General features: G+C 43.9%; 43 protein-coding genes and 2 pseudogenes (1 of these 45 running past the window's edge). 35 read left to right on the top strand and 10 right to left on the bottom strand.

All coding sequences use genetic code 11. The features are described 5' to 3' along the window. Positions 1–161: 161 nt before the first annotated feature. Positions 162–3,362 (top strand): stalk domain-containing protein, encoded by a 3,201-nt coding sequence (locus ACR1R9_RS23575; RefSeq protein WP_433922530.1) that lies wholly within the window; start codon positions 162–164, stop codon positions 3,360–3,362. A gap of 231 nt (positions 3,363–3,593) precedes the next feature. Beyond that, a complete protein-coding gene (locus ACR1R9_RS23570) occupies positions 3,594–4,511 on the top strand; it encodes an AraC family transcriptional regulator (RefSeq protein WP_433922531.1) in 918 nt (305 codons plus the stop codon). 322 nt (positions 4,512–4,833) lie between these two features. On the opposite strand, the gene ACR1R9_RS23565 is transcribed toward ACR1R9_RS23570, so the two are convergent. Then, on the bottom strand, positions 4,834–5,670 hold the full coding sequence (locus ACR1R9_RS23565) for a hypothetical protein (protein WP_433922532.1): 837 nt from the start codon (positions 5,668–5,670) through the stop codon (positions 4,834–4,836). Between the two features lie 414 nt (positions 5,671–6,084). Between ACR1R9_RS23565 and ACR1R9_RS23560 the strand changes: the two genes are divergently transcribed. The 3 genes from ACR1R9_RS23560 to ACR1R9_RS23550 all read left to right on the top strand — a co-directional run bounded on the left by ACR1R9_RS23560 (position 6,085) and on the right by ACR1R9_RS23550 (position 8,357). Next, complete coding sequence (locus ACR1R9_RS23560) at positions 6,085–6,321, top strand: hypothetical protein (RefSeq protein ID WP_076291598.1); 237 nt, start codon at positions 6,085–6,087, stop codon at positions 6,319–6,321. Between the two features lie 239 nt (positions 6,322–6,560). Beyond that, positions 6,561–7,391: an alpha/beta hydrolase gene (locus ACR1R9_RS23555; RefSeq protein ID WP_076291599.1), complete on the top strand. Its 831-nt coding sequence runs from the start codon at positions 6,561–6,563 to the stop codon at positions 7,389–7,391. Between the two features lie 180 nt (positions 7,392–7,571). Continuing rightward, on the top strand, positions 7,572–8,357 hold the full coding sequence (locus tag ACR1R9_RS23550) for a DODA-type extradiol aromatic ring-opening family dioxygenase (RefSeq protein WP_433922533.1): 786 nt from the start codon (positions 7,572–7,574) through the stop codon (positions 8,355–8,357). Between the two features lie 180 nt (positions 8,358–8,537). Here ACR1R9_RS23550 and ACR1R9_RS23545 read toward each other — a convergent pair whose 3' ends face one another. Together ACR1R9_RS23545 and ACR1R9_RS23540 are read right to left on the bottom strand one after the other, a co-directional pair. After that, complete coding sequence (locus ACR1R9_RS23545; protein ID WP_076291601.1) at positions 8,538–8,750, bottom strand: hypothetical protein; 213 nt, start codon at positions 8,748–8,750, stop codon at positions 8,538–8,540. Positions 8,751–8,907: 157 nt separating this feature from the next. Then, positions 8,908–9,447, bottom strand: a complete 540-nt coding sequence (locus tag ACR1R9_RS23540; RefSeq protein WP_064642274.1) for a DoxX family protein — start codon at positions 9,445–9,447, stop codon at positions 8,908–8,910. A 338-nt stretch (positions 9,448–9,785) separates the two neighbouring features. Here ACR1R9_RS23540 and ACR1R9_RS23535 point away from each other — a divergent pair, with 338 nt between their 5' ends. From ACR1R9_RS23535 to corA, 4 genes are all read left to right on the top strand, one after another. Next, positions 9,786–10,853 carry a DUF3048 domain-containing protein gene (locus ACR1R9_RS23535; protein WP_433922534.1) on the top strand — a complete coding sequence of 356 codons (1,068 nt, stop codon included), beginning with the start codon at positions 9,786–9,788 and terminating at the stop codon, positions 10,851–10,853. A 216-nt stretch (positions 10,854–11,069) separates the two neighbouring features. After that, positions 11,070–11,687: a DUF47 domain-containing protein gene (locus tag ACR1R9_RS23530; RefSeq protein WP_062327047.1), complete on the top strand. Its 618-nt coding sequence runs from the start codon at positions 11,070–11,072 to the stop codon at positions 11,685–11,687. Between the two features lie 14 nt (positions 11,688–11,701). Further along, on the top strand, positions 11,702–12,691 hold the full coding sequence (locus ACR1R9_RS23525) for an inorganic phosphate transporter (RefSeq protein WP_076291603.1): 990 nt from the start codon (positions 11,702–11,704) through the stop codon (positions 12,689–12,691). 352 nt (positions 12,692–13,043) lie between these two features. Then, the gene (gene corA / locus ACR1R9_RS23520; protein WP_433922535.1) at positions 13,044–14,003 is read left to right on the top strand and encodes a magnesium/cobalt transporter CorA; all 960 of its coding nucleotides are present in this window, start codon (positions 13,044–13,046) and stop codon (positions 14,001–14,003) included. Between the two features lie 365 nt (positions 14,004–14,368). Here the strand turns inward: corA and ACR1R9_RS23515 are convergent, their stop codons facing one another. Both ACR1R9_RS23515 and ACR1R9_RS23510 read right to left on the bottom strand, forming a co-directional pair. Then, a complete protein-coding gene (locus ACR1R9_RS23515; RefSeq protein ID WP_433922536.1) occupies positions 14,369–15,460 on the bottom strand; it encodes a DNA alkylation repair protein in 1,092 nt (363 codons plus the stop codon). A 177-nt stretch (positions 15,461–15,637) separates the two neighbouring features. After that, the gene (locus tag ACR1R9_RS23510; RefSeq protein ID WP_099858983.1) at positions 15,638–16,273 is read right to left on the bottom strand and encodes a hypothetical protein; all 636 of its coding nucleotides are present in this window, start codon (positions 16,271–16,273) and stop codon (positions 15,638–15,640) included. Between the two features lie 449 nt (positions 16,274–16,722). Between ACR1R9_RS23510 and ACR1R9_RS23505 the strand changes: the two genes are divergently transcribed. The 8 genes from ACR1R9_RS23505 to bioC all read left to right on the top strand — a co-directional run bounded on the left by ACR1R9_RS23505 (position 16,723) and on the right by bioC (position 24,050). Beyond that, entirely contained in the window at positions 16,723–17,013 is a 291-nt protein-coding gene (locus ACR1R9_RS23505; protein WP_017690665.1) for a YerC/YecD family TrpR-related protein, read from the top strand. Positions 17,014–17,015: 2 nt separating this feature from the next. Further along, positions 17,016–17,795, top strand: a complete 780-nt coding sequence (locus ACR1R9_RS23500) for a sirohydrochlorin chelatase (RefSeq protein WP_433922537.1) — start codon at positions 17,016–17,018, stop codon at positions 17,793–17,795. A gap of 334 nt (positions 17,796–18,129) precedes the next feature. Further along, the gene (gene bioA / locus ACR1R9_RS23495; RefSeq protein WP_433922538.1) at positions 18,130–19,488 is read left to right on the top strand and encodes an adenosylmethionine--8-amino-7-oxononanoate transaminase; all 1,359 of its coding nucleotides are present in this window, start codon (positions 18,130–18,132) and stop codon (positions 19,486–19,488) included. Beyond that, positions 19,485–20,219, top strand: a complete 735-nt coding sequence (gene bioD / locus ACR1R9_RS23490) for a dethiobiotin synthase (RefSeq protein WP_433922539.1) — start codon at positions 19,485–19,487, stop codon at positions 20,217–20,219. Before bioA ends, bioD begins: the two co-directional genes overlap by 4 nt. 2 nt (positions 20,220–20,221) lie before the next feature. Beyond that, positions 20,222–21,220, top strand: coding sequence for a biotin synthase BioB (gene bioB / locus ACR1R9_RS23485; RefSeq protein WP_433922540.1), 999 nt, complete (start codon positions 20,222–20,224; stop codon positions 21,218–21,220). 13 nt (positions 21,221–21,233) lie between these two features. Next, positions 21,234–22,412, top strand: a complete 1,179-nt coding sequence (bioF, locus tag ACR1R9_RS23480; RefSeq protein WP_433922541.1) for an 8-amino-7-oxononanoate synthase — start codon at positions 21,234–21,236, stop codon at positions 22,410–22,412. Beyond that, positions 22,409–23,206 (top strand): alpha/beta hydrolase, encoded by a 798-nt coding sequence (locus ACR1R9_RS23475; protein ID WP_433922542.1) that lies wholly within the window; start codon positions 22,409–22,411, stop codon positions 23,204–23,206. Before bioF ends, ACR1R9_RS23475 begins: the two co-directional genes overlap by 4 nt. Beyond that, positions 23,187–24,050 (top strand): malonyl-ACP O-methyltransferase BioC, encoded by an 864-nt coding sequence (bioC, locus tag ACR1R9_RS23470; RefSeq protein WP_433922543.1) that lies wholly within the window; start codon positions 23,187–23,189, stop codon positions 24,048–24,050. Before ACR1R9_RS23475 ends, bioC begins: the two co-directional genes overlap by 20 nt. Here the strand turns inward: bioC and ACR1R9_RS23465 are convergent. After that, a complete protein-coding gene (locus ACR1R9_RS23465) occupies positions 24,047–24,613 on the bottom strand; it encodes a TetR/AcrR family transcriptional regulator (protein ID WP_433922544.1) in 567 nt (188 codons plus the stop codon). The two genes, bioC and ACR1R9_RS23465, sit on opposite strands and share 4 nt — an antisense overlap. Positions 24,614–24,781: 168 nt before the next feature. Between ACR1R9_RS23465 and ACR1R9_RS23460 the strand changes: the two genes are divergently transcribed. Both ACR1R9_RS23460 and ACR1R9_RS23455 read left to right on the top strand, forming a co-directional pair. Next, complete coding sequence (locus tag ACR1R9_RS23460; protein ID WP_310854859.1) at positions 24,782–25,708, top strand: ketopantoate reductase family protein; 927 nt, start codon at positions 24,782–24,784, stop codon at positions 25,706–25,708. Positions 25,709–25,783: 75 nt separating this feature from the next. Next, positions 25,784–26,200 carry a DUF4395 domain-containing protein gene (locus ACR1R9_RS23455; RefSeq protein ID WP_076291615.1) on the top strand — a complete coding sequence of 139 codons (417 nt, stop codon included), beginning with the start codon at positions 25,784–25,786 and terminating at the stop codon, positions 26,198–26,200. Positions 26,201–26,354: 154 nt separating this feature from the next. Here the strand turns inward: ACR1R9_RS23455 and ACR1R9_RS23450 are convergent. Beyond that, a pseudogene (locus ACR1R9_RS23450) lies at positions 26,355–26,465 on the bottom strand (NPP1 family protein); the annotation flags it as partial. A 486-nt stretch (positions 26,466–26,951) separates the two neighbouring features. Here ACR1R9_RS23450 and ACR1R9_RS23445 point away from each other — a divergent pair. The 6 genes and pseudogenes from ACR1R9_RS23445 (at position 26,952) to ACR1R9_RS23420 (ending at position 35,364) form a co-directional block, all read left to right on the top strand. Beyond that, the gene (locus ACR1R9_RS23445; RefSeq protein ID WP_063568189.1) at positions 26,952–27,833 is read left to right on the top strand and encodes a diacylglycerol kinase; all 882 of its coding nucleotides are present in this window, start codon (positions 26,952–26,954) and stop codon (positions 27,831–27,833) included. Between the two features lie 108 nt (positions 27,834–27,941). After that, positions 27,942–29,582: a 23S rRNA (uracil(1939)-C(5))-methyltransferase RlmD gene (rlmD, locus tag ACR1R9_RS23440; RefSeq protein ID WP_433922545.1), complete on the top strand. Its 1,641-nt coding sequence runs from the start codon at positions 27,942–27,944 to the stop codon at positions 29,580–29,582. A 127-nt stretch (positions 29,583–29,709) separates the two neighbouring features. Beyond that, positions 29,710–29,859 (top strand): annotated as a pseudogene (locus tag ACR1R9_RS23435) (tRNA-dihydrouridine synthase); the annotation flags it as partial. Between the two features lie 219 nt (positions 29,860–30,078). Beyond that, positions 30,079–32,193 (top strand): HsdM family class I SAM-dependent methyltransferase, encoded by a 2,115-nt coding sequence (locus ACR1R9_RS23430; protein ID WP_433922546.1) that lies wholly within the window; start codon positions 30,079–30,081, stop codon positions 32,191–32,193. Beyond that, positions 32,183–33,283: a restriction endonuclease subunit S gene (locus ACR1R9_RS23425; RefSeq protein WP_433922547.1), complete on the top strand. Its 1,101-nt coding sequence runs from the start codon at positions 32,183–32,185 to the stop codon at positions 33,281–33,283. The genes ACR1R9_RS23430 and ACR1R9_RS23425 overlap by 11 nt, the downstream gene beginning before the upstream one ends. A gap of 326 nt (positions 33,284–33,609) precedes the next feature. Then, entirely contained in the window at positions 33,610–35,364 is a 1,755-nt protein-coding gene (locus ACR1R9_RS23420; RefSeq protein ID WP_163977828.1) for a hypothetical protein, read from the top strand. A 434-nt stretch (positions 35,365–35,798) separates the two neighbouring features. Here the strand turns inward: ACR1R9_RS23420 and ACR1R9_RS23415 are convergent, their stop codons facing one another. Together ACR1R9_RS23415 and ACR1R9_RS23410 are read right to left on the bottom strand one after the other, a co-directional pair. Continuing rightward, positions 35,799–37,457 (bottom strand): hypothetical protein, encoded by a 1,659-nt coding sequence (locus ACR1R9_RS23415; RefSeq protein WP_433922548.1) that lies wholly within the window; start codon positions 37,455–37,457, stop codon positions 35,799–35,801. Between the two features lie 158 nt (positions 37,458–37,615). After that, a complete protein-coding gene (locus ACR1R9_RS23410; protein ID WP_433948875.1) occupies positions 37,616–37,984 on the bottom strand; it encodes a hypothetical protein in 369 nt (122 codons plus the stop codon). A gap of 274 nt (positions 37,985–38,258) precedes the next feature. Between ACR1R9_RS23410 and ACR1R9_RS23405 the strand changes: the two genes are divergently transcribed. From ACR1R9_RS23405 to ACR1R9_RS23365, 9 genes are all read left to right on the top strand, one after another. Further along, the gene (locus ACR1R9_RS23405) at positions 38,259–39,692 is read left to right on the top strand and encodes a Wadjet anti-phage system protein JetA family protein (RefSeq protein ID WP_433923662.1); all 1,434 of its coding nucleotides are present in this window, start codon (positions 38,259–38,261) and stop codon (positions 39,690–39,692) included. Next, positions 39,689–40,297, top strand: a complete 609-nt coding sequence (locus ACR1R9_RS23400; protein ID WP_433922550.1) for a DUF4194 domain-containing protein — start codon at positions 39,689–39,691, stop codon at positions 40,295–40,297. The genes ACR1R9_RS23405 and ACR1R9_RS23400 overlap by 4 nt, the downstream gene beginning before the upstream one ends. Beyond that, on the top strand, positions 40,266–43,778 hold the full coding sequence (locus ACR1R9_RS23395) for an ATP-binding protein (RefSeq protein ID WP_433922551.1): 3,513 nt from the start codon (positions 40,266–40,268) through the stop codon (positions 43,776–43,778). The genes ACR1R9_RS23400 and ACR1R9_RS23395 overlap by 32 nt, the downstream gene beginning before the upstream one ends. Before the next feature lie 27 nt (positions 43,779–43,805). Beyond that, positions 43,806–45,071: a Wadjet anti-phage system protein JetD domain-containing protein gene (locus ACR1R9_RS23390; RefSeq protein ID WP_433922552.1), complete on the top strand. Its 1,266-nt coding sequence runs from the start codon at positions 43,806–43,808 to the stop codon at positions 45,069–45,071. Between the two features lie 558 nt (positions 45,072–45,629). Then, the gene (locus ACR1R9_RS23385) at positions 45,630–47,393 is read left to right on the top strand and encodes a dsDNA nuclease domain-containing protein (protein ID WP_433922553.1); all 1,764 of its coding nucleotides are present in this window, start codon (positions 45,630–45,632) and stop codon (positions 47,391–47,393) included. Between the two features lie 18 nt (positions 47,394–47,411). Beyond that, positions 47,412–48,011 carry an ABC-three component system middle component 1 gene (locus ACR1R9_RS23380; protein WP_129381607.1) on the top strand — a complete coding sequence of 200 codons (600 nt, stop codon included), beginning with the start codon at positions 47,412–47,414 and terminating at the stop codon, positions 48,009–48,011. Beyond that, complete coding sequence (locus tag ACR1R9_RS23375) at positions 48,011–50,977, top strand: AAA family ATPase (RefSeq protein WP_433922554.1); 2,967 nt, start codon at positions 48,011–48,013, stop codon at positions 50,975–50,977. Before ACR1R9_RS23380 ends, ACR1R9_RS23375 begins: the two co-directional genes overlap by 1 nt. Before the next feature lie 845 nt (positions 50,978–51,822). Continuing rightward, positions 51,823–51,969 (top strand): SHOCT domain-containing protein, encoded by a 147-nt coding sequence (locus tag ACR1R9_RS23370; protein ID WP_129381605.1) that lies wholly within the window; start codon positions 51,823–51,825, stop codon positions 51,967–51,969. Between the two features lie 74 nt (positions 51,970–52,043). After that, the gene (locus ACR1R9_RS23365; protein WP_433922555.1) at positions 52,044–53,774 is read left to right on the top strand and encodes a recombinase family protein; all 1,731 of its coding nucleotides are present in this window, start codon (positions 52,044–52,046) and stop codon (positions 53,772–53,774) included. Between the two features lie 155 nt (positions 53,775–53,929). Here ACR1R9_RS23365 and ACR1R9_RS23360 read toward each other — a convergent pair whose 3' ends face one another. After that, on the bottom strand, positions 53,930–55,795 hold the full coding sequence (locus tag ACR1R9_RS23360) for a leucine-rich repeat domain-containing protein (protein WP_433956398.1): 1,866 nt from the start codon (positions 55,793–55,795) through the stop codon (positions 53,930–53,932). Between the two features lie 422 nt (positions 55,796–56,217). On the opposite strand from ACR1R9_RS23360, the gene ACR1R9_RS23355 reads away from it, so the two are divergent. Further along, positions 56,218–57,671: the start of an endo-1,4-beta-xylanase gene (locus ACR1R9_RS23355; RefSeq protein WP_433922557.1), read on the top strand. It continues 3,013 nt past the right edge of the window; the window shows 1,454 of its 4,467 coding nt (coding positions 1–1,454); its start codon is at positions 56,218–56,220; its stop codon lies beyond the right edge, outside the window.

The following is a 57,671-nucleotide window of genomic DNA, read 5'->3' as shown; positions in this document are numbered from 1 at the left end:
ATGGTGCAAGGACATTTCTGCGAAAATATTTTTTGTGGGATTGGAAACTTTTACTCATGTTCATACGTCTTAGATGTGCACAGGAAATTACAGGAATAAATTGAAATTCAAAAAAAGATCACATTTTAACTCAAACAATGAAGAGAATGGGGATATTGGATATGAAGAAAGCGGGAGGACGTCAAGTGAAAAAGGTGATGTCAGCACTGGCCGTATCGGCTATGTTGATGTCTGCACTACCAACGTCGGTTATGGATGCAGCTGCGAGAATTAGTATATATATCAACGATGCGGAGCTTTCGTCCGCACAGGCACCTGTCATGAAAGGTGGACGTGTACTGGTTCCGTTGCGGTCCATTTTTGAAGGATTAGATGCCACTGTACAGTACACCAACAAAACCAAAACGATCACGGCGAACCGGGGTGACCAAGAAGTATCGCTGACGCTGGGTTCCAAAACGGCTTACATCAACGGAGAAGCGGTAGCGCTAGATGTACCTGCAAATACCATCAAAGGAAATACGATGGTTCCGATTCGTTTTGTCAGTGAAGCTTTTGGGGAGAAAGTATTCTGGAATTCCCGCAATCAGCGGGTAGATATCAAAACAACGTCCACTCCTCCTGTGGATGATACGAAATATGCAGCATGGAACATTTATGGTTCTGTATCCGGGAGTAATGGGGATGGACGTGACCTAACTGTAAGCTTCACGCGTCCGACGTCTGAGAAGGCTGTATCCCAATATCGTGTAATGCTCGTGAAAACAAGAGATGTGAACAGCTTCAATGAGTCTGCGGCATCAGTCGTTCCATCCAGCAATTATACATCCATTTCTCCAAATGGTACTGATCCAAGATTAACGCTGAACGCTCAGACACGCGACGTGAACGGGGATTTGTTAAATACAAGTGAAACCTATCGTCTATATGTACTTACGGTGGGGAACAGCAACAACAGCTACAAAAATCAGCTGGCGTGGTCTTCCCAGTCCTTGAAATTAAACAATGTGAAAACAACGGTGCAGCCTGTCACAGGTCTGAAGATCGCAGATATCAGTGACTATGGCGATGGACGTGACCTGGAAATTAACTTCACACAGCCGAGTACAACATCCAATATTACGTATTACCGTGCTTTTGTAGTCAAGGCGAAAGACGCTTCTTCATTCAACCTGACTACGGCCAACAATGTGTCCAGCTCTAATTCAACCATTATCTACAAAGGCAACAGCACAGCGGTTAAAACCCAGCTAAGTTCCTCGACGCGTGACACATCGGGGGAATTGATCAAAAACGGCACATCTTATGTCGTCTACATTGTATCCGTGAGCTCGAATGCGGCAACTGCAGACAATAAACTGTCCACAGTATCCTCTTCGCTCACGCTGGGCGTAAACACAGCAACGGCACCAGTTATCACATCAGTGAGAGATAATTCGGATTATGGAGACGGTCGTGACATTCAGGTGAGCTTCAACCGTTCATCCGATGAATCCAAAGTTGCTAATTATCGAATTTTCGTAGTGCGGAACTCGGTATCCAGCAGCTTTAATCTGACTACGGCGAGCAATCTGTCTTCCAGCTTGTACTATAACGTGAACAAAACAGGCAACAACATTACAACAACACTGCCATCCTCCATGAAGGACACAAGTGGTTATAACGTAACGAATCTGCAAGATTATCGAATCTATGTTATGGCTGTAGGCAACCAGCAGAATGGATATACCAATGCGCTGTCTTCCTCGTCGACGCTGTTGAGACTGACAACGAATAGTAATGCTGGAGTCGCAAGCAATATTGGGGTTGCTGATGTGAGTGACTATGGCGATGGACGCGATCTCCGGGTTTCGTTTAATAGAGCTTCGGATGAATCCAATGTTTCTGCGTATCGTGTATATGTTGTCCGTTCCGGCAATGCAGGCAGCTTCACACTGAGCGCGGCTAACGCATCGAACAATTATTATCAGGTGAACAAGACGGGTGGAAATCAGTCATTTACCCTCCCTAATTATATGGTGGATACCAACGGTTACACAGTTTCCAATAACAATAACTATCGCGTGTTTGTCCTGTCGGTAAGCACAAGTGGGAACTCCAGCCAGAATGCTCTATCATCTTATTCTTCACAGATTACGCTGACTGCCAATGCAGCTGTGACTGCACCGAGCAATGTGGTGGCAACGGATATTGGGGATAACGGCAATGGTAGTGATCTGCGTGTGACTTTCAATCGTTCAACGAATGAGACGAATGTGAATCATTATCGTGTGTTTGTGGTGAAATCGACAAATACGAGCTTTAATCTGACATCTGCGAACTCAGTTAGCAGTGCGTATTATACGTATGTAAGCAAAAACGGAAACAACCAAACTGTTAATCTTACAAGTAATACGAAAACGGTAGATGGCAGTGCTATTGTGAATGGTGTGGGTTATCGTCTGTATGTAATGGCAGTGAATAATAACGGCTCTCTTGCCAATGCACTGTCTTCAGGCTCGGGAGTGATCACATTATCTTCCAATACGGCTGTAGTCGCAGCGAGTAATGTAAGTGCAACTGTGAAAAAACAGGGGCAAGCGGGAGATGCTTCGGATGTATCTATAAGCTTCAGCAAGCCTTCCAGTGAGAATGGGATTTCGGGTTACAAAGCTTTTATAGTACCAGCAAATCAAGTGAGTGGTTTTAGTGTTTCTTCTGCACTTGGAATTTCTTATAATATTGATATCAACAAAAATGATGCTTCAAATCCTGTCGTTTTGAATAATGGTCACCGGGATATTAATAATAAGTCACTTGTTATAGGGCAGAACTATCGAGTCTTTGTGTTATCCGTATCGGACAGCAGTTCTCGTGCTTCCAATCTGTCCTCAGCTTCCAACGAATTCAGTATCCTTGCTCCAGCCGCACCTGTCCAAACAGGGATCATCACTAAAATTGAGAATAATAGCACTGCTGCGGATGCAGGCATCAAGGTTACTTTCAATAAAGCGGCAGACGAAAAAGGGATAGCCCAATATCGACTTTTTGTAGTAAGAGCCCAAGATGACTTTGTTGTAGCTCAGGCAACCCAGAATATTAGTTTTAAACAAGTTTCAGCTGGAGAAATTAACTTGACCAAAGATACGTTGGATTCTAATGGGAAGGCAATTGAAATTGGAGCAGAATACAAAATATATATCCTGTCAGTATCTAGTGATAATTCCTTGTATACAAGTTCGCTTTATGGTCCTTCGGCTACAGTTAAATTAGATGCGCCAGTTGCGCCTGTAACTTCTGCTCCAGATTCATCTCAAACGACAGACACAAATACTGGATCTTCCAATTCGAATCAATCTGGTACTACATCTCCACAGACTTAAAATCAAAATTAAATAATAATAAATTGTATCAAATAAGCTCCCTTTCCAAATGAGAAGGGGAGTTTTTTTATTGTGATCTTAAAATGTTGTGTCACCGCAATGAAGTTTTGTGAATCACACATACTCCACTTGTAAATCTGCCACCAAAAAGGTTCCTTTGGCCATTGCTGCAAGTGGGTAAACCGATGGATAATAGGAGAAAGAAGAGCATGATCCGAAAGGAATGATGGGATGCTTGCATTTCGCTTGACCGGCTTGCCGGATTCCCGGTTACCTCTGTATCTGTATTGTGTGGGAACACAAGAAGAGAAAGTTCATTTTAGACCGGATGGATTTCCGGTGTATCAGCTTTTTTTATTACGCAGCGGCAAAGGGGAATTTAAGGTTCCAGGTGAAGGAGCATGGACAGTATCGGCAGGTGAACTGTTCGTGATCGAACCGGGGGTGGCCCATGAGTATATTCCGCATTCCAAAACACACGGGGAGCTTGGATATATTGGCATTGGTGGAGAGGCGGCGGGGGCGGTGCTTCGGTCGGCGGGATTGTTGCCCATGGGGCCACGGCGCTTGTCCGAATTTGAACAGTTCTGGTCACGAGTGACGGACATCTGGCACTCGCTGGACGATGGGATGAGTGAAATGTGGAACAGTTCAACAATCATCTATCAGCTTATTCTGGATATTTCACAGTCCATCTTCCCGCTTCATGATGCGACAGAAGAGCGAGAAGCAAGAAGTAGGTCGTTAACACGTTCTGAGCGCGAGTCGGAATCGGCAAATGAAGCATTCACTCGAGCAGTGTCGCTGATGCATACACACTACCAGGATGATCTGCTGTTGAAGCATATAGCTGAAGCCGTTGGTTATTCGGTGCAGCACCTGAACCGATTATTTCACCAGAGACATGGGATGACGGGGCATCAGTACATGCAGCGATTGCGTTTGCAGAAAGCTTCCGATTGGTTGGACAAACACCCACTCGCAAGTGTAAGAGAGGCCGCGGAGACGGTTGGTATGGAAGTGAACTACTTTATCCGGATGTATAAACGAGAATTCGGAGAGACCCCGGGCAAGGAGATCAAGCATCGCATTCAGCTCAAAATGGAGAAAGACTCTACGGGCCCTGTGGATCATCTATATGAAGTATGACAAGGTCATCCTTTCGGATATGGATTCAGTTTCAAACGAGCTACTGGCCGTAATATAAGGTTACTTATGAGTTGTGGTAAGTGATTACCTTTACCTATGCTAGATAAAAAGCATTATGAGGTTTCCTATACGTCTGTAAATAAAAAATAGCTGTCGAGAACTTCTCAACAGCTAGCTAGGGGCCATTAAGGCCCCTTTTTTGACATTCGATATTCTATCTCATCACCGAATTGTCGTACTTCACTCGTAATTCATCTTCGCACATATTACATAACTGTACGATATGCCCAATGCTGCTGCCCCACACAGGACATCAGCATCCTTACGCTTTCTTTTGTCCGAATAGTGGTCTCAACGTAGCTAATCCCACAATCCCGATTACGAGACTAATCCACGGAGACAGCGTAAATACAGGAAGGCTGTCACGCAGCGGATATCCTACAAATAAGACAAGCACAACGATAACGATATAGATGACGATTCCGCGAAGATTGACCTGTGGCTTGGCAGTCTTGTCTGCTCCCTGATCATCTGGACGCTCAGCAAGGCGACGAAGCATTTCAACCAGTGCAATACCCCCAACCGCCGCAACGATCAAGGAGAACAGGCTGATATGGCTAAATGGTTCCGTATCTCCACCGGTCCAGCCAATAAATAGCCCAACCGCACCTTGAATCAGCATGACAAAAGACAAAGCTGCCCAGGAGATCATGAAGTACCATTTGGGCGTCCGTTTCACTTGATCCGGAGTCTCCACAGGTTCGGCTTCAACTGCTGCTGTCTTCTTGGATGACGTACTGGTTTTATTGGATTTGCTTCCGGAGCCCCGTACGGCCGTACTTGAAGCTCTGGATGAGTCCATATTTGATTCACCAGCAGTTGCGGCCGGATTATTGTCTGCTACTCCTAGTTGTGAATAGATATGTTGTTCCAGATCAGGTCCATATAATTCGCGAGCTGGATTACCGTCACGCTGAGCTTGTACGATGGCTCTTCCAGCCGAGAGAATCCATTCTTCCTGTGTTCTCTCATCTGCAGGTGATTGACGCGCAATGGTGCTGATCTGATCGAACAGTTTTACATGTTCCGGTGTCATTTTACTCATTTCGGTCATTTGCCGATTCTGTATTTCTTTCAACTTCTTATAGGAAATCCCCAATGATTGCTCCCCCTGTCTACACACGTTCTGATCCCCGGTGAATCTGGAGACCCTGACGGTATTTTAGTATACGGGAAGGGCTCTCGTTTCGCAAAGTCATTCCTTATAAAACAACTGTTTACGATTCGACCATAGCCCTGCGCAGGCCAGAATGACACAGGTGCATAACAGCACCAGTTTTCCGTGACTACGAATCCATTCCAAGATGTGTTCCATGAATTCAACCCTTTCGCCAGAAGGAATCGGAGGTAAATGTTGGCTATGATATATGGCTTAGGTTCTCCGTGGTTAGCCGTTAATATGCGTAAGGGATCGTCCAGTTCTAACGATTGTGTGAAGAATGAATAAAGTACAGCCGATTCCACCACAATAGTAGCATTTCCAACAGAAACCAGGGATAGGAGTGTGGCAGGAATGGATCAACAAACGGAACAATTAACAAGGAAGCTGCTGCTGAACAGCAACTCCCGTGGAGTAACGGATGAGGTTGTGCCAATGGATGAGACGTTGGAGGATGCTGAGTATGCGGAAGAGTATTCACAAGGAACCTTTCAATCAGGGAGCTTCTGGGGGAATTCGAATTCGGCTCATGAACATGAATGGCAAGGTCGAGTGGAGACCCATGAGATGTTCCGTCGCAGTTATGAGTAGTGGCTTCAATTATTAGGAATGACTCGAGTCAGCTGGTGTCAGCTTGGCTCATTTTTTTTGCGAAATTGTCGATAAAATGTAGACAGGGTACGTCTGGAAATGGACGTTCCTTCACGTTGACTTGAGGTTCACAGGATGATAATATACTAATATCATCTTAATACACATTAAACTTATCGGATTTATATATAATTAACAAAATGAACATGAGCAGGGAAGAATGGAAAGGGGAAATGGGCATGGAGCGTCAGATCAGTATTCGTCATGGGCAGGAAGAATTAACAGCCACGATTCATTATCCGGTCGTCAAAGACATCAAGGAGGGAAATCACCAACAGCGCGTGCCTCTTGCTGTCATCTGCCATGGATTCGTAGGAAGTCGGATCGGTGTAGATCGTTTGTTTGTGAAGACCGCCCGTGAGCTGGCCGAAGATGGGTATTTGGTGCTGCGCTTCGATTACATCGGCTGCGGGGAGAGCAGTGGTGAGTACGGAGCTGAAGGACTTGAATCCATGATTACCCAAACACGTTCTGTGCTGGACTATGCGGTAAACTGCAGTGATGTAGATCCAACCCGTGTAACGCTCATCGGTCATAGTCTGGGTGGAGCTGTTGCTCTGCTGACTGCTGTTCGGGACAAACGTGTCAAGAATCTTGTTATGTGGTCTTCCGTGGGATATCCGTTCAATGATATTGTGAAAATTACGGGACGTGATGTATACGATGAAGGGGTGAAACTGGGGTCTGCTGATTATCTCGGCTACAAGTTTACACCAGCATTTTTTGAATCACTGGCTGAACATCAGCCATTCCAGGAAGCCGTTAAATTTAACGGGGATGTTCTGGTGGTGCACGGCACGTCGGATGAGATCATTCCTGTCGATTACGCATTCCTATATCAAAAGGTATTCTGGATGCGCCAGGAAGGCCGCTGCGACAAGGAGATTATTTTCCAGGGCGATCATACCTTCTCTTCTGGTAAAGAGCGTGAACAGCTAATTACGCGTACGAGAGAATGGCTGGGAGAACGTCAGAAGATCGAACAAGATTGGCAGCACTGGATGATCTAAGAGAGGTTAAGTATCATTCTTTATCGTTAGGCTGGAACATTCAATATCCAACATGGATTGGTCCATAAGGCAACATGCGCGTCCAGATTGCATCTGATTGGGATGTTAGCTTGGAAAAGCGCCTTCTTCGGAGTAAAATAGAAGGGTAAGCATCCTATCCGTGTCTGGAGGTTGGCAGCAATGACATTACCCGCACTATTCATTGCGCATGGTTCTCCCGCTCTGGCGGTGGAGAGCAATGACTACACTCAATTTTTGAACCAGCTTGGAGACAGGCTGCCGGCTCCGAAAGCCATTGTTGTATTTACGGCGCATTGGGATCGTCCCGAACCGTCCGTGACAATGGATGATACACATCAGACCTTGCATGATTTTTACGGATTTCCCTCTAATATGTATACAATGAATTACTCTGCGCCTGGTCAGCCAGACCTTGCGAATGAGATCTGCGCTCTGTTCACCCGTAGTAATCTTCCAAATCAACCGGTTCGAGGTCGGGGATTGGATCACGGGGTATGGGTACCGCTGTTACACATGTATCCAGAGGCCAATATTCCTGTTATTGCGGTATCTGTCGATTCGCTGCGTTCCCCGCAGGAACAGTATGATATTGGGCGGATGCTGGAGCAGCTGCGTCATGATAATGTGCTGATCATTGGCAGCGGCGGAACGGTTCATAACTTGCGCATGCTTGGCAGTAATGATGAACCGCAAGACTGGGCAGTGGAGTTCGATAACTGGATTGGCGAGCGGCTGGAGCAGTGGAATACGAGAGAGCTGTTTCAATATGACAAAAAAGCGCCTCATGCCCGCACGGCAGTTCCATCTTATGGAACGGAGCACATTGCGCCTTTGTTTTATGCCATGGGTACGGCTGATATGTCACGATCTGCAAAACGTCTATTCCAGTCGTATCCTTACGGTACGCTCAGTTTAAACTGCTGGCAGTTTGGTGACGGCGTATAACTTGGAACAGACAAGAGTATGTGAACAAGTCTTTGAGTTTTACTTTGCAAATAATACCTAGTTCATCGACCAGCCAGACTTAGGTTATGAATGAGCTGAACCAAAAAAGGTTTCTGCGGCCAGCGTAATGGGCCTCAGGAACCTTTTTCTATAACTTGAGCATTCTGCAATGTAGTATAATCACTTGCGAATCTCGAAAAGCTCACATGCTGTACGCGAGTGATATGCCAGTTCACTTACACTGGACTGAACCACAACGGTATTACTGTCAAAACGGATAATGACGCCACCGGAATCAATCTGGTGATTATCTTTGAAAACACGGACTTTATGCTTCATTTCCATAGCTTCCTGGAAGTCGGCATCGGTCTCAAGACGGCGCTGGGTTGGCATGTCATGTACTCCTTTAATTGTAGTCGATCGATATGTTCATCATAATACGTGTTTCTGTCGATGGGCAAGTCAGATGACCTACAAGCATATATAAAAAAACAAAAAAGTCCTGCTCTCCAGGGGGAGGGGAGCAGGACCGGAAATGTCTATTTACGATTTAGGCTGTTTTGTGCGTATGGTTTATCGTTGGTGTGTCTTTAGGCTGACTTCCTTTGTTGCGAGTGAACAATCCGCGAAGGTAAGGCATTACCCAATGATCCAAACCGATTTTACCAGCGTTCGCACCAGCGACTACAAGGAAGATTTCCATCAGAACTAATTGAGCATTCGTGCTTACTGTTCCCGAGAAGAGGAACGCGAAGTTCATGACCATCGCCATCAGTGCTGCAAGTGTTGTAAAGCATCCAAGAATGAGACCCAGACCTACAAGGAATTCACCCAGCGGGATGATGAAGTCGAACAGTCCTGCATTTGGTACCGCGAAGTTCTCAAGGAATGTTCCCCACCAAGCTTGAACGGTTGGGTTTTCACCCGTTGCTTTTCCTACAGCGCCTGCAAGGAATCCGCCAGCTTGGAATCCTCCTGTTAATTTGCCCCAGCCATGTGTCATCCAGTCGTAACCGATATACACCCGAAGTACTGTCAAAATCCACATTGCCACTTTGTTTTCTCTAAGCCATTGGTTGAAGCTGAACATATAAACCACTCCTTCATGGAATTTAGTGTGTGTTGTTTTTTTGTTTTTCTAAGTGATCACCTTTGATGTCTTTATTGTATAGTTCAAAAGTCATTCTGTTTGTGATTAAAATCACAATCTAGTTCAAATTTTAAGTAAGGTTTGAGAAGTTCACATTTAGGACATATTTTTCAGTCTGCCTCAAGTTTCAAACGTGAAATGAAGGGTAGAAAATGCTCTCCTTATCGAAGACAAATGGTGCTGTGTGTGATTAAATGGAAAGAAATACGTGAAATGGTCATTTACATAAGAGCAACTACAGCCTAGATTTCAACCATATCGTCCAGGAGGTACATATATTGAAGCAATTGAAATGGAACAAAACGACGTCAGCGGCGTCGCTGCTTATTCTGGCCCTGAGTCTGGTCGCTTGCCAGAATAAGGAGATGGTCCAGATTCCAAAGCCGGAGTCCGTTCCTACACCCATACAGGAAGAACAAGAGACGGAAGAACCTGCCATGTCGCTCTACACAGCACCGCTGACGGGTCTGCCTGTTGATGAAGCAATTACGCGTCGTCCACTGGCGGTTATGATTAACAATGCTCCTGCAGCGCGGCCCCAATCCGGTCTGAGTGCAGCAGATATTATTATTGAAGTGCTCGCTGAGGGAGGTATTACCCGTTTTATTGCCATCTTCCAAAGTGAAGGCGGGGCAGATACGGTTGGACCTGTGCGCAGTATCCGTCCGTATCTGATCGAGCTTGGTGAGAGTTACGATGGTGTATTGGTTCATGCGGGTGGCAGCCCGGATGCCTATTCCATTTTACAAAAGCAGCAGAAACAGCATATGGATGAGATATCGAATAGCGGCCCTTATTTCTGGCGTTCCTCGGATCGTAAAGCACCGCACAATCTATATACGTCGGCGGACAAGCTGAGAGAAGGCGCGGATACCAAAGGCTATAGTCACGACTTTAAGTCTCCAATATATACGTATAACGAAGAAGGTGCCACGTCTGCTGGAGAGTTGGCCAAGCAGTTCGATATTCATTATTTATTGGAGAGTTACCGGGTCACGTATGATTATGATGAAGTTAGCGGACGATATATGAGATTGGTGAACGGAAAGGCAGATCAGGATCTGGATAATGGCAATCCAATTGGAGCGGCAAATATTATTGTAGCGGGTGCGGATCACAAGGTGCTCGACAATGTGGGCAGACTTTCCGTTAATTTGGAACAGGGCGGTGAAGCCATGCTGTTTCAAAAAGGCAAGATGGTTCGAGGCCAGTGGATCAAAAAAACGGGTGATATTATTCGATTTGTGCAAAATGGGTCCGAAGTTGCGCTTGTTCCTGGCAAGACTTTTATCAGTATCGTTCCGAATCAGCCTGACTTTGCGGGGCACATCGAAATTGAAAATTAATCCATTTTGAAGAGAAATGTAAACGCAGTGTAAAATTTCATCATCATTTTTCCAGCCATTCCAAATAATTAAGATTCATTTCAGATTTATGTGATAAGAATATAAAAAAGGATCATGCCTTATGTACAAACCGTGAAACATTTATGATAAGATATCAAAGGTTGTCATTTCATGTTTCATCGGTTATCGGCAATTTCTCGTAAAGGGGATAGAGCTATGAAGCTTAAGAAGAAGAAGGATATATTTTTTGAGACACTAGAGAACATGGCAGATACGGTCGTGCAAGCGGCTGATTATTTCTCCCAACATGTTTCCAACCTTCAGGATGTGACTCTTTTTGCCAATGAAATGAAGAAGTACGAGTCCCAGTGTGATGATTATGTTCATACCATCATTACAGAGCTCAACAAGACATTTATCACGCCGATCGAACGCGATGATATTATGGAACTGACAACGACACTTGATGACGTATTGGACGGACTCGAAGCAACAGCTTCCCGTTTCTATATGTACCAACTGACTGACCCGGACGAATATATCGTTCAATTCGCTGAAATTTTGCGCCAATCGGCTTACGAAATTCAGAAGGCCATTCATTTGCTGTCTCAGAAAAAATTGCTGGCGATCCGCGAGTACACGATTCGTCTGAACGATCTGGAAAACCAGGGCGACGAAGTGCTGCGCAACTGTATCAAGAACCTTTTCGCTACTGTGCCTGATCCGATTGAACTGATCAAACGCAAAGAAATTTACGAACGTCTTGAGACGACGACGGATGCTTGTGAACACGTAGCGAATGTGCTCGAATCCATCATCATGCGTAATTCTTAAGGAGCCAGAGAATAATGGAAACAACGATTTGGGTATTGGGTATAGTCGTCTTCCTTGCACTGGCGTTTGACTTCATCAACGGATTCCACGATACGGCGAATGCCATTGCAACTTCGGTCTCGACACGAGCACTGACTCCTCGCCGGGCAATCCTTATGGCTGCCGTGATGAACTTTGTCGGTGCCATGATGTTTACTGGAGTAGCGAAGACGATCGGGGGGAGTGTAACAGACCCCACCAAGCTGGATAACGGGATTGAGGTCGTCATAGTCACCTTGATCGCCGCGATTATCTGGAATCTCGTTACATGGTGGTTTGGAATTCCTTCTTCATCCTCGCATGCACTGATTGGTGCTCTTGCTGGTGCTGTACTTGTTGGCGCAGGGGCTGATAAAGTCAAATGGAGTGGATTTATTGACATCGTCGGAGGATTGTTATTATCACCTCTGATCGCATTTGCCATTGGTTATGTGGTCATGACCATTCTCAAATATATTTTTGCCAAACGCAGTCCGCATAACGTGAACAAAGGTTTCCGTACGGTACAGATTTTCACAGCAGCGCTCCAGGCGTTTACGCACGGTACCAATGATGCGCAGAAGGCAATGGGGATCATTACCTTTGCATTGGTCGCAGCAGGCGTACAGGATCATCTGGATGTTCCGTTGTGGGTTAAAATCTCTGCGGCAACAGCGATGGCTCTCGGTACTTCCATCGGTGGTTGGAAAATCATCAAAACGATGGGAACCAAAATTTTCAAAATTGAACCGATTAACGGGTTTGCAGCTGATCTATCAGCCGCATCTGTTATTTTCTCGGCAACGTTGCTCCACCTGCCGGTGAGTACAACTCACGCTATCACATCTGCCATTCTGGGTGTTGGTTCCGCGAAACGTTTCTCAGCCGTTAAATGGGGACTAGCTGGACGTATCATTATTACGTGGTTCATTACGATTCCGATTACCGGGGCGCTGGCAGGATTGTTGTACTGGATCATTTTCTAATTCGAAAAAGTGTTCCTGGACTAATTCTGGGTTTCAGACAAACTGTTCATAACATTGTGAATATCGGGATATGTGGACAATTATACAACCAAAAAGAAGAGACGCCTGTGCATGAACGTGTGGACAGGCTGGATATGTGGATAGCCATCCGTGGAATGATAAACCAAAAGAAGATATTCCTGTGGATACAGGAGACTGTGGATAGGGAAATGAGAGAAGCCAACAGGGTTGGCTTTTTTTGTTGTCGCGTTTGCAGGATAACGTGTGTATAATGGGCTGTTGCAGGAGACGGTTCAATGGTTAAAGTTGTACAATAACGTAAAGGATACAAGACAAGGACGTGGTCTAATTTATGATTCGTACACTCGCCATCTCACGGGATCATCAGGTATCTGTAAATGTACCGCTTACACAGCTGAATCTGCAGGATTACGCCTGGGTATGGGCAGATTTCAATCAGCCTTCCGAAGAGGAAAGCCAGTTGCTGGATACATATTTTCATTTTCATCCATTAGCTATTGAGGATTGTATGCATGTATTGCAGCGACCCAAGCTCGATTATTATGACAATTTACAGTTTCTCGTGCTGCATGCACTGAATCCGAACACATTGGAAGCGGAAGAGGTGGACCTGTTTCTGGGTGCGAACTTCCTGGTATCCTTTCATCACGGGGCACTGGAGGAAGTCGATGAAGCTTGGGAGAGGTTGCTGCATCATGCGCACGAACGAACCATCTGGGCCCGGGGCCCGGTGGCAGCGGCATATACAGTGATGGACAAGCTGGTCGATCATTATTTCCCGTCTCTGTTTACCATTGAGGATGAGCTGGCTGAACTGGAGAACCGGGGCGGCAGGGAGTCGGTGGAAGACCTGATGAATCAAGTGTTCGACTTGCGCAGTCGATTGCTGAAGCTTAGACGGACGGTAGTACCCATGCGGGATCTGCTCTATCGGGTAGTCAATTCTCAGCATGTGCAGCGAACAGGGGAGCATACCGTATATTTTACCGATATCTATGACCATTTGTTGAAGCTGACAGACATGATTGAAGCTGATCGGGAAATGACGGCAGACCTGCGCGACAGTTACATTTCGCTGAATTCCAACCGTATGAACCAGATTATGAAGACCCTCACCGTGATTACAACAGTCTTTATGCCATTGACGCTGATCGCGGGGATCTATGGCATGAACTTTGCTTATATGCCTGAGCTGCAATGGAAGTTTGGGTATGGAGCTGTACTGCTGTTGATGTTTGTTCTGGGCGGAAGCATGGTGGCCTGGTTTGTGAAGCGGGGCTGGTTTAAGTAAGGAAGAATAGAAACTATAGCAAGTGAAGAGTTAGCGATCTGCACAGATCGCTTCTTTAGCCTGTGTATGATGTGTATAAGAGGGCAAATAGGAGTACATATAGATTCATTTTCGGAATAGATGTCCACATGTGGATAAAATAAATGAAGAAGCATCATGTGCATAACTTTATTTGAGGGAATTTGGCTGTTACGAACAGGGTGGAAAAAGTAAAAGGCATCTTCAGTACTGAAGAGTACTGAAGATGCCTTGGGGAATTTCTCAAGGAATGGATTCCATGAGCTGAATTTTAACATGAGATTCTTATCATGAAATGAACCCTGCTACGTTTTCATAATAAGTTGGATGGCTCCATTCGAATTAGGTTACTCTGTTTGCTCCAATACAAATGTGGCTGTAGCGGTAGGTTGTCCATTAACGACAATCGTTAGCGTATGCAAACCGGCATAATGCTTTCTCGTCGTAATGACTTTGAACGATTGCTTCGTTGCAACCTTGGTTCTCCCGGTAGGGAAAGTTTTGTCAGAGCACTTGAACCGCTTGGGTGCCTGCTTGCCATTTGCTTTCATATATCCGATCTCATATTCGATCCGCAGCATCTGTGACTGACCACTTTCATTAACGACATTAAAGGAAAAATGAAGATCTTCCCCGATGGCAACGGTATCTCTTGCAAGCTGAAGATGCTCGATATGTGTCGCATCCTGCTCGACATAACCAAAGAGACTCAGCGCCTTCGGATGCCCCTTTTTCAGCAATGAGCGGCTTGCATGACGAACGATCCAGTCCGTATGATCATGTTGTCCGTACCAGCTTGAGGCCAAATCCAGGACCAGTTCTGGATGGTCTTTCGAGATGTCGTTCAGGTGATTGGCTACACTTTTCCGGACATACAGGGACTCGTCCTGCTTCAATTCATGCAGAATGGGAAGTACTGGTGTTGGATCGGTGATGAATCCCCGAAGTTTGGAACCCCATGGAAGACGTGGACGGCTGCCTTCACTGGCAAGCCTGCGTATATGTTCATTGGGACTTGCCGTCCATTCCATCATGCGTTTCATCGTTTCGATCGGGTAGCGTTCAATAAACGGGCGTACCGCGAACTCGGAACTGGAATAAGGTGTGAAGAGGGTCAAGTACTTCATGGATAGTTCGTAGTTTTCCGGCGCAAGTCCGTTGACTTCAATAAAATCGGGAACGAACAGATACTCGACCCCTCGCATCTGTGGTGCTGCCTGCTCAATCACGTGTAATGCCTCTTCATAGTTGTCAGGCAGAACTTCGGTCAATGCCGACGTAATGCGGCGGATACGACCTTTGAATTCCAGCTCTCCCCAGCCTTCGGCAAATACAAGTTCATGAAACTGTTGCTTGTCCAACTCCGGGTAGAATTGGTGTAACCATTCTCCTGTCCGGTCGATTAATGCGGGAGTATATTTGTCTTTAAATAGTTCCATAGTCCGCCTCCTTTATCTATAAACTCAGTATACCTCAATTCACGGGAATAAGAACATAGGTTCCTAAGAAATTGGTAATGAATATTCTCTTATATGAACGATTGAGTGGATTGAAGAGAAAGAAGATGGAAGTGGATTAAGGCACCCCCTTATGTAAGAGGGCGCCTGGGAAAAGTGTTAGAGCTTTTTGCTTTTTTTGGGACGACGTTTGGTGGTATTGGATTTATTCCGGCCCGTTTTACTACTCGTGTTCCGTTTGCGCGGAGCAGAGGTCGTTTTTTTACGACGTTTGCGTGAGCGAGGTGGCGAATACTCTTCATAATCTTTATCCGCAAGACTGCTACCTTTTTTTCCTTTTCCAAAAGGCAGAATCCCCATCACCAGCTTCATCATTGGGGCCATCTGCTGGAAGCCACCAACGACCTTTTGCATTTTGCCGATTCCGTTCACGATGCCGTCGATTCCACCAAAACGGTCGATCATTCCTTTTAATTCCCCGAGATTGGCCAGGGAAAAGCCTGAGGAAGACGCAGGCGTTTCCACCGGAACAGGGGAAGCAACAGGAGCTCCCCCGCCGAAAAAGTTTCCACCAGGTCCCCCCGGACCACCTGGACTATAAGGTACAAGTCCGGATGCTTCAACCTCTTGGAATTGGGGAGGATAATAAGGTTCTACACCAGGATACATGGGCTGAACCTGTGCCTCATTCAATGCCCGTGGCGGCATATAGGCAGAAGTATGGGCCTGCCGTTGCGTATGGGAAGACGGACGCTGCCGTGGAGCGGGCTGACGGTGATAATAATGCTGTGGCATGAACTATCACGTTCCTTCTATGTTGGATTTCGGAATTGCGTTCCTTCAGCGACTGGACGTGCATAACAGACTGAGTTGGAACTCCCTTTTGCTATACTGTATGTCATTAGCGGAGAGACGGCGTAGGCGAGTATCCCGCAAAACGGGATATTTGCGGATTTGGGCGCAGGAGAGGATGATAGCTTCGCAGTGGAATTATATAGATCGGACACAAATTTGTCACATTTTAAACGAGATAATTCCTACATAATTAATCGGAAATATACGGTGAAAAATGGGATAAATCGTGAGATAGAGGGGGATTGTACGCGCAGGGAGGACATTAATGCTATATGAAAGCGGTAACATGTATTTTTATTCTGTAGTGCGTGAAATCGTTAACGCTTGAAATACCAACTCAGGCTGGGTACAATGAAGGTACACAGTAACCGCTAGGGGATGATGATGAAATGCAGCTGAAAAAGCTAAATGATAAAAGCATTGAACAATTATTTGAGGCTATTCTAACTCTGAAAGATATTGAAGAGTGTTATGTGTTTTTTGATGACCTCTGCACGGTAAACGAGATTCAATCCATGTCCCAGCGACTGGAAGTAGCACGTATGCTTGGCAAAGGAAATACCTATAACCAGATTGAAGCTGAGACAGGTGCAAGTACAGCCACGATCTCTCGTGTAAAACGCTGCCTGAACTACGGTAATGACGGTTATAAAATGACGCTGGAACGCCTGGGACGTTAAGGATGAAGAAACCGGGTGTACTCATCATTAGTCACGGTTCTCAGGAGAAAACCTGGGTAGAATCCGTCGATGACGCGGTCTCCCGGTTGAATCTGCCTGAACCCTTGCCCGTTGAAGCCGGGTTTCTTGAACTTGTGGAAGGACGTCTGATCCAGGACGGTATCAACCGACTGGAAGCACAGGGCGTAACCGATTTATTGGTTGTACCTCTGTTTGTTTCATCTGGTAGTACACATGTGGATGAGATCGAGTATGCCATCGGTGCCAAAGACGCTCCGGAGCGTGAGACGGATCTTGAACCATTCGAGGTGAAAGCACAAGTCCACTTCGGCTATCCTGTGGATAACGACCCGGATATTGCGGTCATGGTCTGGGACAAGGTAAAGGCCCTGTCGCAGCAACCAGAACAGGAGACGATCCTGTTAATCGGACATGGGAGTATTCACGATGGATTCCGTCAGCGATGGGAAGCGGGCATTTCTTCACTCGCACAGCGGGTGCAGGAAGTCAGCGGTGTTGCTCATACCGATTATGCGCTGCTAAATCCGGATAGTGTGTACGATAAGGCGAAATACTGGAGTGAAGAGCGGGGGAGCCGGGTTATTGTGGCGCCGCTGTTTTTGAGTGCCGGTTATTTCACCATGAAGGTGATCCCGGGCCGACTGAAGGAACTGGATTACGTATATAGTGGTGAGACGCTGCTTCCACATCCGCTATTAGGAACGTGGCTGGAGCGCCAAATTCAACTTTTACTGGAAAGATGTAATGAGGTTAAGGTTTAATTCAGGGAAAACAGATCGCTGCTAGCGATTATTCCCGTTATCTCTAACAATAGCTTAAACACAAACGGCAGAGATGCCGTTTTTTTGTTTTTTTATATGTACTTTAGACCAAACACGCCGAAGCAGGCGTGTTTTTTCTGTATTAGGCAAAACCTTATACGAAGCGGAATTTCGGGTTCAATCCGCGGAGACAGAGTGGAGGGTGAGGGTTCTAACTCTGAAATGATTCTCTTTACAGGAAAGTTTTTGTCTGATAAGATGTCAACATTCAATTGTTAACCTTATAAAATATTTTGGTTAACAATTGAAATAATCTAACGGAAGGTGATATCTTGTGACACATTATGAACGGCTTGCAGCTATAAATAAGGCCCATTTATGGAACCCTTTTACGCAGATGAAAGATTACAATAACTCCGATCCTCTCATCATTGAACGAGGCGAAGGCGTCATGCTGTATGACGTCCATGGACGTGCTTATTATGATGGCTTCTCCTCGGTTTGGCTTAATGTTCACGGACATAACATACCCGAGCTGAACCAAGCCATAACGGATCAGTTGGAACGTGTTGCACATTCTACGTTACTCGGAATGGCTAATGTGCCAGCTATTGAACTTGCTGAGAAACTGGTAGAGATTTCCCCAGAGGGATTAAATAAAGTATTTTATTCTGATTCGGGAGCAACCGGTGTCGAGATCGCAGTGAAAATGGCGTTTCAATACTGGAAGAACCGAGGAGAAACCGGTAAAACGAAGTTTATCACGATGAATCAAGCCTATCACGGAGATACGATTGGTGCGGTAAGTGTCGGTGCAATTCCGTTGTACCATGATGTGTTCCGTCCGATGCTGTTTCCTACTCATGTCATTCCGTATCCTTACGTTTATCGACATGAGGATGGCGAGCGGGAAGCCATGGATGCTACGTTAACCGCATTACGCAATGTACTTGAAACGAGTGCAGATGAAATCGCGGCTATTATCGTGGAGCCGATTGTGCAAGGAGCTAGCGGCATCCTCATTATGCCAGACGGCTGTCTGCGCGAGATGGCAGCACTTTGCCGTACATATGATGTACTGTTCATAGCCGATGAGGTGGCGACAGGCTTCGGTAGAACAGGTGCTATGTTTGCTTGTGACCTCGAAGAAGTGTCACCTGATTTGATGGTGATAGGCAAAGGCCTTACAGGCGGCTACTTACCTGTGGCAGCGACACTGGCAACAGATGAGGTGTACAGCGCATTTTATGCCGATTATGAGGAGCAAAAGACATTTTTCCACGGTCATTCCTTCACAGGTAATCCGCTCGGCTGCGCTGTTGCTTTGGCTAACTTGAAACTATTTGAAGAGCGCAACCTGGTGGAAGGTGTAAGAGCAAAGGCGGCTTTTGTTGAGCAGAAGCTCTCCGTACTTAAAGATTCTCCACACGTCGGGGATATCAGGCAGAAGGGATTGATGTTAGGAATTGAGCTTGTACGGGATAAAGCAACTCGGGAACCGTACGATTGGGCTGAACGAATCGGCGTTCGGGTAACGGAGCGGGCCAGAGAGCTTGGCATGCTTACGAGACCCCTTGGCAATGTTGTTGTGTTCATTCCTCCTCTTGCTAGCACAGAGGCTGAGCTTGAAGCCATGATTGATATCTTGATGCAATCCATTTTTGACGTTACCGAAGGTGGTTTGGAATCATGAATGGTTTTCGCGGATTATTCGTAACAGGTACGGATACAGGGGTTGGGAAAACAATTGTTACAGGGGCTCTTGTTGCTGCGCTTCGTGCTGAAAAACGGAATATAGGCGTCTGGAAGCCTGTACAATCGGGTGCACTTCTTGGCAGTGGAGAAACCGATGCAGAACGCCTGTTGCAATACACCGGAATTGATGAGCGTGCCGAGCATGTGGCGCCATTTACGTTCCAAGCTCCACTGACCCCGATGATAGCTGCCAAGCAGGATGGGGTGGAAATTACGCTACAGGAAATAATCAGTGCGGGTCAGCCACTGGCAAATCGATACGAGTCGATACTCATTGAAGGGGCAGGCGGCGTCGCTGTTCCACTGACCGAAGACTCTCTTGTAGTAGATTTGATCTCGGAGCTTCGAACACCGGCCCTGATCGTTGCGCGAACAGGTCTAGGTACGATTAATCATACACTTCTTACAGTGTCATACCTGCAGCAGCATGGGATTAAGGTCGTAGGTTTTATTCTGAACGATGGTGAATCTGACGAGATTTATAACGACTCCAGCATCACAACTAACGCGGAGCTGATTGAACGTTATTGCGGCATACCCTTTCTTGGACGTTTTCCCCGCTTGATGGACGAAATGAATACGGAAATGTTGATCCAGGTCATTCGAGAGAAGATCCAGTTAACACCAATCAGACAGGCATTAACAGTTCAATCCATGGAGGAGGAATGAAGTTGAAAACAACGGTAACTAATCTAGAGTGGTCGTCGCTTGCGAAACGATCGTTGAATGGCGAATGTTTATCGATTGAAGAGGGACTTGCCGTGCTTGAAGCAAACGACGATGAGGTACTGCCGCTAATGCACGCGGCTTTCCAAGTGAGGCAATATTTTTACGGCAAAAAAGTGAAGCTGAATATGATCATCAACGCCAAAAGCGGCTTTTGTCCCGAAGACTGCGGCTATTGCTCACAATCCATCGTATCCACCGCGCCCATCCAAAAATACAGCTTGCTCGACAAAGAAACGTTGCTTGCAGGTGCACATGAAGCTATGGCGCGTAAAGCAGGAACCTATTGCATTGTAGCTTCAGGCAAAGGTCCCACGAATAAGGAGCTGGATCAAGTGGTAGAAGCGGTAAAAGAAATCCGTGAAACGATGCCACTTAAAATCTGTGCTTGTCTAGGAATCTTGAAGGACGGTCAAGCAGAACGTTTGGCTGAGGCAGGTGTGCACCGATACAATCACAACTTGAACACAAGCAAGGCCAATTATCCATCGATAACCACAACGCATACCTATGACCAGCGAATTGAAACCGTGGAAAAGGTAAAAGCATACGGCATGTCACCCTGTTCCGGTGTCATCATCGGTATGGGTGAAAGTAATCAGGAAATTGTTGAGATGGCTTTCGCACTCCGTAAGCTTGATGCAGATTCAATTCCAATTAATTTCCTGAATGCGATACCGGGGACCCCTCTGGAAGGAGCAGGACGCACACCGGCTATGAAGGCGCTCAAGGTACTAGCACTATTTCGGCTCATCTGTCCGTCTAAAGAGATTCGTGTTGCGGGTGGACGCGAGATCAACCTCCGTACATTGCAACCTTTGTCACTGTATGCTGCTAATTCACTCTTTGTAGGTGATTATTTAACGACAGCAGGTCAGGAAATATCGAATGATCATCAAATGATTGAAGATTTGGGTTTTGAGATTGAGTTAAATGCACTTTAAGGCGGTACGGACTATGAATTGGATGGAAAAAGAACTTGCGTTATTGGCTGATGCCTCCAATGAACGTTACTTGCGTGATAGTGCCGTGGTTCCAGATAGCCCTGGTTATACGTGGAGAGGAAACCGGGTGCTCCTCAACCTGGCCTCCAATGACTACCTGGGACTTGCTCGACATCCCGCTATCATCGATACAATTCGCGAGGCGCTTCTTACCGAAGGAGGAGGCTCGGGCGCATCTCGCCTTGTGACTGGGAATCGACCGCTTTATGGCCGTCTGGAAGAAGCGCTGGCCACTTGGCAGCATAGTGAAGCTGCGCTTGTTTTTGCAAATGGTTATATGGCTAATTCTGGTGTCATTCGCGCACTCGTGGGCCGGGATGATGTCGTTTTTAGTGATCAATTAAACCATGCCAGCATCGTAGACGGTATTGTGCTGAGCCGCGCGGAACATGCCCGGTATCGACATAATGATATGGAACATCTGAAGCTATTATTGAACAAACATCGGGATAAACGACGTAAGTTGATTGTCACGGATGCCGTCTTTTCAATGGATGGTGATCAAGCACACTTGGAAGAGCTCGTTGCGCTAAAACAAGAATACGGGGCAATGCTGATGGTGGATGAGGCGCACAGCGGGGGCATCTATGGGAAACGGGGTGAAGGACTTTGCTTTAAGCTTGGTCTGCATCATGATGTGGATGTGCATATGGGGACGTTTAGCAAATCATTCGGTTTATATGGAGCTTATGTCTGCGGCAGCAGAACATTAATCCGCTTTCTCGTTAACAAAGCAAGACCGCTCATCTATTCAACGGCATTGCCGCCTTCTCTCGTAGCTGGTATATCAACAGCGTTAACTTTGGTAAAAGCGGATCATTGGCGCCGCGAACGCCTCAACTCGGCAAGTCAATTATTTCGTTCTTCGCTTAGTGATGCCGGATTTAACGTTGGGACCGGGGACTCCCCTATTGTGCCGATCATTGTCGGTGATAACGAAAGGGCTCTTCGTTTCAGTGAGGCACTTGAAGCAGGCGGTATCGCTGGGATTGCCATCCGACCGCCTACCGTTCCTGATGGCACAGCGCGAATCCGCTTCTCCTTATCAGCCGACCATACTCCTAAGGAACTGAATGATGCCAGTGCACAAATCTGCAAAATCGGACTGCAGTTAGGAGTGCTGAGCTCATGAATGCCTCGGATAATAATTCACTGCAAATAGAGCGGGAGACAAACGGAACCGTATTATGGTTAACGGGATGGAGCATGCCTGATGCGGTGTTTGACCGTCTTCGCCTGTTATTGCCTGATTTTCGACATATTTCTGTAGATTATAGTGCTGCGGATTCTCCAGAGGAAATGCTGTGTTTAACTGAAACATCAGTTAGAGATATGTTATGCATTGAAGGAATAGCTTGCAGGGAGAGAGTTTCCCACGGTCCGCTTCTAATATCAGGTTGGTCGCTTGGAGGTTTACTGGCGCTCAGACTAGCGGCTAAAGGTTACGCCGATGGCCTTGTGCTGTTCGGTGCAACGGCTCGTTTTACCCGCTCAAAAGAAGAGTTTGACCGCGGCTTGGCAGATGCATACGTTAGGCAGATGATCAAAGGGATTTTAAAGGATCAACACGCAGTTGAAGCCAATTTTCGAAAGATTATGTTTACGGAGCAAGAATGGGAGGCGGGTCTTGCTGAACATCTACCTCCTATGGGGAGCTGGACAACTCAAGCGCTACTGGCAGGCCTTCAGCTTTTGAGAAGCGAGGAATGTTTGTCTCAATTGCCCAATATCAGTTGTCCGGTTCTTCTTATTCATGGGACTGAGGATAGGATATGTCCTTACGGTGCTGGCTTGGAACTTAGCACTCAAATACCTCAAGCCGAGTTAATTACATTAACAGGCTGCGGGCATGCACCCTTTTTGGGAAAGGAAGTACACATCGCTGATGAATGGAGGAGATGGTGGCATGACCATTGGAAGAAGTAGTGCTGTTCAACGCCAATTTAATCGTAGTGCCACTTCTTATGATGCACATGCTCATATTCAGCGTTCTATGGCTGAGCAGCTAGCAAGATCCCTCGCAGAATGGAAAAACAAAGGGGTCTTAAGTGATCCGAGCATTCTCGAAATCGGTTGTGGAACAGGGGCATTGACTCAAATCCTAGTAAATGAATGGCCTAGTGCAAATATTACTGCACTTGATATTGCAACCGAGATGATCGAAGTGGCTTCAAAACGGTTCCGATCAGTTGAGCATCCAGGTACTGCGAATTGTACAAAGGATCGTTTACGTTTTCTACAGGCAGATATCGAAATGTGGGCTGTAAATGCTCCGGAGTCCTCAGTAGATATCATCGTCTCTAACGCGTGTTTTCAATGGCTAAGTTCGCCACAGGAAACACTGGGTCACCTGCGGCGAATGCTGCGCCCGGGTGGCTTGCTCATATTTACGACCTTCGGGCCTGATACATTTCGTGAGATGCATGAGGCATTTGATGAAGTTTATCGAGCCAACGGGATGGAATCACAGCGGCATGGACTTTCGTTTCATTCACCTGTTCAATGGGAAATCATGCTTCAGGAATCCGGGTATTCTAGTTTCCTTTGTGAGCGTTCGATTTATATGGAAAAGTATGCTTCCGCAAGAGATTTTCTGTATACGGTTAAAGGAATGGGAGCCAGCACTACAGAAGCAGCAACGATTCCTGGGTACAGTTTACGACGTTTGTTCACCAACATGTATAAGGAGTATGAGGACAAGTTCAGCATAAAGGGAGGAGTCTCTGCGACATATGATCTCCTGTTCATTCAATCCGTAGCTCCTTATTAACCCTTTACCTGAGAAGGAAGAATCAGATGAAGCTCCAGCAAAGACATCAGTTCTTCAACAATCTTCTCGGCTGGATAAGGCATGGAATTCATGATCCACCATTCCAGCAGCCCAGCGGAGGCACAGGCCAGAAATTGTACTTTAATCTCCCGATTGATTCCCTTGTGAATGCCGCACGCATCAACTTGCTCTTCCACTCCCTGAATCAGGATGTTCATCAGCCGGTTTCGAAAGGCAGGAATGCCTTTTTGGGTTAATAGCGTGGTATAAACGGGAGCATGCTGCTCCAGGTAACGGAAGGTTGAGAGCAACGCGTCCTTGACGGTCATGGGCGTTGTAGGACTTTCCACCATGCAACTCTCCACCAGCTGCTGCAAATACGTCTCAATGCTTTGATCCAACAGATCGAACTTGTCCGTGTAGTGCAAATAGACGGTACCACGGTTCACATTGGCCCGATCAGCAATCTCATTAATCGTAATTTGCTCGAATTCCTGCTCTTCTAACAACCCGATAAAGGCATCGGTTATAGCTTTTCTTGTTTTGACAACTCGTCTGTCCATGGCTCCTCCTTTGATGTTTTCAACAATATGGATCCATTCGTTGATTATTCAACAATAACGGATATTTTAGCGATTGAAGCGTTGCAGATGCTTTGTTACTCTTATTTTATCAACAAATGTTGATAAAGCAACGAATATCCATAAAAATTTGAAATAGAGGGATAACTAATGAATATATTAGTGTATGGCGCAGGTGTTCTGGGCAGTCAGTTGGCGCAGGTTCTGGTACGTGGGGGAAATGACGTCACCATTCTGGCTAGAGGGAAGCGGGCAGAGGAACTGGAGAGAGATGGTATTGTCATTCGTCATGTGTTCCAGTTTAAAACGACCGTTGATCCGGTTCGGGTAACAAAAACACTGGAAGAGAATGATGAATATGATCTTATTTTCGTGGTTATGAAATATAACGATTTTCCATCGGTACTGCCTATTTTGGCGGCCAATCAGAGCAGGAATATGGTGATTGTCGGTAACAATGCAGATGCACGAAGCATGCAACTCTTTTTGGAGGAAAACAGCAAGGTGGAAAAGAAAGTCGCATTTGGTTTTCATATCAGCGGCGGGCGGCGGCAAGAAGACCGTATGTTATCCATTGGTGGAGCAAGCGGGCAAATGGTGATTGGTGGGCTGGACGGTGAGATTGCCTTTAAATCTAGACTGGATCAAGCGTTTGAGAAGACGAAATACAAGTTGAATTATCTGGATGATATCGATGCCTGGCTGAAAAGCCATATTGTGCCCATTCTGATGCTTAATGCGGTGAGCTTTAATGAGAAGCATGAGATGATCAAGCTGGACGGGAACAGGAAGCAACTCCAGCATATGATTGGGGCGATGGATGAGGGCTTTAGCGTGCTTGAGGCTATGGGTATAACGATTATACCGAAGATTCAGGCCAAACTGATTCGCAAACATCAACGGATGTTTTACCTTCTACTGAAGATGTATAGTATGCTTCCGATCTATAAACTGGTTGCGGGTTCCTTTGGGGAGATTGAGGCGTTAGATAATGCATTTACTGATTGGAAAAAGGCTACCCGCACGCCCACTCCTCATTGGGATGTGCTCAAAAAAGAATATTCTAATCTCAAATGAGATGACTATTGCTCAAAGTCCCGATCCCGACTACAATTAAACCAACTAATAAAATAGGGATAAGGAGATATGCAGATGCGGGAAGTGCCTATGCGCTATGTCAAAGCGAACCAGATTGGGATTGTGCTATTTGTTGTCCTGTCATTTCTGTTCAACCAGCCGTTAATTCTGGGAGCATTATGGATCATCCAAGTCATTGGTTTGGCATCCGGAGGCAAGCTTAATCTGTTTGTGCAGATTGGGAAGGCTGTGTTAACGGGAAAAGGGACAGAGACACAGGCAGTGGAACTGCAACGCTTCAACAATGTTCTGGCCGTATTATTTCTCACGCTGGCACTTGTCTCATTCGGCCTTGGTTGGCAGGTAGCAGGTTATATTTTCTCGTCGATGCTTCTCCTCGCTGCAAGTGCCGCATTGCTCGGTTACTGTGTAGGCTGCACCGTATATTTTTGGTATAAACAACTCCGAGCTGGCAGAAAGATTGGTTTTTAAACTATATGTGATTGCAAAACAATCCCCTCCAAGTTCTGTGTCTACTTGAAGGGGATTTTACTTTTTTTATCTAAACCAGGCCTTGTTTAAATTGTTTGTAAAATTGCTGTCGTTCAACGAAACATTGGACCTGCCAAAATCGGTCTTATTCAGTGCCGAGACCGGAGGAAGGGGAGTCTTTCGGGAAGTACCATGCGTACATAATAGCCCATACGCCATTGTGCCATGCCGAACGCGAGTACACTTGGCCTCTGCTTGAGCTGCAGTCCTCATGATTTGAGAGGGTATTAGACTATTTCCGGCCCAAGCGGGCAGAATGGTGATGGATGGTTATAAATGACAGGAAATCCATAGGATTAGATTCAAGAGGAGTGCTAGAGGTTTATTTTGTAAAGGATAGACAAGTTCGGAAGTGAACAGAGAGCATGCTCGTCATTGCTGGAGTGGGATAGTTCTTTAGGTTTTATCGTTATTATTATCCAGATGTAAAATTTCGTTATAATCGATATGAAAATAATTACTTATGTATCACAGGCTAGGACATCTTTACATTTGATGATATGATAGTACATAAAGGCTTTGGAATGAGACGGAATTCCTTATGCATATATATAAGTAGAGAAAAGTGTTGGGACAGGATTAACGGACGTGAGTCATTGTGTAAAATGATGCCCGACTACGGTCACTCTCAGATAGTAAGAATATGAGGTCGTTCAGACTCATGGATAATGTGGAATAGGTGGCGTATGAGATGAAAAAAGCTCGCTTGATATATAATCCGACCTCAGGCCGGGAAGAAATGAAGAAACGTCTGGCAGATATTTTGCAGCGTTTGGATCAAGGTGGTATCGAAGCCTCGTGTCACGCAACAACGGGTGAGGGAGATGCAACCCGAGAAGCGGAGCTGGCGATTGAACGGGGATATGACATGATTATTGCCGCTGGTGGCGACGGTACATTGTATGAAGTCATCAACGGCATGGCCGAGCGGGAGAATCGTCCTCCGCTTGGTGTATTCCCTCTGGGAACAACCAATGATTTTGCGCGTGCGCTCGGTATTCCAAGACAGTGGGAAGATTACGTCGATCTGGTCATTAACCAGCAGCTTCGTCCGCTCGATCTGGGCAAGGCAAATGATAAATATTTTATTAATATTGCAGGCGGGGGTTCGTTAACCGAGCTGACGTATGAGGTGCCAAGCCGTCTGAAAACGATGATTGGGCAACTGGCCTACTATATGAAGGGTATTGAGAAAATGGCGAGCCTATCTCCGCAGGAGTTGGTTATCCGTGCTGCGGGTCAGGAAGAAATTCATGATGAATTCATGCTGTTCCTCATTGCCAATACAAACTCTGTCGGGGGCTTCGAGAAGTTGGCTCCAGGTGCCACCATTGATGATGGTCTGTTCGATGTGATCGGTGTGCGCAAATGTAATCTGGCTGATATGATTCGCCTCGTAACCCTTGCGCTGCGTGGTGAACATCTAAATGATAAGAAAGTCGTTCATTTCCAAACGGATTATATGGAAGTAACGTCGCCGGGCTATGTACAGTTGAATTTGGATGGCGAGTTAGGCGGCACATTGCCTGCGACATTCAAGAACCTGCGTCATCACCTGATGTTGTATCGTTAAGCGTAGTATGGATCGGGGAGAAAATGTGATTTCCTGTTGCCGTGGGCAGTGGGATCACGTATAATCTCATGGTGCCTGAAAATGAATGGAATCTCCCTTGCACAAGGGATGAACATATATGAAGAAAGAAGTGAATGTACGTTGTCTAATACGAACCGCAGCGGTCGTGGAAAAAACCGCCGGAATTCGGCTGCCTCTCAGGGGCAAGGGAATGCGTCAGCCTCCCGCCAGCCGAGCAAATCATCTCGTCCATCTACACGTCAGCAAGGGAAAGAGGTGCGGCCACAAGGCGCATCTCTTTCTGCCGTTCGTCCGAAGGGACGGGAACGTGAATCTGCACCAATCGAAGGACTTCCTGTAAGCAAAAATGAAGAGACCGTCATCGATATCATCGGCATGAACCATGACGGTGAAGGTGTCGGCCGTGCCAATGGATACACGCTGTTCGTGCAAGGTGCGCTTCCGGGCGAAACTGTACGCGTAAGAGTGATGAAAACCAAGAAGCAGTACGGCTACGCCAAACTGCTGGAGATCGTGAAGGCCAGTCCGGATCGTGTATCCGCACCTTGCCCGATCTACGATCAATGCGGCGGATGCCAGATCCAGCATATGAGCTACGCCGGACAGCTTGCGTGGAAACGCCAGCTGGTGGTGGATAATTTGCAGCGGATTGGTAAGCTGAATGTGTTGGTGGAGGATGCGGAAGGTGCCGAGCAACAGGGCATTCGTGTGCTGCCTACCATGGGTATGGACGAGCCATGGCGTTATCGCAACAAGGCACAGGTGCCTATCGGTGCAGCCGAGGGTGGTCTGGTAGGTGGTTTTTACGCTAAAGGAAGTCACCGGATCATCGATATGGAGAGCTGCCTGATTCAGCATGAGCATAACGATGAAGTGGTCGCCAAGGTCAAGGAACTAGGCAGCCATCTCGGTATTAGTGCGTACAACGAAGAGACAGGCCGCGGCCTACTGCGCCACGTGGTCGTGAAGAAGGCTTTCCGTACTGGTGAGATGATGCTTGTTCTCGTCACCAATGGCCGCGACATCCCACACAAGGATGCATGGATCGGTAGTATCCGTGAAGCGATCCCGCATGTGGCGAGCATTTGCCAGAACGTTAACAAAAAGCAGACCAATGTTATATTTGGCGATGAAACCCGCGTCCTGTGGGGCCGTGATGTGATCTACGATTATATCGGGGATGTGCAGTTTGCCATCTCGGCACGTTCGTTCTATCAGGTGAATCCGGTGCAGACAGAAGTGCTGTACGGGAAGACGGTAGAGTACGCCGAGCTGAGCGGAAAAGAAACAGTCATTGATGCTTATTGCGGCATCGGAACAATCTCTCTTTTCCTCGCACAGCATGCGGATCAGGTGTACGGGGTGGAGATCGTGCCCGAAGCAATTGAGGACGCACGCAGCAATGCCATGTTGAACGCGATGAAGAACGTGAAGTTCGAAGTCGGTGCATCCGAGAATGTTATTCCACGCTGGAAAGAACAAGGTATCGAAGCCGACGTCATCGTTGTTGATCCGCCGCGTAAAGGTTGCGATCCACGTTTGCTGGATACAATTCTGGAGATGAAACCGGAGCGCGTGGTGTATGTGAGCTGTAATCCGAGCACTTTGGCACGTGATCTGCGTGTGCTGGAGGATGGTGGGTATCGCACGGTTGAGGTGACGCCGGTGGACATGTTTCCGCATACCGTGCATGTGGAGTGCTGTGCGTTGATAGTTTGGAAGGACTAATAGTTGAGGTGTACTGGCGTATACGGCAACGAAGCGGGATAGGTCCCGCTTTTTTTTATTTTTAATTCAGGGTTTTATAGAAAGCGTCCTTTGATTTGCCCCCAAAGAGTGCTTAGTGGAAAAGCTAATGCATGTGCACCCATATTCAGCACTGGAACCGCGTTCGTTCAAAAAGCTTCCTTGCTTCTTTAAAATATATGTCTGTGGATTTCGAGGGGCAAGTGAGTTAAGAAATAGCTTAATGAACACAAAGTCAACAAGTGAAATGCGTGCGTAGCTCAATGCATTTGGAAGCAAAGATCATGATGGGGCGGAGGAAAGTGGAGATTAAGTTGCCAAGTAGGAGAAATAACGGACCATTGAGGTAAAGACTGGACAGACAATAGACTTTCCTAAGAATTTATCATGGAAACATACCTATAACTTTGATAGGATATAATTACAATTGAGGTTTTTAAAAATGGGTTTAAATGGAACAATAGAAGGGGTTACACATATGTCAGAGCAAACAATTCAAGATGAATTATATTCGATACCTATTCAAATATTAGATAAATATACATGTCTAAGCTTAGGAGCGACAACTGTTAATGATTTAATTAAAAGTGGGAAGCTGAAAAATTTAAAAGTTAAAAAGAATTTCGGAAAAAAACCCGATGTATTAATCGTCAATAAAAATAAAGAAGTAGTTGTTTTTATGGAGTTTAAAAGGCCAGAAGAATTTGATTCAGAAGCAAAAATTCAAAAGGCAATTAAACAAGAAATTCATATTGCAAAAGAAGTAAATGCCAAGATATATATAGTTTCGGATGGTGACACGTTTATTTGGATAAATCCAAAGACCCAAAACAGAATAATGGATGAGAACGGGAAAGAAGTAAGGCTTCATATTAAGCCTAAGAATGAGTCGAAAAAATTAGCGGAATTCATTGAAAAAGTGGTTTTTTCAATAGATGAAAATAATGATAGAATCCTTAAAATAGAAGACTTAGATCCATCAGATTTAGCAAAAAAAATAGCAGGAATATTAAAGAAAATGACGTTTGCGTCTTCTAAAATGTCTTTATATACCTTCGTAGAACTATTTTTGTTTAAATACTTATCAGATATAAGTGTTTTACAAAATTCGAACTCATTTGAAGAAATTTATAAATTATATTCGGATGATTCAAAAACAGATGCTGATGTTTTAGGAGCTTATCTAGATGGACCAAGAAATACAATGAAATTATTATTTCCTGAAGGGCCAGATAAAACAACCATTGTTAATGGGCAGGTATTCCATGCTAAGAAAGACTTAACAGGTCATTATATTAGCGAAGATAGCACTGATGAAGTGTTCAAAAATGTAATGATTGAATTTTATAATTATGACAAGAAAAATGGTAAATTTATAAACATAAGTAAAGACTTTAAATCTAAACTTTTTGAAACTTTTATGAAAAATAGCGATGATAAAACAGATATGGGACAATTTTTCACTCCATTAAAAATTGTTAAAGAAATGGTCAATATGGTTGAAATTAGACCAAATATGAAGATTTGTGATCCTGCTTGTGGGGTAGGTAAATTTTTACTTGAAGCTATTTCTGATAGAAGTGATTTATTTCAGATGAATGGGAAAGTATTAACAAAAAATATTGAACTTTATGGATTTGAGAAAATGATGTCAGGAAAAGATGATATTACCACTATATTAGCTAAAGCTAATATGTTGATATATTTTTCAAAACTATTTAGAGAAAGTAATGATGTTAAATCAGTTCAGTATTTAGCAGAAGAATTATTGAATAATACATTTTATTCAAGTAAAACAATGTTAGGTACTTTAGGTGAACTAGAAGAAAATAAATATGATTTGATACTTGCGAACCCTCCATATTTACCCGATGCTTCAATGACCAAAGCTGCTAAAAATACTGGTAACTATACTTTTAATGCCCAAGGGGTAGAGGGATTGTTTTTAGAGTGGATTATAAAATCACTGAATTTCGGTGGAACAGCTAATATTGTTTTACCTGATGGAATCTTTTCGAATATAAAGAACAAAAAGCTTAAGCAATCAATTTTGAATAGTTGCTTTATTGAAAGTATAATTTCGCTGCCAATACGTTCATTCTTCAATACACCTAAAAAAACTTATATCCTTACTTTGAGAAAGAAAACCCAAGTTGAATTAGAAAGTGAAGTGAAACAATATTCCCCTGTATTTGTTTATTTGTGCAAATCTGTTGGCGAAATGCTTAACGCTAATCGTTTTGATATTGATGATAATGATTTACATGAAGCAGTAATTAAATTTAATTCATTTAAAAATTTAAAGGATAAACAGGTTATTGAAGAACCATTTAAATCTTGGTTTGAAAATGATAAACAAATGAAATTGTTAAATATTGATATCTTTAATGTAAATAATAGTTGGATTGCAGAAAACTTTTGGTCTGAAGAAGAAAAAATAGAAATAGGAATCAAGGAAGCTAAGGAGTTATCAACAGTCGAAGATTTTATTGTTTTAATGAATGAAACTATTAAATTAATAAACGAGACTATTACAGTTTTTGGAGGAACCCCTGAATATATGAAGAATGGGGAGTCAAAGGATGAAATTTAAAGAAGTTAAGATTATAGATATATTTGATGATTGTCCTTCGGATAAAACTTTGACTAGGGAAAAGATACAAAATTTGAAGGGCGATTATCCTGTATATACAGCAACAATTGGTAAGCCGTTTGGAATGGTGAAATTTTATAATAATACAAAACCGGCTTTATTGGTTGTTAATGATGGAGCGGCGGGATATACCTATATTGTAGAAGATGAATATTACACTTTAGGAAAACATGTAACTGGATTAACCTTGAAAGAAGAGTATAAAGATTGCATCCTATTAAAGTATGTTCAAATTGTCGCACAACCTATATTGATACTTAAGAATAAAAGTGAAGGTAGGGGTAACTTACCCAAACAAGATCTTATGAATGTTAAAATACCAATTCCAGTTGATGTAAATGGAAATTTTAATTTATTAGAACAAAGTAAGCTTGCGGATAAACATCAAAGAATTGAAAATCAAAAGAAAAAACTTATTGAAAAGAAACAGGAAATAGAAAATATAAAATTAGCTTTTTCACACGAAGTAGCGACTATTGATGTAAAGTTTAATGATTTATTTATATTAAAACGAGGGAATGTAATATCTAAAGAAATGATTCATAATAATGCAGGGATATACCCAGTATATTCTACTCAAATAGATGGAGTATTAGGTTATTTAAACAGTTTTATATATGATGGAGAATACTTATTATGGAATACAGACGGATTAGCCGGATATATAAAACACGTAAAAGGAAAATTTTCTTTTACCAACATAGTAGGGATTATGATATTCCATAAAGATGTAGATTCATCGAATCTAGATTTACGGTATATTAAGAATTATTTAGAACCGCTCTTTAGATCAAATGTAAAAGGGAGAATGGGTGATAAAGGGAAAAATGAATATACCAAATTTAATAGTACAATGATAAAAGAATTAGATTTTACAATTCCTATACCAGTTAAAGCGAATGGAATATATGATTTAGAAGTACAAAAACAACTTGCAGATAAAATAGAGTTAGTTGAAAAGCAGAAGAAAACACTGATTGATAAAATTGATGTTTTGATTAACACTGAAATTATTATTGGTAACCAATAAAGTCAATGGTTAGTTAATATAAAAATATAAAGTTATAAGGAGATTCTACTACATCGGATTATTTCGGGCCATCTTCAGTACTTGTTCACTGTTGGTCAGGAAAGGCTAATAGTTGAGGTCTATTGGCGTATACCTTGCTAATTTTGGTTTTATTTGGTATGGTGAAGATAGCGGTGCCCCACATGGACTATTTGAGAAATGTGGCATATAAGAAATTGATACTTATGTGCAGGCGAAATGACAGGAATTTTGACGTTGTCTTTTTATGGCAAGGTCTTTTTTGTTTAGCCAGGTGCTGACTTTATTTCATGGAGGTATGCAAGGAAATGAATAAAGTAGTCCCGCAATTTGAGAACGTAGCTATGAATCGTCAGGAACGAAGAAAGAGACGGAAGTTGATAATTGCAGCACTTGGTTTGACGAAAGCTGGAAAAACGTCGTTTATTACATCGTTAGTAAAAAAACTTGAAAAGATTATTACACTGTTTCTGGGGGACAAGAATAGGACAAAAGTTACTGTAGATTATCATTTGATCTCCTCCTTAACCTCAGAAGAGCAAGATTTAATGATTGAAGATATTCAATTTCGAATCTCTGCTATAGCAAAATCAAGTGATTTTTCAAGTTTTGAACAATTTAATGATGAGGTTCAGAAAAATCCAATATATAAAATACTGAACTTGCAGGCCATTAATGAAAATGAAAACTTTGAAGTAAGGCTACGAGAAATGTTAGACAGTTTTCAAGAGAGCATAACTCCAAAGGATTTAGCAAAAATATTAAATACTGAAGGCATTGATGAATATATAAAAAAGATTACTGTTTTAGTTGAGGCGGCTGAAAATCTGGCTAATGTCCTTGACGAGCTAGAGATTGACTTATACATGAGAGATACTAGAGGTCTTATGGATTTAGCGCTTAAAAAGCAAGAAGATGGAACCAAGATTACTAACATTAGATCGTTAAGTGATTTAGGGCTTGATGGATTAAGTGGAGTATTATTTTTTTGTAGTCGTGACGGTTATACCAATAATATTCTTCAAATTTATGAAGATACGCTTAAGAATGTTTTTAAGTCAGTCCCCATTTTTCTTATTAGAAGAAGTGAAGTTCTTCCTCTAGCTTGTAAGGTCCAAGGTACACCTACCAATGTCGAAGAAACGGTAGAGCTTATTCAAACAATTCAAAATGGTGAAAACAATTTATTTCCAAACTATGAATTGGATAACTTTCAGACAACTTTGAAGTTATTGCATGATTTAAATATTACTTATTTGAAGCAGAATCAATATATGTTCAAGGACTCGTATTTTGATCAGAAAAGAATGGAGTTTTTAGTGCCTGATTCAGCTTCTTTAACTTCGGCTAGTACAGTCAATGATACTGTATTTGATATATCTTCCGAAGATTACAATTTGTATAAATTGTTTAGTATGGCGTGCATGAGTCAGGTATTGGAGATGATTACTGAACTCCATAAGTTTATGGATCGAGTAGTTAGTGATGGTATTACTAAATATATACAGTCTAATAAACAATATATAATAAATTTGATCACTCAAGATTTAGGGAAATATGATTTAGATGGTGTAGATACTGGAATTGTAAGACCACAGTTAAAGGCGTATACTAGCAAAAATTTATGTGATTTAATAGTTGACTCAAACTATGAAGTTCTGGGACCAAGAGGCGGAATCACAACTCCTAGAAATGGTGTTTTGCGTTATGCGCCTACTGCTGTTCTAGCTGTATCATCAAAAAGAGCAATTGACCACCTCATTGAAAAAGTATCTGAGATAAACAACATTACATCATCGTTAAACAATATATCATTAGATAAGCAACTTAGTCTGATTAAAAAGGCTTTGAATTTTATATTATATCGAAATTTCGTTGACATTTATGCAACAGTGCAGAACTATGTAATTGTGCCAAGAGGCTCTGCAAAGAAAGCGATATACAGTACAAGAGAGCTAGGAGTGCCTACAAGTATACCTTTGGAGACCGCGGTATCGTTTATACTCGATGAGTTCTGCAATATCCTTGAAAGCTCCGATGTAAGAAGACTGTTTACGAATTAGGTGACATTTTCTAACCGATCTTAGAAGAGTGAAATTCTAAGAGAAATAAAGATAAATCCAAGTTAAAAGAAACCACTCGGCAGAACACTTCAGTGACGTCGTTTGGTTTCTTTTAACTTTATGGAGTGTTCTAAAGCTCATCCTCCCAACGTATGTTATCGAAAAAACGTTGTAGTTCCTTTGCCAAGCTGTATATTATGAATGAATGTGATCCTTACAGCCTGCAGGACATTTTGGGAAATACCTCACAGGACATGGTCAAGAAATACGTGGATTTATGGCGGCCGGAGATGCGATCTAAGCGTGCGAAATCCTCACCTATGAGGAGATTTTATAAGGAGAAGTTATTGGATTGAAAAAGGGATGTTGCTTAGAGGAGGTGAAATTGTACATTTCTCTGGGAAAAGCAAGCAGGCACTTGCTTTTCCCGTTCATTACCACCATCTACGCTCAAGCTTCTTTTGGTCAGCGTTCTTTTGGTGATCGCGTTTCCCGAAAAACTCGTCTTCCCGGGCAATCGTTGGGTCATACCAGTCTGCCTTGGCTTTTGCCCAATCTATCCAATCTTTTGTCTTGGGATCAAGGTTTTCAGATGCCTCAACTGCCGCAATGTAGCGTCTTATTTTGCAGGCGACATCGTAGTCCTCCGATAAATTTGCCAGTATAAGTGTTTGGTCAACCTCTTCATTTACACGTTGACGGCGTTCCTCTCTTCGACGTTCCTCTTCCTGACGCTTACGTTCGGCTTCCTCTCGAGCCTCGCGCTCTTGCCTGAGTATATCGGAAGCCTCATACAACGAAATCATGAGATCACCAAGACGATCTTCAATGACGTATGATTTACAATCTCGGAAGCTTTTTGAGTTATTAACCGAAACGGTTATTCGGCCATTGTACACATAGTCATACTTTTTGATTTTTGGTTTTGACGCCCAGGAATTGCGGCGCTTATCTTCTTCATACTTTAGTAGTTGTATATTTTCTTCTTTCGTAGGAATATGCTGGATTTCGTCCTTTGCTTCTGTTACCGAGACAGAGACGGTTTCACCGTTGACAACAAATTTTAAATCGCTAGTTAGGGAGCATTCGAGCGGCTTCATGGCTTTGATTAGCGCATCAAAGAGATGCAACACCCTAGGCAAGGATTCTTCAGAAACCGTGTCGGCAAGAAACAGAGGAGTATCCATAGCTCTTCTATTATAACCTTTGCTTTCTTGCTCCCTATGTTTTCTCTTCCAATCAATGACTGATTTTCGGTGGGCTACAATTGTCGGATGCATTTTGGCGTTCTCATCGGGCAGTCTGATTTGCGTTGCAATAGAAAGAACAACACTTCTATCTTCTTCATTTAAAAAGCTGAGAGTCTCTTTCTCAAGTGGTGGACTGTAATCTGCTCCGGTTCGTACCCCTGATTTTTTAGTAGGCTTGTTGGTTATAGGTAACGGAGTACGGGGCACTGGCTTGCCTGCTCGAAGCTTGGCCCAATACCCAACTGGAGGCGTGGGGATATCCAACGACTGGCATACCTTGCGGATTGCGACATCCGAGACAGCATACCGTTTAGCTATTTCGGTTACGGGAGCCAACCATATTTCATTGTATAGAAGCTCTCTGTCATAAATATTGAAGGTTTGTCCGGATTGCTCATACGTTTCTGGTAGGTCAATTGTTTGAGCGACCTCGCTGGCATCATCCTTAATTGTTGTAGAAGGGAAGGGAGCCTGCTCTTCCACTGGTAATGTAGGAGCTTCGAGTGCTGTTGATGCTTCTGCGATGCCTGCTTCCAACTCGTCTTTGCTGTAGCTTTCAATCGTTAAGCTTTGCCGCTTCTTTTTAGAAGTAGAAGGTCGGGAGTTGGATAACAAAATGATTTCGTCTGCCGGCTCCGGTAATTCAAGCTTGGTTACAGGCTTGTTAAAATTGAGCTTCGTCCAGTATCCAGACGGAGGAATCGGAATGCCCGCGTCTTTAATCTGTTTCATAAGGTGGGTATAAGGGAGGTTGTATTTTTTGGCCACTCCGGCGACCGATATTTCCCAGATTTCATCGTATAATTGCTTTCGAGTCATTTCAATATTCGAATACTCGGGCAAAGCGCTTCCCTCCTCTCCTTCACTTGACGAGCTTACTTCAATTATGGGAACAACTGCAGGTTCAATTCTAGTTGGTTGCTCTTCTTGTGCGACTTGTTGAACTGCTTCTTTATCATCATGAAAGTCAATTGCAGTATGTTTACCCTGCAGTGCATGATTTACCCGCGGTGCAAGGATTGCGTCGAATTGTTTGATCCCTCCAATCCCTCGTTTTCGCTTAATAGAAAAACCAGGTCCCGTTTCATTTCTTCGAATTGATTAATAATCGTATTCAAGTTTTTTTCAATATTCTCCACCTGAATTGCATTGATCTTGCCGTGATTATAGGCAATAAGCCGTTCCGGTACGATGGTATAAGACCAACTCTCCCTATATTGATCTTCATTACGAATTGCAAAACCAATGGGCAACAAGTCATTTCTCATGCCGGGTGTCAGCATGTTTGGGGATATACCCAGGTAATCTGCTGCAATTTTAATGGTAATTTTGGACATGCCTCTGATCTCTTCATCCGAATACTTAGCCATACGTTTCACCTCCTTTAGCAGGGCGTTTTTCTCCCAGATTTAATATCATTATTTTCACCTTTATCATACTACATAGTAGTGTGCCGGGTAGTTGTTTTTGAGGATTTGATTATACGTAACCTCTACCCTGAGGCAACAATAGATTAAAGGATATGATGCCATTACTGTCGAAATTTATAAAAATGCGTCGATGACTGGAGATGGCATAAGGCAGTATATTAACAAGCCTATCGGCGCAAGGAATTCTATACTAACGAGGGAATGTGTGACGAGTATGAAGTTGTTCGACATTATTCCGGATCGACTGTTTACGCTGCTTGTGGGCTCTAATAAGCAAATCTATGCTGAGGCTCTGTTGCTGCTGTACGATCAGGCGCAGACAGAGCGCTTCGGCATTCGTTTTAACGTCATGCGGGATTTGCTGCAGGAGATGCTGGATACCCGGCGCGAATTGGGTGAGGATATTGCTGTATTGGATACGGAAGACGAGGAGAGCGAGCGCAGTGACGATTTGAGACAGATTAACATGGAAGACCTGACGAGGGCTCAAGCGAATACAATGTTGCGGCGACTGGAAGAGCGAAAGTGGATCGATGTGGAGACGCGAGCTCAATTCGAGCGGTTCATTGTATTGCCCCACTATGCCAGTCGGCTGATTGGTGTGTTAAAAGAGTTGTGCGATGCGAGGACGGTTGAGTACCAGCGATTCGCATTTTTGGTCTATCAATCGCTGACCGGAGAAGGAGCCCGGCTGCAGCCTTGTTCGGCCGTTATGAGTGCGGCGGAAGTAAGTGGACAGTTTCGACAGGAGCTTGTGGCGCTTTACAACAATATGAAGCACTTGATGGAACAGGTTGTTCAGAAGACGTCAATACAAGATGTACTGGATCATCATTTTGACCATTATAAAACGCAAATTATTGACAAGAGTTATCATCGGCTGAAGACGTCCGATCATGTTGCCCGTTATCGAATGCAAATTCTAAATACGGTACAGCAATGGCTGCTAGATCGACAGCAATTGGAAGAGGCTGCACTCGATGGGGTGAAGAGTGGATTGTACACTTCGGTAGACGAGGCTGGGCAGGCTGTGAAGCAGGCACTCTTTTTCATTGATGAAACGTTCAACGGGCTGGATGAGTTGTTTTACCAAATTGATGTGCGGCACAATCAATACTTGCGTTCCTCTTATGATCGTGCTCGCTATTTGAGTCAGCAGAATGAAGGCATAGATCAGCAGCTTGCACGTTTAATTGAACGGCTGAGCAAAGACTTGTCAATGGATGGTACAGAGTCGTTGTTTGCGCTGCGCCAGACCCGAGCTCTTTCTGAACAATCCTTATTGCCGCCGCGGCGTAAGCGGGCGCCTCATCAACCTGATGTGCATGTAGCTGTGGAGATGCCTGATCATCTACTGGAGGAATTGCGAACCAAAAACCTAGAACGAATGCGCAAGGCGATTACCCGAAAGAAGGTCGATGATTATGTAACGAATCGTTTGGGTGAACGGGCAGAGATGGAGATGGCCGAACTCGCACCCGAGAATGCGGAGCAGTTCATTATGCTGGGCTATATTTATTTGTATGGATCAGACGGGGGCTCGAACTTCCTGGTTCGGCGAAGTGATGGCCGTAATATTCTAACGATTGGCGGTTATCGCTTCGATAACCATACAATTGTCAAGAAGAAAGGGGGCCCGAAAAGATGATGTTTGACGAATTGAGTGAATCTGAGCAAGCCAAGGTTCGTCATGTATTGAATCGGTTATTCGAGGTCAATCTGCTGGTTAGAGACAGGGATCGTGAAGCTTATGCCATCATACGGCGTCATAGTCAGGCACTTGAAGCCTACTTTCAATTTCTCGGTTGGGAACTAACAGTTGATGAACGTCATGAATGCGTCTTTCTCCACCTTCCGGATGGAAGGCTCCGCAGGCGTATGGATAGGGAACAGACCCTTTGGCTACTTGTGCTGCGTCTTCTGTATGAGGAGAAGCGACAAGGCTTGTCGTTAGCTGATTATCCGATGGTGACGTTGCATGAAATTCGTAGTAAGTTTGAGACGTTTCGGATTGAATGGGTGGGACGAACAGCGCTGGACAAGCTTATTCGGTTGTGTGCACAGTTTCAGTTGCTCGAAGCGATGGATGAGGATCATCGAGCGGACGATGCCCGGTTCAAACTGTACCATACTTGGATGTATGTTGTTCAGGCTGACGAAATCGCTCAACTTACGGAAAGACTGGAACGCTACGATGCCGCAGAGGAAGGAGGATTGCTGGATGAAATGGATGACACGGCTCCGGTTGATTAACTGGCACTACTTCAAGGATGTAACTATGGAATTTGGCCGACAGACATTAATTACAGGACAAAATGCCGCCGGTAAATCGACGATTATCGACGCCCTTCAGGTGCTGTTTGTAGTTGATCAGCGACTTATCCGCTTCAACGCTGCGGCTCACGATGAGGCGAAGCGCAGTTTTGAGAATTACCTAATGGGTAAGATTGGCAGCGATGAGCGTTCGTACGTTCGGGACGGGGATTTTACGACCTACATTATTGCTGAGTTCCTAGACGAGGACAAGAAGGAATCGTTTGTTATTGGTGCAGCTATTGACGTGTACCGCGACCGTTCGTATGAGGAAGAGTATTTTATATTGGCTGCATGCAAGTTGGATCAGCTTGACTTTATTAATTCGCAAGGGCAGTTGCTGAATCGGGAAGCGTTTAAACGACGATATGGAGCCGGTGTTGGGACTGGACTTGGAGAAGGAGATCTGCAGCTTGGTGTGAGGCAGGGATCAAAGAGGCGGGCTCTATTTGAACGTAATAAGTCTAACTATCAGAAGGCATTGTTGGCAAGATTGGGTCAACTGCAGGATCGATTTTTCCATATATTCACCAAAGCATTGTCTTTTAAGCCGATCCGCAATATACGGACGTTTGTTTACGACTACATCCTGGACAAGCGTGAGTTGCAGTTGGATTTGATGAAGCAGAATTTCGAGATTCATGAGCGCTACAGGCAGGAGCTTGAACTGCTGCAGAAGCGAAAATTGCAGTTGCAGGGCATTCGAGATGGCTATCAGGAGTATGCCCGGCTTAAAGAAACAATTAAAGAGCAGGACTATGTTATTCGAAAATTAAAAGTGTTGTATGAAACAGAGAATCTCGAGCAACAGGAGCGTTTCAAGCAGCAAGCAGAGGAAAATTTGGCTCGCCTACTGGAAAGTACTGGATTGGCAGAGTTTAAGTTGAATGAGGCGCGTGAGCAGTCGCAGCTCGCTTACCAGCGCTGGCAGAATCATGCAGCTGAAAGACGAAAAAAGGAACTGGAGGCGGAGATTCGAGAGCTTGAGACGAAACGAGTGGAACTGGAGAAATTATTGTCTATTTACTGCACTAGGCTTGATCGGGAGAGACAATTGCTGGAGAACTTCTCCACCTGGACGGACGGAGAATATTGGTCGTGGGAAACAGGAGAGCGTGAGAAGATTGGACAATATACGGAGCATCTTGCGGGATTGCTGGCGATTGTAGACAAAGGCAAGGCAGAAGAATTGGATGAAGAAATATGGGCGGCGAGGCTAGCTACAATTGCTGAAGCCCGGTCTGGTTGGTATGACCGGCTCTTGATTGGCGAAGCTCGTTTACTGGAAACACTGAATGCAGCGGAGGAGCAGGCTACTGAACTGGAGAACATTATCCGTGATCTAGAGCAGAAGAGGCGCAGCTATGCGGAGCCGGTCAGACAGTTAAAGGCATTGTTGGAGGACAGGTTAAGGGGACGTTCTGCGGTCTGGATTTTTTGTGAGGAAGCGGAGCTTGTTGACGAAGGCTGGCGGGATGCACTGGAAGGTTATCTGAATACGCAACGATTTGATCTATTGGTGGAACCGGAATGCTTCGCGGAGGCTCTAGGCATCTATGAACGAGAGAAATGGACGCGAAAGCTCGAAGGCGTGGGCCTTGTCGATACTGAAAAAGAAAGAAAATATCTAGGGACGGCGGAGCCGGGTTCGCTGGCGCATGAGCTTGTTGCTGAGCATCCTGTCGTTCGGGCTCGTGCCGAGCACCTGCTAGGCAGAGTGATGAAAGCTAAGGACGAGCAGGAGTTGCGACGGCATCGTACAGCCATTACGCGTAGTTGTATGGTATACAATAATCTTGTGGCCAGACAAATTCCGAAAAAGTACTATGAAATCCCTTATATTGGAACCAAGGCAATCGCACGCCAATTGGAGATTCGCAAGTTGGAGCTTCAAGAGATTAGGGAAACAGTTACAAGGCTAAGGGAGTTGGGGGCTAGCTTCCGTGAGTGGCTGGATCGATTCCGGGACAAGGATGCCGTGTATAATGCTTTATCGTCTCACCTCACATTGCCGCGAGAACTGGAAACTTGCAGGTTTCGTCAGGAACAAGTGCAACTAGAATGGGAAGGACTCAACCTGGCGGAAGCTGAACGCCTTAAGGCTGACTACGAGCATTGGCGCGAGGCGGAGAAGCATTGGAAGGAGAAATGGGGAGGTCTCTTGCAGGATAAAGGCACGATTGAAGCCGAGTGTAAGCAGCTTGCGGGAGCTTTGTTCGTTCAACAGAATAGAGTGCGAGACACTGAAGTTATCCTTGAGCAATGGGTGGGTGAGTATGGGGCTGAGAGTGAGCAGCGAGCCAAGCAACGTTATGAGGAAGCGGAGCGATCAACAACAGCCAGTACGTTTCAAAAGTTGCAAAACTGGGAACGTAGCTCCAAGGGACTACAGACCAAGCGTGATGACCAATTCAATGATGTAGCCAAACTAAGGCAAAAATACAATGTTGATAATACTTTCAATGGTGATGCGAACGATTCCGAGAATGATGCCTATGATCGTTTGCTCGATACAATTGAACATCTTAACATCCCAGAATATCAGCAAAAGGTTGCAGAGGCGCTTGCTGAGTCCGAGGAGGAGTTTAAGTCTCACTTTGTATTTAAGCTGCGGGAAGCAATTGAGATGGCGCGGCGTGAATTCCAACAATTGAACTATGCGCTGCGGAACTTCCCCTTTTCTGACGACAAGTATCACTTCGAGGTTTCGCCGAGCGAACGGTACAAGAAATTTTATGAGGCAGTGATGGACCCACTTTTGATGGAGAAGGGATCTCTGTTTGACCTGCCAGAAAATGATCGAACTGCAGTGCTACATGAATTGTTCGAAATGCTGGTGCGTGGAGAGGCCGGGCAGATGGAAGAGTATGCCGATTACCGGCAATACCTGGACTTTGACATCATTGTTTCGTCGAGCAGTGGGGGGCGTTACCGATTCTCGCAGGTACTTAAAGAGAAATCCGGCGGCGAGACACAGACTCCTTTTTATATTGCGATCCTAGCTTCGTTTCATCATTTATATTCAAACAAAAGCTCTCGTCTGGTTGTCTTCGATGAAGCGTTCAACAAAATGGACGAACAGCGTATTCAATCCAGTTTGCGGCTAATTAAGCAAATGGGACTGCAATTGGTAGCCGCTGTTCCAGACGAGAAAATGCAGCATATGGCACCTGAAGTGACGACTACGCTGTTTGTCAGCAAGCATGACTACCAATGCTTTGTTGATATGATTGACCGCTGGGTTCCAGATGAAGCGGAGACGAGTCCTGCATTTCACAATATTGAAACAATCGAAAAGTCGATTGACTTAACGGATGATAAAATTCCCAATACGGACTCATCCTCGTCAAAGTTAGGTGAAAGTATAGAGAGTCCTCCGTTTGAAAGTGAACGCCACGGAAGGCAAGGCACCTTATTTTGAATTGGTAGTAGGAGGTAAGACTTGTGCATGGAAGCAGACGAAATAAGCTTTAAGCAGAAATTTGGCAAGGATTTGCTGACCTTGCTTTTGAACAAATACGAACAAAGCCAATCATTTGTTACAGGGACCCCTGGAAAAATGCGTCCCCAACTCATAATTGGGAAAAGTCCTTTTGCTCGAGATTACAACGATGAGATGGACTTTCGAAAGCGTCATTGGATGAACGAAAGGCTAGCCGAGTTAGAGCAGGAAGATGTTGTTCAACTTACAATGGCTAAATATCGTTCAGACGAAATAGAGAAAGTATATTTGCAATGGGAAGCTGTAGAGGAGGCTTACCGAATTTCCGGTCGTACTCCTTTGCGCACCAAATTGGAGCAACTGCGGGCTTCTCTGATTCCGTTGAGTTCTCATCCGTGGCGTTGGGTTCAAAAGTGGCGACAGGAAATGGACGATGCATTGGCGCAAGGCAAGGCTGTTCGCCTCGATCCAGATGATGTGCAAGGAACGGTTGATCTAGTTCACACGTTGAACGAGTTGCCGCTGCTTGGTGATCGTGCAGTACCAATTCGCATCTTTAGCCAGCAGTTATTTCGAGATACGAAGCATCTGGAGCGTCAGACGCTTAAACGGCTGATTGCTCTGGCAAAGCAGGCTTCCGGTGAGCAACGGGAGACAGAAGAGGAATGGTTGGATTGGCTTGGTCTTACTCGTAATCCTCAAAGTGTCTTTTTATGCGGCTCACTTGTCTTTCGAACCCGCGACGGCAAGCAGGTTGACACCAGCGCATTTCCGGGCGGTCTTGGGCTTTCTGGTGAGACGATTGATGTGATAACGCATGTCTTTGTGTCTGCTCGTCACATTCTTTCCATTGAGAATTGGACGAGCTACCATCATTATCTAGAGCAGCCTTCGGTTCGTGCTGGTGAGGTTCTTGTCATCTACACAGGAGGGTACCCAAATCGTGTCTTGCAAAGCTTTCTCCGAAAGCTGAGTCAGGTAGTAAGTGAAGCGTCGAATCCGCCAGAACTGCTCCACTGGGGTGATATCGACCTTGGCGGAATCCGCATTTTTAAGTGGATTCAATCCAATTTTCTCCCAGGGCTTCGACCTTATCGGATGGGAGTGGATACGCTACTCCAGTACGAATCACAAGCAGCGCCGGTCAGTGAAGATTATGCCAGTCAGCTTGTTCATGCGTTAAGAGAACCACGATATGCGGATTGGCTTCCGGTGCTGGAAACCATGATAGAGCGCAGGATTCGTCTGGAGCAGGAGTGTATCATAGACTGAGAGACGGATTTTATACAAACTTCAAGCGGGTTGTGCTGCATCGTTGGACGGAAGATAGAGCCAATTTAGTTGGTTTTAATGAAAAGAAAGGGGGCCCGAAAAGAGAACAAGAATAAATATTAACCAGCATTCACTCTTTCCGTTCTGATAGTTTTTGGCTGGATATGCATTCATCAAACTTTTCATTTCGGATAGCCCCATCTTAATATTCATAGAATTCGTCTAAGCGCAAAGGGGGCACCGCTATTCAAAATATAAATTTCGCCATTGAATGCCGAAACGTATGCGGAGAAACTCTGACGCCGGTAATGTCAGCCATGTTACCGTAGGCCTGCATTTTGTCTTGTAAGGCTCAGTACTGATTTGTTGGTTGTCCCTGTTGACGAACAAGGCATCCATCTCCAAGTCGCCTCGTGAGGATGGAGAAGGATTGATTGCATATCCAAATAGAACAGGAATTTGGAAAAGTTTGTCGAATTACTGGAAAGGTAGCTTAATGCATTTCATGTTTGTTCTTGTCGCTAAAAACAATATATTTTTCAGGATCAGGTGGAAGCTATGGAATATAAAGATTTGGAACAGGGTCTGTTAGACAAAGTGAATAAATATAGTCTTAAACATTTGCAGGGGGTATTGCCTGAGAATGAGGCGCGTTGCGCTGTCAGATACTTACTTAATGAAGATCCCGATGATTTGGGAGGGCTTATTGCACTTCGTGGTTTTGTTTACCAATATTATGTTGCCATTCACTATATGGTAGAGATGTTGCATGCAGAGCATGCATGGTGGAACGAAGTGATTTTTGAATTTCTGGACGATGTAGCGCTTTTGGGGGAAGACAAGATTCGATTTGTTCAAGTGAAAACGGTTAGAGAAGACGGGCAAGACAGACACTTGAAACCGAGTACCTTGTTAAAAAGGGAAAGTGGTTTAGATAGTTGGCTTGATACGCTTTTTTTAAATCTGCCGGAATTCGAGCGGAGACAAAAAAACATACAAAAACAATTCAATACTAGCAATGAATTCGGCGTGCAATTTGAAATCGCTACCAATGCATCTTATGACAACAAAAGTCTGAAATGCTATGCGCAGAATGATTCCTATCAACTCCCCGAAGACAGCATTTCTAAAGAAGACAACTTGGTCATAAATTTAAGTAAACCGTTTGTGAAATCGGTAAAGGTTAAAAAGAAGGTTGTTTCTACGCAAGAACTTCGCTTTACTGAAATGGTAGGCCACGATCCGGAATGGTGTCTGGATCGGTTTTATCTAAATCATTTAGGTTGCATGACGAACTTGAAAGAAAAAATTGTAGGGAAGTTATCGGATTATTGCAGAAGAAACTTGGCGTATTTGAATAATTTTACTCATACTGGAATTGTACAAGGGAAAAGCCGCTTATCGGGAGACGGTTTACTTTATGATTATGTAGCAAGAAAAGTATTCAAGCAATTATTGCTCCGAGTTATTGAACGTACCCATAAGGATGATCTTCCCGATAAAATGCTTCTTGTGTTTAACAAGTCTGAGCTTGTGCAATTGATCCAGGACTGGCAACAAAAAGCGATGATGGAAATTCAAAAAGATGTTGAGCAGGCGGTACAACGAGGACACTTCGTCAAATGTTTTGAAGAATTGCGTGAGGAAATTGATACTTCCTGGAATGCGTCACTAAAGGTTGATCTATTGAATACGTTAGGTTGGATGTATAACGCTTTGGAGCATGAGGTTTTAAATGGAAATCCATATGTGTATGAACAATTTTTGAACCGATTATTTTACTTGAACAATTCTCAACTTCCCACAATGCAACGAATGAAGGATGAGTTTTATTTAAAGGAATCACTGAAGTACATGATAATCTGTTTGGCTTTCTATCCTGACCGTAACTTTGTTTTTAGTGATGCGCAACTCTTATTCAAGCAGGGGAAGCAAGGAGAAGAGGCTTGGAATCTCTTCACGATGTACAATGCAAGAGAGAAGGAAACCTATGCGCAGGCATTGAGAAAAATAATATCGCGATCTAAAGATTGCTTATTCACGCAGAGTTTGCAACAAACGTACTACTGTTTCGTCACACATGAAGATAAAACACAAACTCTCTCGGTCGAAAATGACCCCTTCGCCTCATTAATTCCAATTACTCATAACCATGATAACGATGAAAGCGAAATAGTGGAGCAGCCTCAGAACATCAAGTTTCAAAAACAGGATAAGATTAATCTTGTAATTAGCCGATTTAATCAACCGGCCAATGTACGCTCTTTTCAAGATCATGAGATGAGGGCAGGGTGGCATATATTACTTGATAAAAAGGATTAGCAAGAGGGAGTTGGGAAAATGAATCCGATTCAATTAAGAAAGCGCCTTGAAATGGCAGATTTTCAAAATAGTCAAACAGATTTTCCCGTCCAAGACGATTCTATATTAGATATGCACCTCAATGCTGATTTGGAGTTATGGTTTTCTGATGAGCGTATAGCCGTGCTTAAGACATACACGAGCAATCATCATTTTCTTTTAAATTGGCGTGAGGATCAATTTGTGATTTCTCATTTGCTGGAGCTTTTACCTGCTCAATATAAAAATAATTTGTACTTTCTTCTTGTGTTGGACTGGGAATCGGGGCTATTACCTGAAATACCTATGGAAATGAACAGAGTAGAGAAAAACGCGAAAGTTTGCCGTAAATATGTATTACATAACATAGACGATTTGGAAAGGGTGCCCTTTTTTCAACCTAAGCATATTTACGCAAAAAAAGGATTTGATTTTGTAGAAAAATTCAAGACTGAGTTATTGATTGAACAATCTTTAGACCCTAAAATTCGTCGCGTAGTGGAAGGGTACTTTCAGTTAGAGCACTTGATTAGGATAAATAATAAGCTTGATACGAAACAGTATATCCTAAATTTATTGAAAGGGGATGGGGGATCATAATGAGACTTTCTCGTCTTATTATCAATAATTTTAGAGTGTTTCCAGGAGAATATATATTTGACTTTTCCAAAAAGCAATTGATTCTAGTAGGCGGTCAAAACGGACATGGAAAGAGCTCGCTGTTTGATGCTATACAATGGTGTCTTACGGGTGAAATTAGGAGATATAGGGGCTCAAGCGAATATCAGAATTTCAACTATCTTATTAATGAACATGCGCTTGTCAAAGGCACAGGAAGAGTGAGTGCATCTGTCGAAGTTTGGTTGGAAATGGATAATTTTATTCATAAGATAACCCGAACATTACAGAGGAGTCCATCAACACAAACCACGAAAATCAAAGTTAATGGAACGAATTACGGGGTAAAAGAAGGTACCACTAAAATATGTGAAATTCTGTTCCGCGGCGGGGACGAAGAGCAACCGACAAGTATAGACAAAACCAAACATTTACCAAGCTATTTTTCCACAACACAGATTTTGTCTCAGGATCAACTACATGAGTTCATTCTTGCCAGCAATCCGCAAGAGCGGTTCACACTGATGGAGAAAGTTCTTGGTATAGAAAAATACGGGAGTGATTTTGGTAAATATTTAGTAGAATCGCTGCAAGTAATTAAAGAAGAGAAAGGGAGAATAAATGTAGATAGGCAAGGGAGCAAGGACTCTTGGCTTGAAGTATCGACCCTGCTCAAAGAAAAGGAAGCTCTGTTGCAAAAATTAGGGGGGACGACAGAGAAGGAGCTAGAAAGACAATTGTCTGGCTTACTTGAGGATATTCGTCAATCCGGATTGGAAATTCCTCAAACATTGTCAGGCTCGGCAAAAGTAGATGATAAAACGTTATCTGCATATAGTGAATTTCGACAAAGTATAACAAAACTTCAGGATCGTAGTGATCAAATTCTTTTGATGTTAAAGGATGCTAAACCGTTGTTTGATTTGACAGAAAAGCAGTATTACATCGAACAACAAAAATTTAATGAGCTAACACAAGTCTTTAATTCAAAAATGAAACGCCGGGAAAAGAGCATTCTTCTGGCTGATCGAAATAAATCAGAGATGGAGTCTTTGATCCAAAAACGTAGAATATATTTATCTAGGCAAAGGGACATTGAGGATTTAAACAGTCAAATTAAACTGTCAGAGCAAAAGCTTACTGCCATAGAAAAAAATCCTCAAGTATTAATGGTGATAGAACAGTTTGAAAGTATCGAGAAGTTTGTAACGGCTTTTAACAAGACGATTAAGGATCTCTCTGAAATTAAAATTAAGATCGACATAGGTGAGCGAATTGGGGTTTCACTACAACTTTATGAAAAAATGGATGAATTGAAACAACGAACTAGTGAACTGGACACCTTAAAAGGAATTGGTTTACAAAATCTAGAGCTAGTAAAAACTGAACTGGCGGTTCTATCTGGCAAAATAGACTCTGGAAAAGAAAACACCATAGATCAAATGATTCATGATATACAGCATTTTTTGATGGGGCAAACAAGTAGTTCGTGCCCTGTGTGCGGAACAAACTTTCAAACTTCCGAGAATCTTCATTCAGTAGTTCGTCTAAAATGGGAAGAAGCAAGTCATCATTTATCAGCTCTTGAACAGGAAGTAATGAAGAAGTCAGGCAGGAAGAATGAGCTTGATAGAGAGCTAAATAAAATCGAATCAGATTTAGCAAAAATCGCTGAACAGATGATGGAAATAAAGACGTCATACGACCAGAATCAATTAATAATTGAACAACAGCGCGCTTTGGTTGAACAGTGGGTACAGGAAATACCTCTGGAGAAACTCACGCAATTGAAGCATTCGATGGAATCATTCCTAGAGAACCATTCGACTACTTTCAAGTTATTAGAATCTCTAGATGAAATTCGAACTGAGTTATTGAGACTGACAAACGAGAGAAGCATCGCAATCAGTTGGATGGAAGAGCAAAAAAAGCTTTTAGGGAAGAGAGCTCATTATCTAACCAATGAAGAAGAAAAGCTAATTGCTAAAATTCAAAAATTAGATCAATACTTGTTGCAAGCCCGAGCTCAAATAGAACAAAGCATGCAGGATGTCAAAGAAGTGTCGAGTCAACTAACGGCATTAGAGCATAAATGGAACCAGCAAAACTTAAAAGCAACAGAAATAATCGCACTGATTCCTGAATTTAATAAGTCAGAGCCTAGACTACAATTGTGGATTGATGAATATTATCAACAAAAAACGCAATTTGGACGGATTAATGCTGCGGCTGAACATCTCCTTGAAAAGGTGGAGGCGTTTATATCCAAAGGTGAGGTGGCTAAGGCAAGAATAGAAGAGCGTAAGTTGAACGACCATGTTAAAGCAGCGGACACAGAAATTGAACATTATGAGAAGCTAGAATCGGAATTAGAGGTACTAAGGGAACGCCATAATGAGATTCGCAGCACAATCATGACTGACTATTTGGTTAATTATAGTGAAACAATTGATCAGTTGTTCATGCAGATCAGTCCCCATGCTATTTATAAGCATGTACATTTGGTTCCGAGGGAAGGTAAGCTTTTTGTATTAATGAGCGAACATAGCGGGGATGCAGCAAATTTGGCTAATCTCCCAGAAGACCAATTGGCTTACCGATTTAATGCAAGTTTAACGTTTAGCTCAGCACAGGCTAATGTTCTTGCTGTTTGCATTTTCTTATCTTTGGCATTATCCCAGCAGTGGACGCCACTTGAAATAATTGGAATTGATGATCCTTTTCAAAATATGGATGACATCAATGTATTCTCATTTATCGATGTTATCAGCCAAGTCGTTGCGCACAAGCAGGTAATGATAAGCAGCCACGAGGAAGATTTTGTGAGTCTTATCAAAAACAAATCAGGACTAGAAGGGGAACAAATTGGTTATATTCATTTCAAATCTTATAGTAAAGATCAAATTGATTTGGACACGAACTGTAGAGTGGAAGCTGATGAAAAGTAGCTCAGAAATAAATATTCGATAATAGGGTGTATTATGATCCTCAATCTACTGTCAGTATACAAGCTCTCAAGATATTTTAATCTTGAGAGCTTAACGTTAGTTGAAAATTAAAAATCAGGAATAGTGAGCCATTCTAATGCCCGATCCTCGCGTCTTATACGCTCTCTGATGTGTTCACAAACTTCATCAAAAATCTCCAAAAGTTCATCGTATGTATCTTCGTCATCCCCAATTTGGTTCTACATTGTTATTAAATTATTCTATTTTAAGGTGAATTAATTTTTCTTAGCGGCATCTGTTTGAGCTTATAAGGCCTTACTATCCTCAGAGAATAAACTCCTCAGTTTCATCCTGCAGATTTTTATATTTATGAGGGTCCGATTTTGATTGAAAATTGAAATGATAGGTAGAGGGATAAAACCTCATTGCACCTTGAAAACAAAATACTCATCTTATCCTGTACATTCTTCGCATGCTCCAAAGGAGACAGCCAGTCTGCAGGTGCGCCATGACCATCTTATAAAATAGGATGCTAGCGATTTTTGCCATGCAGTAAATAGATGATGGTTCCATTTAAGGCGACGATTCATGCGAAGGTATAATGATACTTCTGTCCAGCCACAGCTTATCGCAATGGGGGCAGCTCGCAGAGAACCTGGGAGAGGTAAGCTACCTATGAGAATGACTAACCATCGTTCGCCGGATAAGTAAATTGTCACACCAAAACAGAGGAGAAGGGGCATTCGCATGCCCCTTTCATTCAAGCTCGTGCCTACCTATGCGTTTGTCTTAAACGAATCCCTTTAATAATGAATGTTCACGATTTTTTCATTGGGAGGTATTCTATGAAGCACAATCTAATCCGATATAGTATGCAAATTGCTATGCTTAAGCAGCTATTGTCCATATCTCTGATAACCGAACAGGAATTTCATGCGCTCAAAAACAAGATCATGAAAGACTATGGTGTGATTTCCGACCTGACAACCTGATTCGCACAATTGTTGATTGCACCCAGTCTTATTATACTGATTCCGAGATAATAAGAGCTGAAGGAGGATTAACAATGGCATATGAAGTTGAAGTGATTAAGGCCAGCCGAAAAATAACCGACCGAAAAACTGGAGGGCTTTCCGATATTTTAAGAGTAGCCCCATATGCAAGAGTAAGCACGGATACAGAGGAACAGCTTAGCAGCTATAAATCGCAGGTTTCCTATTACACTGAACTGGTAAACAAACGCTCGGATTGGCAGCTTATTGATATTTACGCAGATGAGGCAGTAACCGGAACACAGGTCAACAAGCGTGAGAACTTTCAACGTATGATTGATGATTGCATGAATGGAAAAATTGATATGGTCATTACGAAATCTATCTCACGATTCGCCCGAAATACATTGGATACACTCAAGTATGTACGGATGCTGAAGGAGCAGAATGTAGCTGTACTCTTTGAAGACGAGAACATTAATACCATGACAATGGATGGCGAGTTGTTACTGGTCATTTTAAGCTCAGTAGCGCAGCAAGAGGTTGAAAATATTTCTTCCAACGTAAAAAAGGGCTTGAAGATGAAAATGAAGCGCGGCGAGCTAGTTGGCTTTCAAAGCTGCTTGGGCTATGATTATGATGTACAGACGAAGAAAATATCTATAAATGAAAAGGAAGCCGAACTGGTTCGTTATATATTCGAGCGTTACATAGCGGGCTACGGAGCTTATATGATTGCTAAGGAATTAACCGCTGCGGGCTATAAAACGAGGTCAGGTCGAAGCAATTGGCAGGATACAGCGATTCTTGGTATCGTTAAAAATGAAAAATATAAGGGCGATTTACTTCAAGGAAAGACCTTTACCGTTGATCCGATCTCAAAGAGAAGACTGGAGAATTATGGCGAAGAAGACCAGTTTTACATTAGGAATCATCATGAGCCAATAGTGAGTGAAGAGGTTTTTGAAAAAGCACAGGCTATTTTGCATCGAAGAGGAGCAAGATTAAGAGGCATTGAAAAAGGGAAACGCGATAAATACAGCAGGAAGTTTGCTTTTAGCAGCAAGCTGGAGTGTGCGTTTTGTGGTAGTAACTTATCCAGGCGTAATTGGCATAGCGGCACGACGCACGAAAAGACGATTTGGCAATGTGTGACGGCAACCAAAAAAGGAAAGAAGTATTGTCCTCATAGCAAGGCTTTAATTGAAAATGTCATTGAGAGTGCTTTTCTTGAATCCTACAGAAGATTGTGCAGCAATCATATGGATGTATTAGATGAGCTGATGAAGCACATGGAGACTGTTCTCGGTAATCAGAACCATATGAGAAAACTAAATAAAGTGAATAATGAAATCAAGCTCATGGAGCAAAAGCGTTGTAAGCTCATTGACCTGTGCTTAGATGAAAAAATAGATCGAGCTACCTATGAGAGCAAATATGCGGAGCTGGAGAGCCAGCTTAGTGAATTGTTAAATGAGCAGGCGCAGCTAGAGCAAAGCTCACGGCAGGAATTGGATGTGGAGAAGAGACTGGAGCATCTGAGAAAGGTGCTGCAAAAGCATGAGGTGCTTTCTTCATTTGACCGCAATGTATTTGAGAGCATTGTAGAGAAGGTTACTGTAGGGGATTCAACTGATCCTGCACAGTCTGACCCGCATAGATTAATGTTTATTTATAAAACAGGCTTTACGAATTCGGTGGAGAGTAAGATGATTAAACAAAAAAAGCTATCCAGAAATGAAGGGGGGGAACCGCATTCCTATACTTTGAACGACACATGTGGAGAGTGTAGCAGTATTGGTTAGAAGCTAAACATAAAGATAAAGGGTTCGAGAATTTATATATGATTCTCGAACCCCTTCTTGTCTTTGTTTCAATACCATTCATTAATTTGTGAGTAATTCTGGAATGAGTTCATTAACTATAGTAGTCTAAAACTCCCCATCATGCCAGCCGGTAATTAATATACGTGCACACCCGTACCAAGCACGGACTTGTTTTGCACGGAATTACCGGATAGATATACCTTTTGCAGATTAGGCAGCTGGCTTAGGGTCTCGATATTGGAAATGGCATTGTTCTCGAGATGAAGCTCTTTTATGGCCTGCCAGTTACTCATGAATTCCAAAGAATCCAGATTGCTGTCTTGCAGAGTGAAGGAACGCAGAGCGGACATTTTGGCAAAGTAAGGCATCATTTGGTCAACTTCAGTAACAGAGGTGTTGCTGATGCTGAAGTATGGCTGCTCTAAGGTTAAATGTTCAAGCACGCTGTTTTCTGCGGCCGATTTTTGTCCGAAATTCAGTCTACACTCGGAGCACATCAGAGATTTGACCTGCTTCAAACGAAATAAAGCATCGCTCTCCTTATATAGTGACGAGTCGTAAATGCTTAGGGCCTCTAGGCTGGACAAGCCGTCCAGGGCGCCAAGACGTGTGATTTCACTGATCTCCCAGAGGGAAAGCTGCTTCAGCTTCGGGAATTTCCCCAGCGTCGCCAAATTCAACTCTCCGCTTCCGCCACGGAGCGTCAGGCTGGTTGCGGCGGGCGCCTTTAGCCCCGGGAGAAAGGAGCCTGGGACTTCCACTCGGCCTACATTAGGTAAAGATAACGCCTCTGCGTTCTCATAGTAACCGGACAGAGCTAGTTCCCGCAGAGAGGGCAGACTGTTTATGGCCTTTACCGAGCTAAGTTGACTTAGAGAAGCCAGACGTAGTGTAGTAATGGAGTTTTTGCCGGCCAAGGGCTCCAGGTTGGAAAAGTTTACATTTTCGATATCTAGTGTTTGTAGAGTAGGCATATTTTGTACAAAGTCGATGGACTTTACATTTGTTAAGAAGGACAGCCGAAGCTCCTGAAGCTGGGTCAAGGCGTATAGCGGCTGTAGGTCTGTGGCTTCACTGTAATTGATGGACAGGGAGGTCAGCCCTGTCAGGGACGACAACCATCCGAGTTCATCGACAAAGGTGAGCGACAGGGACTTGAGCGGCAGTTTATTCAACAGAAAGAAATCCGTTACAGACTCATCCACATAGGTAATGGATAAAGAGCTCAGATTAGGAAATTCCAGCAGTAGGGCCAATTCCTGATTGCTGCGAAGCTGAGTGGAAAGCTCCGTAATCTTAGTCTTGTCGCCAAAGTAGCCTGAAAATTTGCTGAAGGATTCGTTAAAAGCGCCTCCATAACTTTTTAATCCGGACATATGGGCCAAAGTGGTTTGGTCCGTCTGGGAGATTTCATAGGTATTTGTCAGGTCCAATGCCGTCAGTCCCTTAAAAGCTTCAAAATCTCTCTGATCAATCCGCTGGCTATTCAGTTTCTTGTCCTGAGTAATATAAGTGATCTTCTCGGCCTGTTCATCGCTGAAGGGATCGGAGAGGCTATATGTAAACGTCCACTGATCATTCTCCGAATGCTCTACGGTTAAATAGCGAAGACGAGCCAGTTCCTCCTCTGTCGGCAAGGCAGACCCTTTATCGAAGATATCTCGCAAAAATGAGAGCAGAACCTCGCTTTCGGGCATCTTTCGCACAGACAGATTGGCTTCTGTTTTTGGATAGGTGGAGCTGTTGCTATAATAAAAATACGTACCGATGGCGCCAGTTAGGACTAACATCAGCATCAGCAGTAGCTTTACGGAGGCAGCCTGCTTCAGCGGTGCTTTAGGGGGCGTTCCGTGGTAATGATTAATGGTCTGGTCTACGTAATGGACATGATTTTGCTTCAATAAAAGCTCTGTTTCACAATAGGGACACTTTAAAATCTCACCTTCTTTGTATTCAATTCTTCCGTTGCAATTGGGACAGTTTAACGGGATAAACGCCACGAATGTCCCCTCCTTCATTATGATGGTCATAAGATCATGCTGAACGGTCATCTGACTTCATTATACCTTGTGAATTTACGTTTGATGAGAGAAAGAAGTTTCACATAGCGAAGGAGCAGGGAAATCCTGCTCCTTTTGATCTTTTTTAAGTAAGGCTGGTGGTAGGCATTATTAAGAGGGGATCTGTTGTGAGTGCTGCGACGAATTTATTGCCGCGACTTGATCATCGGAAAGAAGAGCAAGTCCATACGAGTATCAGACTTGGTAGAGTTCTGTAAAAAACTAAGATTCCCCTTTAATTTGGAGTAAGAATTCTCTTCCATGAAGTGGTATTATCTGGGGTGAAAGGAGGTTGGCTACAACAATTTATGTAAGCGCTTTATATGTTTTATAAAAAATTTGATGTGGGGGGAATGCTTCGAATGAGGAAATCACTAAAGCAGGTCGTTTCCGGGTTACTCGCAGCGGCTTTGCTTCTTCCGGGCGGCTTGATAGCTCCGGCAGTTAACGCTGCAGATCTAGTGGCAACTAATTCACAAATTGTGTATCAGGAAACATTCCAGAATGGTCAAGGCAAGGCAACTCCATCAGGCGGTGCCCAGCTGGACGCTGTAACAGCCAAGCCGTTTGAAGGCAATGATGATGGAGCGGCTCTACATGTTAGTAACCGATCTAATAACTGGGATGGCGTGGACCTCGCTTTTGATGACCTTGGTTTGTCAGTTGGCAAAGAGTATTCTGTAACCGCTTCCGTATATGTCGATACTGATGCTAACCCACCTGCAGACGGGAAAGCCGTTCTGGAAATTGTAAGCAATAAGGGCGTTGATGGATCTGAGGCATACACTGGAATTAGCTCTGCTGACTTTAAAGCAGGACAAGGCATTACGCTATCCGCCGATCTCTCCGTTAACAGTGTGGAGAATACAGCTCTGCGAATCAAGTCTGATGAAGCAGGTAAGGGTGTCTCTTTCTATATCGGGAATATCACGATCACCCAGACAGTAACACCTGTCGAACCCACGGTAGTCCTTAACCAAAGCTTTGAAGACGGGAATACCGGTGGATGGGGCAAACTGGGTTGGGGATCGAATGGGGACACTACGGTCGTTAACGACGTAGCCTCCGAAGGCACGAAATCTCTGAAGTTCTTCAACCGGGCCGATGAGAAGGCTGTTCCTGCTCTTGTACTTACAGGCAAGATGAAATCCGACCATAAGTATGATATTTCCCTCAAGGTTAAACTCAGTTCAGGTGAAGGCCAGTTCCATCTGGCTTCCAAGATAGATTCTGAAATATTGTCGGGAGACCAGAAGTACCCTTGGATTATAGGGAACAAACTTGTAACCGCTTCCGAATGGACGCTATTTGAAACCAAAGACTACGAAATCCCTTCTAAAACGAATGAGGTCATCATCTATGTTGAACCATCGGGCAATACGTTAACCTCGGATATTTACATTGATGAAGTTATCATCACCGATGTAACCCCTGATCAAACCGCACCGGAGATTGTAGATGAAACAGGAATCACTGCAGACTTTGAGAATGGTCTGGATGGATTCAAAGCACGGAACGGCCGTGAAACGGTAGTTCTTTCCCAAAACGATAATCATACAGCTGGCGGCAAACAAAGCTTGCTTGTGACGACTACGACACAATATGATGCAGCCTTGGTTGATGCTACTGGCAAAATGGCGAAGAATCACGAATATGAGCTGTCTGCTTGGGTAAAAATGGCACCTGGCGAAACGCCTACAACCCTTCGTATTAGTGTTCAATATGCTGACAGCGGCTTTGCGAACGTTTCACCAAATGCAACCGTTACAGATCAGGAATGGGTACACTTAACGGGTAAGTATACGCTCACCACTAC

The organism is Paenibacillus taichungensis (assembly GCF_050994985.1).
GTDB classification, from domain to species: domain Bacteria; phylum Bacillota; class Bacilli; order Paenibacillales; family Paenibacillaceae; genus Paenibacillus; species Paenibacillus taichungensis.
The sequence above is the reverse complement of the archived record's forward strand: the minus strand, read 5'-3'. Positions and strand labels throughout refer to the sequence as shown.

Bases quoted from the DNA above. Each gene is read 5' to 3' on its own strand.
- ACR1R9_RS23575 (WP_433922530.1), top strand. From the start codon at position 162: ATGAAGAAAGCGGGAGGACGTCAAGTGAAAAAGGTGATGTCAGCACTG.
- ACR1R9_RS23570 (WP_433922531.1), top strand. From the start codon at position 3,594: ATGCTTGCATTTCGCTTGACCGGCTTGCCGGATTCCCGGTTACCTCTG.
- ACR1R9_RS23560 (WP_076291598.1), top strand. From the start codon at position 6,085: ATGGATCAACAAACGGAACAATTAACAAGGAAGCTGCTGCTGAACAGC.
- ACR1R9_RS23555 (WP_076291599.1), top strand. From the start codon at position 6,561: ATGGAGCGTCAGATCAGTATTCGTCATGGGCAGGAAGAATTAACAGCC.
- ACR1R9_RS23550 (WP_433922533.1), top strand. From the start codon at position 7,572: ATGACATTACCCGCACTATTCATTGCGCATGGTTCTCCCGCTCTGGCG.
- ACR1R9_RS23545 (WP_076291601.1), bottom strand. From the start codon at position 8,750: ATGCCAACCCAGCGCCGTCTTGAGACCGATGCCGACTTCCAGGAAGCT.
- ACR1R9_RS23540 (WP_064642274.1), bottom strand. From the start codon at position 9,447: ATGTTCAGCTTCAACCAATGGCTTAGAGAAAACAAAGTGGCAATGTGG.
- ACR1R9_RS23530 (WP_062327047.1), top strand. From the start codon at position 11,070: ATGAAGCTTAAGAAGAAGAAGGATATATTTTTTGAGACACTAGAGAAC.
- ACR1R9_RS23525 (WP_076291603.1), top strand. From the start codon at position 11,702: ATGGAAACAACGATTTGGGTATTGGGTATAGTCGTCTTCCTTGCACTG.
- corA (WP_433922535.1), top strand. From the start codon at position 13,044: ATGATTCGTACACTCGCCATCTCACGGGATCATCAGGTATCTGTAAAT.
- ACR1R9_RS23515 (WP_433922536.1), bottom strand. From the start codon at position 15,460: ATGGAACTATTTAAAGACAAATATACTCCCGCATTAATCGACCGGACA.
- ACR1R9_RS23510 (WP_099858983.1), bottom strand. From the start codon at position 16,273: ATGCCACAGCATTATTATCACCGTCAGCCCGCTCCACGGCAGCGTCCG.
- ACR1R9_RS23505 (WP_017690665.1), top strand. From the start codon at position 16,723: ATGCAGCTGAAAAAGCTAAATGATAAAAGCATTGAACAATTATTTGAG.
- ACR1R9_RS23500 (WP_433922537.1), top strand. From the start codon at position 17,016: ATGAAGAAACCGGGTGTACTCATCATTAGTCACGGTTCTCAGGAGAAA.
- bioD (WP_433922539.1), top strand. From the start codon at position 19,485: ATGAATGGTTTTCGCGGATTATTCGTAACAGGTACGGATACAGGGGTT.
- bioF (WP_433922541.1), top strand. From the start codon at position 21,234: ATGAATTGGATGGAAAAAGAACTTGCGTTATTGGCTGATGCCTCCAAT.
- ACR1R9_RS23475 (WP_433922542.1), top strand. From the start codon at position 22,409: ATGAATGCCTCGGATAATAATTCACTGCAAATAGAGCGGGAGACAAAC.
- bioC (WP_433922543.1), top strand. From the start codon at position 23,187: ATGACCATTGGAAGAAGTAGTGCTGTTCAACGCCAATTTAATCGTAGT.
- ACR1R9_RS23465 (WP_433922544.1), bottom strand. From the start codon at position 24,613: ATGGACAGACGAGTTGTCAAAACAAGAAAAGCTATAACCGATGCCTTT.
- ACR1R9_RS23460 (WP_310854859.1), top strand. From the start codon at position 24,782: ATGAATATATTAGTGTATGGCGCAGGTGTTCTGGGCAGTCAGTTGGCG.
- ACR1R9_RS23455 (WP_076291615.1), top strand. From the start codon at position 25,784: ATGCGGGAAGTGCCTATGCGCTATGTCAAAGCGAACCAGATTGGGATT.
- ACR1R9_RS23445 (WP_063568189.1), top strand. From the start codon at position 26,952: ATGAAAAAAGCTCGCTTGATATATAATCCGACCTCAGGCCGGGAAGAA.
- rlmD (WP_433922545.1), top strand. From the start codon at position 27,942: ATGAACATATATGAAGAAAGAAGTGAATGTACGTTGTCTAATACGAAC.
- ACR1R9_RS23430 (WP_433922546.1), top strand. From the start codon at position 30,079: ATGTCAGAGCAAACAATTCAAGATGAATTATATTCGATACCTATTCAA.
- ACR1R9_RS23425 (WP_433922547.1), top strand. From the start codon at position 32,183: ATGAAATTTAAAGAAGTTAAGATTATAGATATATTTGATGATTGTCCT.
- ACR1R9_RS23420 (WP_163977828.1), top strand. From the start codon at position 33,610: ATGAATAAAGTAGTCCCGCAATTTGAGAACGTAGCTATGAATCGTCAG.
- ACR1R9_RS23410 (WP_433948875.1), bottom strand. From the start codon at position 37,984: ATGGCTAAGTATTCGGATGAAGAGATCAGAGGCATGTCCAAAATTACC.
- ACR1R9_RS23405 (WP_433923662.1), top strand. From the start codon at position 38,259: ATGAAGTTGTTCGACATTATTCCGGATCGACTGTTTACGCTGCTTGTG.
- ACR1R9_RS23400 (WP_433922550.1), top strand. From the start codon at position 39,689: ATGATGTTTGACGAATTGAGTGAATCTGAGCAAGCCAAGGTTCGTCAT.
- ACR1R9_RS23395 (WP_433922551.1), top strand. From the start codon at position 40,266: ATGAAATGGATGACACGGCTCCGGTTGATTAACTGGCACTACTTCAAG.
- ACR1R9_RS23390 (WP_433922552.1), top strand. From the start codon at position 43,806: ATGGAAGCAGACGAAATAAGCTTTAAGCAGAAATTTGGCAAGGATTTG.
- ACR1R9_RS23385 (WP_433922553.1), top strand. From the start codon at position 45,630: ATGGAATATAAAGATTTGGAACAGGGTCTGTTAGACAAAGTGAATAAA.
- ACR1R9_RS23380 (WP_129381607.1), top strand. From the start codon at position 47,412: ATGAATCCGATTCAATTAAGAAAGCGCCTTGAAATGGCAGATTTTCAA.
- ACR1R9_RS23375 (WP_433922554.1), top strand. From the start codon at position 48,011: ATGAGACTTTCTCGTCTTATTATCAATAATTTTAGAGTGTTTCCAGGA.
- ACR1R9_RS23370 (WP_129381605.1), top strand. From the start codon at position 51,823: ATGAAGCACAATCTAATCCGATATAGTATGCAAATTGCTATGCTTAAG.
- ACR1R9_RS23365 (WP_433922555.1), top strand. From the start codon at position 52,044: ATGGCATATGAAGTTGAAGTGATTAAGGCCAGCCGAAAAATAACCGAC.